The organism is Mycobacterium sp. TY814 (genome assembly GCF_030755175.1).
Lineage (GTDB): Bacteria > Actinomycetota > Actinomycetes > Mycobacteriales > Mycobacteriaceae > Mycobacterium.
Genome location: NZ_JAUFRY010000005.1, coordinates 115,344 through 173,014 on the forward strand (window position 1 = coordinate 115,344; position 57,671 = coordinate 173,014).

Below are 57,671 nucleotides of genomic sequence, written 5' to 3' on the forward strand. Positions count from 1 at the left end.
CGGCGATGGTCGACTCGAAGGATCCTGCCGCGCAATCTATTTCGGTAGCCAGTCCGTCCCAGGCGGTTGCTGCCGCCAGCAAAGGAGCCGGCCCCGCGCCCGCGTGCAGTCGGGCGGAATTGACCTCCGGGGGGAGCGCCGCAAAGTTCGGCAACATCGTCTGGTGTCCTCGTGGTAGCGGAGACGGCGCACGAAAAGGCGCGCTCCCGCCCGAAACGCGCACGTCTCAGGCGGGAGCGCGGACTCGACGGCGTTAGCCGGCGATGTGTGACCAGCCGGCGGCGGGCTGACCGACGGGCACTGACTGCGCCCCCGGGCCCGAGTTGAGTTTGGTGCATCCGGCCAGGGCCGCTGCGGCGAACAGAGCCGCCGCTACCGCAGCCAGCCCGCGGGTGACACCTTTGTTCTGAATTCCCCTCATGGTGGTTCCTTTCTTGGTTGGGTTTTCAGGAAAGTAAAGCGTGACGATGATAACCACATCACACCGTTGATAAAAGGTTTTCCAGCGGTCACTGATAAAGCAATCGCACATTGCCTTCGCGGCACAGTAAGCGTCGATCAGCAGTCGCTGAGAGTTCCTGGTTGTTACAGCCAAACATGCTGTGCTCCTGTCGATATCAAGTCGCAAGCGGCAGTCGTGGGAGCGTCTGCAAATGCTCTTTGATCCGATCAGGGCAGTACATTTAGTTGACGTCCGGACGTGCAGGAAATGGACATCCGCAGGCCGCTACCGGCTTTGATTTACTCGCTGTCAATATGCTTGACAATTGCAATTCCACGCCTTTGTGAATCACATGAATTCACCGAGTGTCGGCGGGTCGAACTTCACCGCCGGCGGGGATGGCATAACCTAGCGCTTGCAATGTTTCGTGGGGCTGCGCCGCCCCGGATGAGCGACAGGTGGTCTCGTGATGATGCCCGGACGTGCCGCCCCCACTCGGCCCGCGCACGGCAACCAGGTCCGGGCCGAGCGCACCCGGGCACTGGTGATCGGCGTGACCGTCCAGATCGTGCTGAGTGAAGGCATCGGTGCCGCCAGCGGCCGGCACATCGCAGATGCCGCGGGCGTTACCTGGGGAGTGATCCAGTATCACTTCGGTGATCGCGACGGTCTGCTGATGGCGGTGGTCGAGCAGGGCTTCGACGAACTCCTGGACGCGCTGAATTCGCTACCCGCGGCAACCGAAGACACCACCACGCACGACCGGGTCGAGGCGGCCGTCACGGCTGCCTGGCAGGCGATGTCCAGCCCCACCGCGCGTGCGGCGACGGAGATCCTCATCGGCACCCGTGCCACTCGTGGTGAGCCCACCACCAATCAGATCCGACGACTCGGCAGAACGTTCAACACGCTGATCGCCACCATCGACCGCGATCTGAGCCCGACCCAGAACGCCGCCATCGGTGAGCTGCTGCTGACCACTCTGCGCGGCATGATCGCCAACCAGCTGGTGATGCAACGGTCCATCGACACGACCAGGGAACGCAAGCTGCTCGTCGAGATCGTCAGCAGCTACCTCGACCGGACGGGGGCGTCGGCTTCGTGAACCAGACGATGCAAGCGCTGCTGCGACAGCGACTGTCAGATTCTGGGATCGCCGTGAAATATGGCGATTCGCAGTGGACTTGGCGTGACTACCTCGGCCGGGCGACGGCGCAGGCAGCGGGCCTGCTGTCCGCCGCGGACCAGGACCGCCCGGTGCACGTCGGCTCGTTGCTGGGCAACACCCCCGACATGCTGACCCAGATGGCGGCGGCCGGCCTGGGTGGATATGTCCTGTGCGGGCTGAACACCACCCGGCGCGGCGACGCCCTGGCCGCCGACATCCGGCGGGCGGACTGTCAGATCGTCGTGACCGACGCCGAGCACCGCGGGTTACTGGACGGATTGGAGCTCAACGGAGTTCGGGTCTTCGACACCTCAACGTTGGCATGGGCCGACCTGGTCGCCGGCGCCGGCCCGCTGGTCCCCCATCGCGAAGCCGAGATGATGGACCCCTTCATGATGATCTTCACCTCGGGGACGAGCGGCAATCCCAAAGCGGTGCAGGTGGCACACCTGATGCCGACCTTCGCCGGGCTCAGCCTCGCCGAACGGTTCGCCCTGACCGAGCGCGACACGTGTTATGTGTCGATGCCGCTGTTTCACTCCAATGCGGTGGTCGCCGGCTGGGCCCCGGCCGTGGTTTCCGGAGCGTCGATCGTGCCGGCGAAGTTCTCGGCCAGCAACTTCCTGGCCGACGTCCGGCGGTACGACGTCACGTACATGAACTACGTCGGCAAACCGCTCGCATACATCCTCGCCACCCCGGAACGCCCTGACGACGCGGACAACCCGCTGCGAGTGGCATTCGGCAACGAGGCCAACGACAAGGACATCGAGGAGTTCGCGCGCCGCTTCGGCGTGCAGGTCGAGGACGGCTTCGGCTCCACCGAGAACGCCGTCATGGTGCTGCGCGAGCCGGGGACTCCACGCGGCTCGATCGGCAAGGGCGCTCCCGGGGTCGCCATCTACAACAGCGAGACCGTCACCGAGTGTCAGCTCGCCCGGTTCGACGACCACGGCTCGGTACTCAATGCCGACGACGCGGTGGGTGAATTGGTCAACACCACTGGTTCGGGTCTGTTCACCGGTTACTACAACGATCCGCAGGCCAACGCCGAGCGCATGCGGCACGGGATGTACTGGTCCGGCGATCTCGCCTATAAGGACGCGGAGGGATGGATCTACCTTGCCGGGCGGACCGCGGATTGGATGCGCGTCGACGGCGAGAACCTCGCGGCGGCCCCGATCGAACGAATTCTGCTGCGCCACAGCGCGATCAATCGGGTAGCCGTCTACGCAGTCGCCGACGAGCGGGTTGGTGACCAGGTCATGGCGGCGGTCGTGCTGCACGAAGGCCAGCCGTTCGACCCGGAATCGCTGGAGTCCTTCCTCGACGCGCAGCCCGACCTGTCTCCCAAGGCGCGGCCCCGCTACATCCGCATCGCGGCGGACCTGCCCAGCACCGCCACCCACAAAGTTCTCAAACGCCAGTTGATCGCGCAGGGAACGGCGGTCGGTGCGGACGAAGCGCTGTGGGAGCGCGACGAACGCGGCACCTCATACCGCGTTGTGACCCACATTGGCCGTTGACGGCCCGATGCCGGACGATGTCCGCATGACCGACTCCAGCGCTTCCAGCGCGACCCGAGTGGCCGTGTACTTCGACTTCGACAACATCGTCATCTCGCGTTACGACCAGGTGCACGGCCGAAACACCTTCCAGCGGGACAAGGCCAAAGGCCTCGACAAGGAAAAGCTGCGTGCGGCTACCGTCGACCTGGGCGCGATCATGGACTTCGCCTCCTCGTTCGGCACGCTGGTACTCACCCGCGCGTACGCCGACTGGTCGGCCGAAGTCAACGCCGCCTACCACGGTCAACTGGTCGGCCGCGCCGTCGATCTGGTGCAGCTGTTTCCCGCGGCCGCCTACGGAAAGAACGGCGCCGACATCCGGCTGGCGGTGGACGCGGTCGAGGACATGTTCCGGCTACCCGACCTGACACACGTCGTGATCGTCGGTGGCGACTCGGACTACATCGCGTTGGCCCAGCGGTGCAAGCGCCTGGGCCGCTACGTCGTGGGCATCGGTGTGGCCGGCGCGAGCAGCCAGTCGCTGGCCGCCGCGTGCGACGAGTTCGTCACCTACGACGCGCTGCCCGGGATCTCGACGACGGCCGCGAGCCCGCCACCGAAGAAACGCGCCCGCCGCGCGGGTTCCGGCGAGCCCGACGAGGAGCCGGCCGCGCCGGACCCTCAGGTCGCGGCCACCAGTCTGCTCGAACGCGCGCTACGCATCGGTCTGGAGAAGGACGACGTGGACTGGCTGCACAATTCGGTGGTCAAGGCGCAGATGAAACGGATGAACCCGTCGTTCAGCGAGAAATCCCTGGGATTCAAGTCCTTCAGCGACTTTTTGCGCTCGCGCAGTGATGTCGTCGAGCTCGACGAAAGCACCACCACCCGCATGGTGCGCTTGAAGAACTAGCGGTCGATCTCACCGAGGATGCCGCGCTCGATACTGGTACGGGTGTTGTCGGGCAGCACGATGAGGCCATCGAGTTCGGCCCGCGCCAGTTGGTATGCATGCTGGCGTTCCTGGGTAGTGGCGGCGGTGTCCGCGGCGATCCGCAGCAGACTCTGCGCCCGCGCCAGCCGCTGCCGCTCCTCCTTCGAGAAGTCGCTGCTGCGCCTGCGCATCGCCTCGGCTTCGGCCGCGTTGAACGCGGTCACGTAATCCTGAACCGCGTCCAGATATTCGCGTGCGGCGTCGCGATCGTCGAACAGGTCCTCGGCCCGCTGCGGTCGGTGCAGGTCTGCTCGCAGCTTGGCCCGGTGAAAGCCGGTGGTCAGCGGGTCGCGCATGTCGGTCATCACCGGGAAGTCCAGCAGCCGGGTGGCATCCAGCTCGTACTCGAGCCAGCGGGCGTCGGTCTTGTCGTGGGCACTGAGCGCGCGCTTGATGGCCTGCCAGTGCGCCGCCTGGTTTCCAGGGGGTACGGATCGTGGTGGACCCTGCTCCGGTGACGCGTCGTCAGGGGCCGGTGCGGGCCGATTCTTCATCGCCGAGATCGCCTTGATGCCGGCCGCGATCACCCCGATCAGCGGCAGGGCCAGCAGCAGCAACTCGACCAAGCGAAACACGACGCCCACGGACGCCAGGATGCCATCTGTCTGGCGGAAACTTCCCTAACGCTTGTCGACCTGGCCGGCAGCGATCTGGTCGGCCGTTTTTGCCGCCACGCCTCCGGCCAGTCGCGAGGCCACCTCGGGGGCGTTCGCCGCAAAGCGTGCCAGTGCCCGCTGCCGCAGCGGCGCCACCGTGACCTCGCCGCGGTTGCGTTCGATCGCGCTCACCACGGCGGCTCCGACCTGCTCGGGTGTGCCGGTGCCCATCAGCGGCGGCGCCACGGCTCCCGAGTCGGCGAACATCCCGGCGCCGCCGATCGCCCCGGGACTGACCACCGAGACGCCGACCCCGGCAGGCCGCAGGTCATCGCGCAGGCACAGGGCGAAACCGCGCAGGCCGAACTTGGTCGCGGCGTAGAGGGACGCACGCGCGGTGGCGGCCTTTCCGGAGATCGACGAGATGTAGACGAAATGGCCCGAGCCGCGCGCGGTGAACACCGGAATCAATTCGCGGGTCATCTGCACCGGCACCTCGAGGTTGACCCGCAACGCGCGGTCGACCTGCTCGGCGGTGAAGCTGTCGAGCTTGCCCGAGGCGGGCAGTGCCGCGTTGGCGACCAGGACGTCGATCGGGCCGGCCTCGGCCAGCAGCGCCGGACCGGCGCCGGGCTCCGCGAGGTCGCTGACGATCTTGCGGTGCCCGGGGCCCGACAGCGACGCCACCAGCTCGTCGAGCTCCCCAGATTTGCGAGAACTGACGATCAGCCGCGCGCCGCGGTCGGCGAGCGCTGTGGCGATCGCTCGTCCCAGCCCTCCGGTTGCTCCGGTGAGCAGAACAGTCTTGCCGGTCAATTTCATGGGGACGACGGTAGTCGCTGCGTTCACGACGCGGCCGCGGCGCCCGGTAGCCCGTAGGCCGACGCCCAGCTCCTGGCCGCCCAAGCCGGGCTACGGTGCAATCCCATGGCACGGTTGATCGCCGTGGTGACCCGGTGCGGGGCGTCCAGCAGGAGCATGTGCCCGGCCGTGGGGTGCGGCAGGTGCGTCGCGCCGGGGATGGACGTAACCAGGTCCCGGGCATGGGCATCCGGAGTGGTGATGTCCGCGCCGCCACTGACGACGACCGTCGTGGCACTGATGTTCGCCAGCGACCCGTACACGTCGTAACCGCCCAGATCGCGCAGGAACGCGGCCGCCGTCAGGGGCGACACCGCACGGGTGGATTCGGTTGCCAGGGCGGCAAAGCCGGTATGGGCGATGTTTCGGCTCGAATACCTGGCCAGTACCGCATGCAGCGGGCGGATCAGCGACCGGATGGTCCGCTCGGCTGTCCGGTGTGGCATGCGGACGGCGAGATCGAACAGGACGCGCGCGGCCGGGCTGGCCAGCACGCGGCCCAGTCCGCGTTCCGATATCCGTCCGGCCGCCGCGGCGATCAGGACCAGGCCGTCCGGATCGACCGGCCGCTCGCCGGCGGGCCGGCTCAGGTAGGCCAGTGCCGTCATGCCACCCAGCGAATGACCGGCCACAGTAACCGGCCCGGCGACCCGCAGGGTGGTCAGGACATCGGCGAGATCGTCGGCCAGCTGTCCGATCCGGTAGCTGTGGGCCGGCGCGCCGCTCGATGCGCCATGCCCACGGTGGTCGTAGGAGATGATGCGCAGCGCACTGCCCCACCGGTGCCTCAGCTGGCGGATCTGGATGGCCCAGCTGTCCTGCGTCAGGCACAGCCCGTGCAGCAGAACCAGGGTGTGCAGCGGCTGACGCCGGCCGTAGTCACGCACCGAAAGGCGAACCCCGTCGCTGGTCAGCACCGTCCGCTCGGTGTACTCAGGTTGTGGCACAGCATGATTCGAAATTGGCACGGTGTTCTCCGGTGTCAGGGCAGGTCGTCGCCTGCTTTCTTGGTGTGCCTGAAGTTACGGGCCGGCGGCCGTCGATTCGCTCTTGTGCGCGATAGCCACGCAACAAGCGATCTGCGGGTTTTGCGCGTTATGTTCAGGGCCATACGAATCAGCTGCTTGTGTATGGTGAGGCGACGACAGCCGTCACGAACGAGTCAGGAGATTCAATGCCGAACCGATTGACCGACAAAGTCGCCCTCATCAGCGGCGGGGCCCGCGGCATGGGCGCGTCCCACGTCCGGGCCCTGGTCGCCGAAGGAGCCAAGGTGGTGTTCGGTGACATCCTCGACGACGAAGGCAAAGCCGTGGCAGCCGACGTCGGCGACGCCGCGCGTTACGTGCACCTCGACGTCACCGACCCCGCCCAGTGGGACGCGGCGGTCGAGACCACTCTGGCCGAATTCGGCCGCCTCGACATCCTGGTGAACAACGCCGGCATCATCAACATCGGAACCTTGGAGGACTACCAGCTTTCCGAATGGCAGCGGATCCTCGACATCAACCTCACCGGTGTCTTTCTGGGTATCCGGTCGGTCGTCAAACCGATGAAGGCTGCCGGCCGCGGATCGATCATCAACATCTCCTCCATCGAGGGACTGGCCGGCACCATCGCCTGTCACGGTTACACCGCAACGAAATTCGCGGTCCGGGGACTGACCAAGTCGGCAGCACTGGAGCTGGGGCCCAGCGGGATCCGAGTCAACTCCATCCATCCCGGCCTCATCAGGACACCCATGACCGAATGGGTGCCCGAGGACATCTTCCAGACCGCGCTCGGCCGTATCGCCGAACCGCAGGAGGTGTCAAACCTGGTGCTCTATCTCGCCAGCGACGAATCCAGCTACTCGACCGGCTCGGAGTTCGTGGTCGACGGCGGTTGCGTCGCCGGTCTCGGCCACAAGGACTTCTCCGTGGTAGACACCGCGGGACAACCCGACTGGGTCACCTAAGCGCTGCGCGCAGGTGCTCACACTGACTGGCGAAGAAGGACAAGGAGATCGGCGCATTCGGCGCCAGCAGGTCGAAGGCGTGGAAAGCGCCGGCGGCGATGTGTTCGTGGACGGGAACGCCCGCCGCGCGCAGCCGCCTCGCGTACGAGACGCACTCCGGATAGAACAGGTCGAGGGTGCCGACGCCGATCCAGGCCGGCGGTAGACCCGACAGGTCGGTGCGGCGCGCCGGCACCGCCTCGTCGGGATCCGAACCGGCCAGGTACCACTGCCAGGCCAGCTGATTGTCCCGTTCACTCCACATGAAGCGTTTGCGGCCATCGGGTTTCGCGCCGGTGCGGTCATCGAGCATCGGGTAGACCAGCATCTGGAACACCGGCGCGACGTCGCCGCGATCCTGTGCGCGCTGGGCCAGCGCGGCCGCGAAATAGCCCCCGGCACTGGCGCCTCCCACCGCGATCCGGGTGGCGTCCACCCACGATTGGCGCTGCAACCACAACAGCGCCGCGTAGCAGTCGTCCAGCGGAACCGGGTAGGGATGCTCCGGTGCCAGGCGATGTTCCACCGCCACCACCGCCACGCCGGCCAGATAGGAGAGTTTGCGGCAGTACCGGTCCTCTTGGGCGGCACTACCCATCACCGTTCCGCCGCCGTGGACCCACAGCAGCGCCGGCGCCGGCTGCGGCAATCCGGCCGGCCGGTGCACGCGCACGGTGACGTCGCCGTTGACCGCGGCCACCGGCACGTCGCGCTCACGTCCGGTGAACCCGGCCAGCCCCATCAGCGCGCGGGGCAACCGCAGGCCGCGATGCAGCCCGTATCCCCGGGGCAGGATTCGGGCGATCGACCGGAGATCGGGATCCACGGCATGCCGCGACGTGAACGCGTCGGCGGGATACTGGTTACTCATCGCCACTGACCATACAGACGGCGGTAATCGTCGGAATTTCTGGCAGCCCGCCGTCAACCAAGGCCACCAGATTTAGGGACTGAAGTCACTAGAGACGGCCGGCCCGCCCTGACGAACATGGTGACGTGACTGCCTTCTCTTCTGTTGGGAACCTTCCGATCTCCACCGTGACCGGCGATCCGGTGGCCCGCGTCGCCGGTGACGCATCCCTCGCCGACGCCGCGCGCGCGATGGTGGCCGAAAACGTCGGTGCCATGGTCATCGGCGACGAGGACAGCCCCGGCGCCCTGGTCAGCGAGCGCGATATCGTCCGGGCGGTGGCCTCTGGTATCGATCCGAACGCCGTCCGCGCCGCCGACGTGGCCAGCACCAAACTCATCTGGTGTGATGCCGATGCCACCATCGACGAAGTCGCCACCCGGATGATGGACCGCTACATCCGCCACATATTGGTGGAACGCGACGGCGCACTGGTGGGCATCGTCTCGGCCCGCGACGTGCTCGGGGTCTACTGCTCCGAAGCCGAGGTCGACGTTTAGAACGCGTTTGGATCCCGCTGTACCTCTTCGGGCACGGGGTGCTGATAGAGCCGAGCTGCGTTCTGCCAGGTGATCTTCCGGATCACCTCGTCCGGTAGTCCACCGATCTCCTGGTGGATCGTCTGCTGGGTGTGTGGCCACGTCGAATCGCAGTGCGGGTAGTCGGCTTCCAGCATGATGTTGTCCACCCCGATGCGCTCGTACTGCACGAATGACGATTTGTCCTCCACCGCGCAAAACCAGAAATTTCGCTGGAAAACCTCTGCGGGCGTGAGAGTTTCGCCGAGTGCGCGCCAGGTGCCGTACATCTCGTGATAGCTCAGCATGTGATCCAGGCGGTCCAGCAGGCCGGCCACCCAGCCGATTCCGCCCTCGGACAAACAGATTCTCAGGTCGGGAAAGCGGCTGGGCAGCCCCGAGTACAGCCAGTCCACGGCGGCCGAGATTGCGTAGGCGAAGAACAGCACACCCTGCACATCCGGTGGCGCGTCGGCGGTCGTCGACGGCGAGGAGCCGGAGGAACCGATGTGCAGATTCACCACGGTGCCGGTCTCGGCGCAGGCCGCCATCATCGGCTCCCAGTAGCCCGAGTGGATGCTCGGCAATCCCAGCATCGCCGGGTTCTCGCTGAACGTCACGGCGTGAAATCCGCGCTCGGCGTTCTCGCGGATCATCGTGGCCCCCAGCTCGGGATCCAGCAGCCAGGGCAGCTGACACGGAATGATGCGGCCGGGATAGGCTCCCGCCCACGCCTCCAGATGCCAGTCGTTCCACGCACGCACCGAGGCCAGCGCCAGGTCGCGGTCCTTGGTCACCTGCTGCAGCCGCTGGCCGGCGAATCCCGGCAGAAACGAGGGAAAGTTCAGCGACGCGTAGATGCCGTTGAGGTCCATGTCCTTGACCCGCTCATGGATATCCCAAGCGCCCCTGCGCATTTCGTCGAATCGCACCGGCTCGAAGCCGTACTCCGACACCGGCCGTCCCACCACCGCGTTGAAGCCGACGTTGGGTAGCACCTGGCCGTCGTATACCCAGGTCTGCCCGCCTTCGGGGGTGTCGACGACGGTGGGCGCCCGGTCGGCGAACTTCCGCGGGAGACGGCCGGTGAACGTGTCCGGCGGTTCGACGATGTGGTCGTCGACCGAGATGACGGTGTAGCGGCGGTCCGCCCTGGGGGGATCCGGCAGCAGCGTCACCGTCCGCTGCTCACCGGTCTTGGCGGTGGTGAAGTTCAGGTCGGTGGCCAACTCGTCAATCGATTTCACGCCGGTCTCCTTCTAGTGGCGAGCAGACACAAAATCCCCTTGGAGCATCCGCTCCAGGGCGATTTTGTGTCTGCTCGCGGGTCAGGTGAGCACATCGGGATCGGCTTTGATCGTCATCCGTGCCGCACCCGCCCAGTAGACATCCGCCGCGCGCTCGATCAGCGAGGCACGCATTCCCATCATGTCCGACCACTTCATCTGCGACGGTTCGATGCCGGTCAGCATGACGTCGTAGGCCATCCGGCACACCCGTTCGATGGACGCCGCGCGGTAGACGGCTTCGGGCAGATTGCGGCCGGTGGCGATGACGCCGTGGTTGGCCAGCACCGTCAGGTTGGCGCTGCCGATGTGAGCGACGAGTTCAGCTGCCCGAGAAGGGGTATCGATCTCCCCCTCATAGGTTTCGACGAGGCACATATCGTCGAGGAACAGCGATCCGGTTTGATGCACCAGCTCCGGCAGCCTGCCGAGTGCGGCCAGCACACAGACGTAGTAGGGGTGGTTGTGAATGACCACCCGGGCGTCGTCGCGCACCCGGTGCAGTTCGGTGTGGATGTGGATGGCCGGTGTCACATCCCAGCGACCGCGTACCAGACGCGCATCCGCGTCCACCTCGCAGATGTCCGACGCGGTGAGTTCCTGCCACCACAGGCCCCACGGGTTGACCAGCATGTCGGTATGGCCGTCACGCTGCCAGGTGATGTGTCCGGCCATGTTCTCGGCGAACCCGATGGAGGCCAGGTGGCGGAACGCCACGGCGAGCGCCTGTTCGTCGGACAGCTCGACTCCGATCGGCGGCACCACCGACGGCGCCCATACCTGAAGACCGCCACGCCGTCCCTGCGGAGCATCCATCACGCCCGCCTCCATCCTGGCTCGAAGATTATGGCGGAGTTCACCTTTGGCCACCTTGCCTCCCGAGGACCGGGGCAGCTCGTCCACCACGATGAGCCGCTCGGGGAGCAGTTCCTTGGAAACACCAAGCGCCAGTAGGTGATCCACGAGTTCCGGCAGCTCGAGGGTGCACGAGTCGACGAGTTCGGCATAGAGGCAGACCTTTTCGCCGAACACCGGATCGGGCATCGCCACCGCTGCTGCCAGGGCCAGCGCCGGATGTGACATGGCGGAGTCCTCGACCTGCGCGGCGCTGATGTTCTTGCCGCCCCGCACGATGAAGTCGGAGGTGCGGCCGGTGACGCTGAGGTAGCCGTCCGCGTCGATCTCGCAGATGTCACCCATCCGCATCCACCCGTCCCGGGTGAACAACTGATCGTGGTCTGCCCCGCCCTGCAAACCGGTGAGGTAACCGAGGCTGGTCGCCGGACCGCGGCAGGCCGGCTGGCCGCGCCCGGTCGCCGTGACGTCGCAGTCTCCGTCGTAGAGACGGACGTTCATTTCCGGGACGATCCGGCCGCCGGTACGCAGCCGATGGTGCAGCGAGTCGTCCAAGGTGGTGCCGCTGAGCAGCCCGGTTTCGTTGGACCCGTAGAACTGCAGGATCTTGGCTCCGGTGAGTTCCTCGAACTCCGCGGCCGGCCGATACGGCAGCGCCTCGCCGCCGGTGAACACCACCCTAAGTGAGCTCAGATCGGTCTCGCGCACCACCGGGTCGGCCATGAGCATCGTCAATTGAGTACTCACACAGCACAATACGGTGACCTTGTGGCGGGCGATCGCCTCGCACGCCGCCCGGGTGGCGAACCGCTGCAGCAGTACCGTGGTGGCGCCCAGCTGGATCGGAGTGGTGTGGCTGGTCCACAGCCCGAATCCGAACGGCATCGGAACCACCGAGAGGAACACGTCGTCGGACCTCAGCCGGCCGTTGGTGACCGCCTTCTGGTGGAAGTAGTGCCAGCGATTCTGGGTGTGCACGACGCACTTGGGCAGCCCGGTGGTGCCGGACGTGGAATTGATCAGAAATACGTCGTCAGGGCCGAGTGGTGACCGCACACCCGGCGCCGCGGCCGGTGCGTCGACGTCGAGACGCAACGCGGCGCCGTCACCGCTGAGCACCCGAACCGGAATCGGTAACTCCGCTTCCGCCGCGACGGCGCTGCGCCGCTGATCGCCGATCAGAACCCTGGGTTCGGTGGCGGCCAGCAAGTGAGCCACCTCCCGGGTGCCGGCCCGGGCGCCGATGCCGACCACGACCGCACCGCAGCGCTCGACGGCGACGAACAGCGCATGGAGGGCGGCGGTATCGCCGTGCCACACCGCGACCCGATCGCCACGAGTGATGCCTAACCCGGCCAGCTGTCCGGCCAGGGCGGTCGCCGCGGCATCGAATTCCCGCCATGTCAGGGCGCCACCGGGGTGGTCGACGTAGGCCATCCGGTCCGGGGATCGCTCGCCGTTGCGGCGAACGGCGTCCGACAGTGTCGAGTCGGTCCACCACCCCGCGGCACGGAACGCCGCCGTGTCGTCGGCTGCGAATGCCGGCGATCCCATCAAGGTGAGCGCACCGGCGGTCATAACCGAATGATAGGAGCGCCGACGGTGACGCAGGTCACCGGGCACCGCGTGAGCGGCGCGCTGACCAGCACTCCAAGAATTTCTCCAGAACCTTCCAAGGGCCGGCGCGGACCCTGGTAGAGCCGGAAATCCGGCGCAGACCGACATCAGGAGTCCAGCAACCGTCATGGCCATTGTCGATTCACCGACCCACTACCACCCGCACCCGCCGACCGGCTTCCGCGACCAGCCGCGGCGCCACCCGTGGGAGATCGGACTACTTGTCCTGGTCATCGCCTCCAGCGTGGTGCTGTACCTGATCGCGCTAGCGGTGGTGCTGTCCGGCAAGGTCAGCCTGCTGTGGTTGTCCCTGCTGGCCACGCCGCTGCTGCTGTTCCTCGGTCGCGGGCTGAACTACGGCCGGCAGCGCACGAACGGCGTGAAGATGTCGCCCACCCAGTTTCCCGAGGGCTACTGGCTGGTCGTCGAGGCGGCCCAGCGATTCGGCCTCCCCGAGGTGCCGGACGCCTACGTCGTGCTGGGCAACGGCCAGATCAACGCCTTCGCCAGCGGGCACGGCTTCCGCCGCTACGTCGTGGTCTACAGCGACCTCTTCGAAATCGGTGGTCAGGCACGCGATCCCGAGGCGCTGGCCTTCGTCATCGGCCACGAGGTCGGTCACATCGCTGCCGGGCATGCGTCGTACTGGCGTCAACTCAGCCAGCTGGCCATGAAGATCCCGTTCCTCGGGCAGGCGCTTTCGCGGTCGATGGAATACACGGCCGACAACTACGGCTACGCGTTTCGGCCGGAGGGCGCCCGCCGTGCGATCGGCGTGCTGAGTGCGGGCAAGTACCTGCTGCGCTGGGTCGACTTCGACGGCATGGCCGACCGGGCCGGCACGGAGACCGGATTCTTCGTGTGGCTGGCCAACATGGTGGCCTCACACCCGGTGAACACATGGCGCGCCTCGGCGCTGCGCAACCGCGCGGTCGCGGGCGCGCTGTTCTTCCGGCCGAAGCACCCGGTGGCCGCCCCGCAGTGGCCCGCACCGGGCAACGCGCCGTGGCCCAGGTAGGCGCCACGGCGATGAAGACGAAAGTCGTGGTGCTGCTGACCGGCTGCGCCGTCGCCGTGGTCCTGCTGCTGCACTACGTCTCGCTGAGCAGGGCCGGCCTTCCGGTCGGCTGGATGCTCTACCTCGGCCTGCCGGTCACGGCGGCCGGTGTGATGTTCGCGTTACTGCTGGCGAATGTGGGCGCCGAGTGGGAAACCAAGACCGTCAGTGCCGGTCAGCCACTCTTGAGGCGAATCTTCCACCGCACGAAGCCCAGGTAGAAGATGCTGAGTACCACCAGCATCGCCATGTCGAAGGTCCACGCCCCGGCCGTGTGTTTCCAGTGCGCGTCCTTGGGAACCTGCGGCACCGGACACAACTTGGTCAGGTCGATGGTGGACGCCGATGTCGCAAAGCCCCAGCGTGCCGGGGTGACCCACGACATCTGGTCCAGCCCGAAGCGGTTGGTCACCGGGATCATGCCGCCGGAGAACACCAGCTGAGACATGACCGCCACCACGAGAAGCGGCATGATCTGCTCGCTGGTCTTGGCCAGCGACGACAACACCAGGCCGAGCATGGCCGAGGCCACGGTCGTCGCCGCGATGTCCACGTACAGCTCGAGGGCAGGACTTCCGAGCACCACGGCGCTGGCCTTCGGACCCGGCTTGCCCAGCAGCGCGATGATGGTCACGATCGCCGACTGGATGAGCGCCAGGATGGTGTAGACGCAGACCTTCGCCAGCAGGTAAGCCGTGGTGGACAGGCCGACCGCCTGTTCTCGCAGGAAGATCGCCCGCTCACCGATAAGGTCGCGGATCGTCAGCGCGGTGCCCATGAAGACCGCGCCGACGTTCAGCAGCACCAGAATCTGGGCCGGCTCGGTGGGCGCGTCACTGGTCAGTGGCGGTGCGTTGAAGCCGACGTCACCGGGCACCGACATGGACAGCGAACCCATGATGAACGGCAGGATGGCCAGGAAGATGAAATATCCGCGGTCGGAGATGATCAGCCGCAGCTGCCGTCGCGCGATCGTGGAGAACTGCCGGACCAGACTGGTATGGGCCGCCTCCCCCAACTCCGCGGGTTTCTCCGTCGGCGGCACCGGTGGCGGTGGTCCCGTCTGCGCCAGGTAGCGGGCCTTGGCGCCGTCCGGGTCCTCGGCCACCGAGCTGAAGATGTCGGCCCAGTTCGTGGTTCCCATCGACGGGCCGATCTGGCTCGGGGGTCCGCAGAACGCCGTCTTGCCGCCGGGGGCCAGCAGCAGCACCTGGTCGCACACGTCGAGGTAGGTCAGCGAGTGGGTGACCACCAGCACCACACGACCTGCGTCGGCCAGCTGCCGCAGCATCGTCATGACCTGGCGGTCCAGCGCCGGGTCCAGCCCGGACGTGGGCTCGTCCAGGATCAGCAGCGACGGCCCGGTGAGCAGCTCCAGCGCGACCGAAGCCCGCTTGCGCTGACCGCCGGACAGCTTGTCCACCCTCGTCTCGAGGTGCTTGGTCATCTCGAGTTCCTCGAGGACGCGCGCCACCACCTGCTCGCGGTCCTCTTTGGTGGTGTCGGGCGGCAACCGCAACTCGGCGGCGTACATCAGGGCCTGCTTCACCGTCAGCTGCCCGTGCACGACGTCGTCCTGCGGCACCATGCCGATCCTGCTTCGCAACGAGGCGTATTCGGAGTGCACGTTGTGCCCCTCGAATGACACCGTCCCGCTGGTCGGGTGGGTGTAGCCGGCGACCAGTTTGGCGAAGGTCGACTTGCCCGCGCCCGACGGGCCGATGACCGCGGTGAGCATGCCTGGGCGCGCGGTCAGCGAGATGTTGTCCAGCAGGGTCTTGTTGCCCTCGATGGTCCAGGTCACGCCGCGTACGTCGAGTCCGCCGGTGCGGGTCTCCAGCAGACTCTCTTCGCGACGGGACAGCGCCCCGTTGGCGAAGACGAGGTCGATGTTGCCGATCGTGACCACGTCGCCGTCACGCAGGATGGCGGATTCGACGCGGGTGCCGTTGACGAAGGTGCCGTTGATGCTGCGGTTGTCCCGGATCTCCGTGCCGCCGGGCGACGGGATCAGGGTCGCGTGGTGGCGGGAGGCCAGGACCTCGGGGATGACGATGTCGTTGTCGTCGGCGCGACCGATCTTGACGGCGCCCGCTGGCAGATCCCCGGCCTTGCCCGGTCGCAGGATCTTCATCATCGAGGTGCGGCTGCCCGCTTCGGCGGTGCGACCGATCACCGGAGGCGGCTGCTGCTGCGCCGACGAGCGGTAGATCTGCGGTGACGGTTGCTGCATCGGCTGCGGCCCGGACGGGTACCGGGGCTGCGGGCCGGAGGGCTGGCCCGGCGGCGCGGCGGGCATCCGTGCGGTCGACGGGTGTTGCGGCGGCGCACCCCAGTTGGCGCCGGACGGCGGCTGCCCGCCCTGGGCGGGGATGGGACCGCTGGGCCGCGACGGGATCGCCATGGCGGTAGTCGCCGGCGGGCGCCCGACCGAGCCCTGGTTGCGCCGGCCCACCTCGAAGTCGAGCGCCGGCCCGTCGGGATTGCCGATGTTGACGCGCTGTCCGTCCTGGATGTCGACGACCGGCACCCGGCGGTTGTTGACGTACAGCCCGTTGAGGCTGCCGTTGTCGATGGCGACCCATCGACCCTGGTCGAAGCGCAGCAACAGATGCACGCGGGAGATCAAGGGGTGTGCCACGCGGACATCGGCGCGTAGGTCACGGCCGATCACTACGTCATGGCCGGCTGCAAAGGTGCGCTCGGCTCCGTCATACCGCACGGTCAGCACAGGTGGGGCGGCTGTCTGGGTCATCGCAACCAACTTTATCGGCAGGGACGCCAACTAAAGAAGCAGGACGTCATATGTAACCGGGTGTGTAACCGGGCGGGGCCTGCCAGCCGCACGCGGTGGCCCCCGAAGCCGCTGCGAACGCTGACATTTCGATCCGTTGAGCTCTATCCTTCAAGCCTCTGGCGAATCGGGCCCCAAGGAGAGAACTTGACCACCTTATCCGACGATCTGCGCACGTTGAGCTACGAAGCGTTCGTGTATTTCTACCCGCTGGTGACCATGGACGTCACCCGGCTGCAGGCGTTCAATTCGGCTCCCGGCTCGCGCCCAGGTTTCGGTCCGCCGAACCAGTTCTCTCACCTGCGCGAGTTCCCGGCCGCGGAGTTCCGCGCGGTGGTGCGGCCGAATTTCGACACGCTCTACTCGATCGCGTGGCTGGACCTGAGCAACGGTCCGGTTCGGCTGCACGCCGACGACACCGACGATCGCTTCTACATGTTGCCGATGCTGGACATGTGGTCCGACGTGTTCGCCAACCCCGGTAAGCGGACCACCGGCACCGGCCCGCTGGACCTGGTGATCACCGGTCCGGGATACACCGGTGAACTGCCTTCGCCGGCGCGGGTCATCCAAGCGCCCACCGCGTACGTCTGGCTGATCGGGCGGACCCAGACGAACGGTCCGGACGATTACGCGGCGGTGCACAAGGTGCAGGACGGGTTCCACATCACTGAACTCGGGCCGAAGGCTGCGGTCGAACGGGACGTGAACTACGACGTGACCACCGAACCGCTCAAGATCGTCAACGGCATGAGCGCCATCGACTATCTGACCTATGCCGCCGACCTGCTGCGGGTTCACCCACCGCATGCGACCGACTTCTCCATCCTGGCCAGGCTGACACTGCTCGGCATCGAGCGCGGCAAGCCCTTCGACGCACACCGGTTCACCCAGGACCAGGTCGCACAGATCGAGCAGGGCAAGAAGGATGCCCTCGCCGACATGCTGGCGGCCGGACCGAGGCTCGCGACCAGTGTCAACGGCTGGGTCAACCTCAGCGAGGGCATGGGCGTCTACGGCAACAACTACTTCCGGCGCGCAGTGGTGGCCCTGATCGGGCTGGGTGCCAACCCTCCCGAGGACGCGGTCTACCCGCTGCTGGCCTCCGATGCCGACGGCCAACCCGTCAGCGGCGACAACGACTACGTCGTCCACTTCGACGCTGACAAATTGCCACCGGTGGACGCGTTCTGGTCGATCACCATGTACGACGCCGAGGGGTTCCAGGTCGGCAACGAGCTGAACCGGTTCGCGATCGGTGACCGCGATCCCCTGCACTACAACGACGACGGCTCGCTCGATATCTATATCCAGCACGCGGACCCTGGGCCGGACCGCAGGAACAACTGGCTACCCGCTCCGCGCGGACCGGTCGGGGTGACCATGCGGCTGTACGCGCCGCGGCCTCAGGTCATCACCGGCGGCTGGTCGGCGCCGCCCGTTCGCCGGGTGTGACGCCACCAGCGTGAATATGATGAACGCCCACCGGAAGGAGATCTGGATGGATTCCTGGAAGCGTCCCGCAGCAGCTTTCGCCCTCGCGGCACTGGCCTTCACCGCGGTGCCCGAGGTGTTCGACATCGTCGAGCCGTCGGGGTCGGCCATGGCCGACGTGTGCGTCAATGCCGGCCGGCGCATCTCGGTCAGCGGGTGCACCAATATCGCCGACGCCGTGGCGCCCTACGTTCCGCCCCCGGCCGACTATGCGCCGCTGCCGGAGGACTACCCGCCGCCTCCGCCGCCTCCGCCGAACATCAACGTCTGCGCGAACGTCGGCCGGCGCGTCACGGTCAGCGGGTGCGTCTAGCCGTCAGGGCCGGCCGTTGCCGCGGCGGATTTCCTGCAGGCACTGCAGCCGGGTCTGACCGGTCTGCTCCATGCAGACCCGAACCGGTGTCTCCTGCTCGCTGGGCGGCGGGGTCTCGTTCGGTTCCAAGGTGGGGCTGACGGTCGGACTGGCCGCGGTGCCCTCGGTCAGTGACCAGATGCTGGTGCTGGTGCCCTGAATCATCGAGCAGTAGGCCGTCGCGCCGGTCTTGGTGGTGCCGAGGCTGCCGAGCGGGAAGCAATCGGCACCGATGGCCACGACCGGAATCTCCGGGGCGGGCGTCGCCGTCGTAGCGGTACCTGCTCCTGTCGTGGACGCGGGTACTGACGTGCTCGCCGGCGGCTGCGGAGCCGGTGTTGCGCGCTCCTCCTTGTCCGCGCGCAGATATTCCTGGAGGGCGAAGACGACCGCGATCACCAGCAGGATGCCCAGCAGCGCCGGGACGAGCACGGCGGGTCGCAGCAGCGAGCGTTTCGGCGTCGAGGTGGCGACGGCGGGCATGGACAGGCTGGTCTCATCGGGATCGCCGCCGGCGCCCAGGTTGTGGCTCAGGGCGCGCGCGAAGTCGATGCACCTCAGGTAACGATCTTTGGGGTCCTTGGCCAGCGCCTTGGCGAAGACCGGGTCCAGGTTGGACAGTTCCGGACTGCGCTGACTGATGGCCGGAGGCGAGGCGCTCAGGTGCTGGCTGATCACCACCGCGGGATTGGAGTGCTGAAACGGCGGCGCTCCTGTCAGCAGCTGGTAGGCCGAGGCGGCGAGCGCGTACTGGTCGGCCCGGCCGTCGAGGTCGTTGCCCATCAGCTGTTCGGGTGCCGCATACGCCACGGTGCCCACCGTCATATTGGTCGCGGTCAGTCCCGTCGATTCCCCTACCAGACCGGCAATCCCGAAGTCTGCCAGCAGAATTCGCCGATCCGGCGATTCCGGTTGCGCGATCAGGATGTTCGCGGGCTTGACGTCGCGATGAAGCAGCTTGTTCAGGTGGGCGTAGTCGAGCGCCTCGGCGACCGCGGTGACGATCTCGACGACTTCCGGGCCGGGCATGCCGTTGGGGTACCGCTCCTCCAGCAACTCCCCCGCGTCGGTGCCGTCGACGTAATCCATGTCGATCCACAGCTGACCATCGGACTCGCCGCGGTCGTGCACCGCCACGATGTGTGGATGCCACAGCGTGGCCGCGGTGTCAGCCTCGCGGAGGAAGCGCTCCCGGTACTCGCTGTCCGCCGTCACCTCCGTCTTGAGGACCTTGAGTGCGTCCTGGCGGGGCAGCCGCGGGTGCCTGGCGAGGTAGACCTCGCCCATCCCCCCGGATCCCAGCCGCTTGATGACGGTGTACCCGGCAAACGTCGATCCTTCGTCGAGCGCCATGGCGGCATAGTAGCCCGCAGGACGATCTCGGAAACCGACGACAGGGTCCTGCACCGGGATAGCGGGCGTTCCCCTCGGCGCGCACCGGGTAGTTTGACGTCCATGTCCGAGCGCGACAACACCTTCCCCGACGACGTGCCCATCGCTGACGCCGCTGAACAGCTGCGGTCCGCGGTGGAGCCACCAGAGGATGAAGACTACGAGCCCGAGCCCGTCGAAGTACCGCTGGAAGCCAGTGCCGCGGACTGGCAGGAACAGCAGGAGATCGTGGTGCTCGACGACGAGGTGGAGGAATCCGACTGAGTTGCGGCGGCCGGGCGCGGTGCGGACCGTCAGCTAACCAGCGTCCGCGTCGCCCGGGTGTCGTTGGCCTGCGGCCGAAGGGTACGGACTGTAAATAGGCCGTCAATCTCTCGTAAACACCGCTCCGCGCGTCTCGCGGATGCGGCAGCAGGCGGCATAGATTCGAGGGGGCCGGCCGATCAGAGGGGCGCCCGGGCCAGTCCCCACCGTTAGGAGCGTCATGCCGACAATCGAGACGCGACTCCGCCAGCAGTTGCGCAACTACGCCGTCGAATTGCGCCAAGTGGCCTACACGCTGCCCAACGGGGTCGGCGAGCACGATCTGCTCCGGTTGTCCGACCAGATGCGTGCGACGGCCGATCAAGTCGTTGTCAGCCGAGGAGCTTAGGCAAACCGTCAGGTAACGGTGACGGGAATTCCGTTCAGCACCCCGTTGCCTGACGGCTCGTCGAGCAGTGTCGGCGGTGACAGCACGTTGGTGTTAACTCCCGGCGAGCCGTTCGCCACCGCCAGGCGGGTGCCGGGCTTGTCGTGACCCCAGCCGTGCGGCATCGACACCACGCCCGGCTTGATCGCATCGGTGATCTCGACCGGCACCTTGATTTCGCCGGACTCCGACTTGACCGTGACGATGTCCTGGTCGGTGATGCGGCAACGGTTCGCGTCCGCGGGATGCATCAACAGTGTGCAGCGGTCCCGGCCCTTCATCAGCGCCGGCACGTTGTGCAGCCACGAATTGTTCGACCGCAGATGCCGTCGGTTGACCAGGACCAGCGGGTCGGCCGGGCGTTCCAGCCGGGCGGCCAGCCGGGCGAGGTCGTCCAGCAGGTACTGCGGGGCGAGCCGGATCTTCTTGTCCGAGGTGCCCAGAATTCCGGGCAGCTGTGGCACCATCGGCCCGAAATCGATGCCGTTGGGATTGGCCTTCAGCAGGTCAAGCGAGAGGCCGCCCGGGTTCTCGCCGTACCGATCGCCGAAGGGACCGGTGCGCAGGGTCAGATCCAGCATCCGCTCCGGGCCGCCGTGCTCGTAGTGCCGGCGGATGGTGGCACCGTCGAGTCCCTGGGTGAACGCCAGGTAGTCGAAGAAGCCGTCGTCGATCGCGGCGACGTCGACATCCTCAGCCGGAGTGCCGGTGCACAACCCGGTCAGGCGGATCAGGATCTCCCACTCGTGTGGCCGCTCACCCGGGTCGAACACCGGCGCCGAGTAGTTGGCGAAGCTGCGAATCGCGAACTGCAGCACCAGGTCGTCGTGGTGCGGCTGCTCGAGCGGTGACAGTCCGGGCAGGATGACATCGGCGTGGCGCGTGGTCTCGTTCAGCCAATTGTCAACGGAGATCATCGCATTGAGCATCGGAAGGGCTTCGTCGAGCTTGTCCCCGCCGGGTGAGGAGAGGACCGGATTGCCGGCGATCGTGATCAGCGCCTTGAGCTGCCCCTCTCCCGGGGTGGCGATCTCTTCGACCAGGCAGGACACCGGAACCTGGCCGAGTACTTCTTTGGCGCCACGCACCCGCGTCTTCCACCGGCCGAACTCCGGCGCACCGTCCTCCAGGCCGGGCAGTGGCTGTGTGGTGATGGACCAGGCCGCCGGTCGCGGGAACATCGCGCCACCCGGTGTGTCGAAATGCCCGGTGAGGATGTTGACGACGTCGACCAGCCAGCTGGCCAGGCTGCCGAACTCCTGGTTGCACAACCCGATGCGGCCGTACACGACAGACTTGTCGGTGCCGGCCAGTTCACGCGCCAGCGTCCGGATGCGTTCTTCGTCGATACCGGTGACGGCACTGACCCGGCTCGGTGGCCAGTCCGCCGCGACGCGACGCATGGTGTCCACACCCGCGACGTGCGGTCCGGGCGCTACCAGGCCCTCCGCGAAGAGGGTGTGCGCGACCGCCAGCAGCAGCGCCGCGTCGGTGCCGGGCACGATCGGCAGCCACTCGTCGGCGTGGTCAGCCGTGCGGGTGCGCACCGGATCGATCACGATCACCTTGCCGCGCTGACGAATCGCGCCGATCAGTCCCATCACGTCGGGAGCCGCGAGCAGCGATCCCTGCGACGCCGCGGGGTTGGCGCCCATGATGACGAGCAGGTCGGTGCGCGCGATGTCGGGTACCGGAAAGTTCCACCAACCGCCGTACATCAGGTGTGACGAGAGGTTCTTCGGCCACTGATCGACCGTGCCGGGCGAATAGGTAACCGGCATGCCCGACATGCCCAGCAGCACCCCCGCGTACCGGGCCAGGGAGAACGAATGTGCCAGCGGATTGCCGGTGTACGCCGTCACAGCGCCGATGCCGTATTCGGTGATCACCGGCGTCAGCAGTTCGGTGCAACGGCGAAACGCGGCGTCCCAACTGACCTCCTGCCACTGACCGTCGAGCTTGATCATCGGTTTACGGAGCCGGTCCGGGTCGTCGTGCAATGCTCCCAGCGCGGCACCCTTCGGACAGATGTGCCCGCGACTCCACACATCGTCACGATTGCCCCGGATTCCGGCGACTTTGCCGTCCTGGACGCGAATTTCCAAGCCGCACATGGCTTCACACAGTGGACAGGTATGCAGGTACCTGCCGTCCGCGGGGCTGGTCATGTCACCACCTTATTCCGCTACCACCGGTATCGGAAGGGTCCGGCCGGGCCCTTTCTGCTAGAGCGTTTCTGCCGCGCCCCGCACCCGCGCTTCGTATCCGGAACGTGCCTGGGTGTCCAGATTTCGCAACACGCGTGCCCGGGTGAGGCGGCCACGCACAGCGGCGACCAGCCGGTCCGGTACTGCCGCGGCGGTGGCCTCGTAGACGCGCATCCAGCCGGGCAGCGCGACGACGGCGCGCCGGTGCGCACACGATCGCAGCACCGCGCCCGCAATGTCTTCGGGGTCGACCGTGGGCAGTACGCCACCCAGCTTGACTCCCGCGGTCAGCTCGGTGCGCACGGCACAGGGCAGCACCACCGACACCGTGACTCCGGAGCCGGCGATCTCGTCGCGCAGGGCTTCGCTGAACCCGACCACGGCGTGCTTGCTCGCACAGTAGGTCGCCAGACCGGCTGCGGGCACTTTGCCCAGATACGAACTCACGTTGACGATGTGGCCGCTCGACCGGGACAGCATGCCGGGCAACGCGAGTTTGGTGCCGATCAGCACGCCCCGGGTGTTGATGTCGAGAATCGCGTCGGTGATTGCGTCGTCTTCGTCGGCGAATCGGCCGGCAGGCATGATGCCTGCGTTGTTCACCAGCACCGCCAGTGGCGTGCCGAACGCGTCCACGGCATCGAGGAACGTGGCGAAGGATTGCCGCGACCGGACGTCCAGGGCCATACCGTGCCCACCGATCTCGGCGGCGGCCGCGGCGGCCAGGTCGGCGTCGAGGTCACCGATGAAGACGCGGGACCCGTTGGCGGCGAATGCTTTTGCAGTGGCGAGCCCGATGCCCCGGGCCCCGCCGGTGATCGCCACCGCAGCACCGTCGAGCCGGATCGGGTTCCTGGTCAACATCCGCTACTTGTATCCGCCGACGGTCAATCTCGCGATGCGACACGCGGGCGATGCGTCGCGGATTTCACCGACGAACAGGGCGGCACACGTGGAGGTTTAAACCCGCAACGCGGGGTAATCCCCATCACAGCGCCTGCCCGGCCTCTACTAGACTTTCGCTTAGTGAACAGTCGTTCGCGTAGTGTACGACATTCAACGCCGCTAATTCAGTTTAAAAGCAGCTTTGTTCAACTCTCATGTTTATTTGAGTGTACAAGTGTGTACTGTAGATTCATGGCCGAACGCGGTGCGCAGCCTCAGGTCCCTCGCGGTCGCAGGTGGTTCCTGCGAGCGGTGCGGCAGTTGTTCAAGCCCCTGCAGCCTGACGACTACATCGAGATGATCAACCCGCTCTGGACCACCAAGGAGCTCCGCGGCAAGGTCGAGCGGGTCGAGCCTCAGGGCTCGGAGGCGGCCAGCGTCCTGATCAAGCCCGGGTACGAATGGCCAGGTCACAAGCCTGGTCAATACGTCCGCCTCGGACTGGTCATCGACGGCGTGTACCACTGGCGCGCCTACTCGTTGACTTCGGACCCGGAGCCCGCCGACGGTCTGATCAGCGTGACACCCAAAAAGGTCGACAGCGGCGTCGTCTCGCCGTATCTGGTCGAGCGGATCCAGCCCGGCGAGTTGGTGCGACTCGGCGAGATCGAAGGAGTGTTCACGCTACCCGAGCCGTTGCCCGCGAAAATGCTCTTCATCAGCGCCGGCAGCGGTATCACGCCGATCATGAGCATGTTGCGCAGCCTGGACCGACGCGACGCAGTCCGTGACGTGCTCGTCATCCATTCCGCACGCACGCGCGAGCAGGTCATGTTTCTGGACGCTCTGGAGGATCTCGACAACCGCCACGACGGACTGCGACTCGACCTGCGCCTCACCTCCGATCGCGGCCGGCTCAAGCCGGGTGATTTGGACGAAGTGTGCCCCGACTGGCGGGATCGCGAAGCGTTCTGCTCCGGCCCGGAGGAGATGCTTGACGCGCTGATCGAGCACTGGGAGAACAACGGCGATCGCGACCGCCTGCACTACGAACGGTTTCAGCCGAAGATCGGTGGCGACGCCGATGCGGGCGAGGGCGGCGAGGTCAGCTTTCTCAAGAGCGACAAGACCGCTGAATGTGACGGCGGCACATCCATTTTGGAAGCCGGCGAGAACGCCGGACTGGAGCTCGCCTTCGGATGCCGGATCGGCATCTGCCACACCTGCGTCGGGACGCTGAAATCGGGCAAGCTGCGCGACCTGCGCTCGGGTGACGTCACCGAGCCGACGGGACAGGACGTCAGGATCTGCATCAACAGCGCCGAAGGCGACGTCGAACTCGAACTTTGACCGGGAGGAACACCTATGACTTCTACCCTCAATCGTCCGGAAAACCCGTTCGCCCACCTGGGGGAACAAGAACGGGAAAAGCTCGGAAAAGAGCTGGACGCCATTCACGACGAGGTTTTCGCCGACCTCGGCGAGCGCGACCGACGCTACATCAAGACGGTGATAGCGACCCAGCGGCAGATCGTCGTGGTCGGGCGCGTGCTGCTGCTCGCCTCCAGGTCGCGGACCGCTTGGGTGCTCGGGACGGCATGCCTGGGCATGGCGAAGATCCTCGAGAACATGGAGATCGGCCACAATGTGATGCACGGCCAATGGGATTGGATGAACGATCCCGATATCCATTCCTCGGTGTGGGACTGGGACACCGCCTCCACCGCCGAGTCATGGAAGCACTCGCACAACTACATTCATCACACGTACACGAACATCCGCGGCAAGGACAAGGATCTCGGCTACGAGATCATGCGGATCGACCCGAATCAGAAATGGCACCCGCGGTATCTGGGGCAGTTCTTTTACAACGCGTTGCTGACGGTCCTGTTCGAGTGGGGTGTGGCGGTGCACGACATGGATATCGACGCCATCCGTGCCCGCGAGAAGCCGTGGTCGGAAGTCCGCAAAGACCTCAAAGGCATTGGTGTCAAAGCACGCTCGCAGATTAACAAGGACTACCTGGGCTGGCCGCTGATCAGTGCGGGGGCGTTTGCGCTGACCCAACTGGCCCTGCGCGGGCGGCTCAGTCAACCCGCGGAATCCCGCCTCGGAAGGCGTCTTCGCAGGATCTCCGGCACAGGGCGAGTCGGTGCCACGGCAGACTTCCTGGACACGGTGCTGCCCGGCGTGGAGAGCACGTATCTGCGGACCCTGACCGCTGACGCGCTGGCCAATGTCATCCGCAACGTGTGGGCGCACGCGATCATCTTCTGCGGCCATTTCCCGGACCAGACCTACACTTTCAGCCAGGAAGAGGTCGAGGACGAGACTCGCGGCGAATGGTATCTGCGGCAGCTGGTCGGTGCCGCCAACATCGAGGGCAGCCCCCTGTTCCACGTGATCAGCGGCAACCTCGGCTATCAGGTGGAGCATCACCTGTACCCGGATATGCCGAGCTCCCGGTATTCGGAAATCGCCCCGAAGATCAAGGACATCTGCGAGCGCTACGAACTGCCCTACAACTCCGGGCGGTTCTCCAAGCAGTGGTACACCGTGCACCGCACCATCTTTCGGCTGGCATTCCCCGGCGGGAAGCCGCGGCCGAAGCCGGGCCCCTACCGCGGGGAGCAGCGGTCAACGGAAAGCCACCGGTCCAGCGAAGCGGAAAAGTACCGCCAGCGCGTTCCAGCCGAGCACCCTGACGCCGGCCCCGAACACCGTTCCGGAGGCGTAGAAGTGCAGCCGCCGCCACGCGAAAAGGACTGATTCTCAGCCGAATAGCGATGGATCGGCGTCGAACACCGAGATCGGCTCGACGATAACTCCGTTGTCCTCGACGTAGCGCTCCCACAGCTCGACGAGCTCGGCGAGCTTGTCGGGATGGGCGGCTGCTAGATCGTGGATCTCACCGGAATCGGTGGACAGGTCGTAAAGCTGCCAGGCGCCCGTTCCGTGCGGCGCCGGCAGATGCAGCGCCTTCCAGTCGCCCTGCCGGATCGCCCGGCGGCCGAACAACTCCCACCCGGTGCCGGTTTCGGCGGGATGCACGTCGTCTGCGGCGCCGGAAAGGTACTCCACGAGCGAGCGGCCGCGCATCGGCTCCACGTCACGCCCGCGCCAGCTGGTGCCGGGATGTTCGACACCGGCCAGTTCCAGCACGGTGGGTGCGATGTCCATGGCGGTTGTGAATGCCGTGCCGATCTCGGCCTGCCGATCAAAGCCGGGCCAGGTGATGAAGCCGACCACCCGGATCCCACCCTCGGTGGTGAACGCTTTGTGCAGCCGCGACGGCGCCGTGGCGGCCTGCGCCCACCGCGGGCCGTACCAGATGTACGAGCTGGGGCGCCCGAGGTTGTCCAGACTGTTGTCGCAGTACTTCTCGATCTGCGCGGCGATCTGCGGGCCGCGCAGCGGCATCGCCTCGACGATCGCGCCCTCGGCGCCGTTGTCGGACAGGAAGATCACCACGGTGTCGTCCAGTTCGCCGGTCTCGGTCAGATAGTCGATCACCCGGCCGATGTTCCAGTCCATCCGGTCCACCATTCCGGCGTAGACCTCCATGCTGCGCGCCGAGCGCGCCCGCTCGTCGTCCGTCATCTCGGCCCACTCCTGGGCGCCGTCAGCCACCACCGGATGCGCCTCGACATCGGGCGGGCACAGACCCAGCCGCTTCAGCGCCTCCAGCCGCGCCTCGCGCAGCGCGTCCGGCCCGGCGTCGTAGCGGCCGCGATAGGCCGCGACGGAGTCATCGGGTGCCTGCAGCGGCCAGTGCGGCGCCTGGAACGGCAGATAGGCGAAGAACGGCCGATCGTCATCGGGGGAACGGTCGCGCAGATAGCGCAGCAGCGTGTCGGCGTAGTAATCGGAAGAGTAGAAATCCTCGCCGACCGAGACGAATTGGTCGTCCTCGGTGTAAAGCGTTGGCACAGCGAGGAATCCGGCGCCTCCACCACCGTAGTGGCTGGCACCGGCGGGCAGCAGTGCGAACGAGCGCTCGAATCCGCGGGCCCACGGCGACCGTTCGATGGTGGCGCCCAGATGCCATTTGCCCGACATCAACGTGAGATAGCCCGCCTCGCGCAGCAACTCGGGCAACGCGACCACCCGGTCGTTCAGATAGCCTTCGTAGCCCGGCGCGCCCTGGAAGCCGGGGACGGCCACCTCGAGCATGGTGCCGATGCCCGCGACGTGGTGGTCGGTACCGGTCAGCAGCATGGCCCGGGTGGGCGAGCAGGCCGGCGCCGAGTGGAAGTCGGTGAACCGGACCCCCTGATAGGCCAACCGGTCCAGGTTGGGGGTCTTGATTTCACCGCCGAAGGCGCCGATGTCGGAGAAGCCGAGATCGTCGGCCACAATCACCAGAAAGTTGGGTCGCTTCACCTGGAGCATCCTGTCAGCTTCGGCAGAGGATACGAGCATGGCGCACGCAAACGGGTTACTGGCCGATCGCGTCGCGGTGGTCACCGGCGGAGGCGGCGGGATCGGCGCCGCGACCGCGCGGCTGTTCGCCGAGCACGGCGCCCGGGTGGTGGTCGCCGACATCGACGGCGAGCGTGCGCAGCGGACCGCGGACGAGATCGGCGGCCTGGCGGTCGTGACCGACGTCCGGGAGGCAGCACAGGTCGCCGCGCTCGCAGACCGCGTGCGGGACGGTTACGGGTGCATCGACGTGCTGGTCAACAATGTCGGGCACTGGGTGCGCCACCCGGGCGCGTTCGCCGCCACGGACCCGGCGCTGTGGGACGAGCTGTACCGAGTGAACCTGCACCACGTCTTCCTGGTCACCCGGGCCTTCCTGCCGATGATGATCGAACGGCGGGCCGGCGCGATCGTCAACGTCTCCTCCGTGGAGGGGCTGCGCGGCTATCCCGAGGATCCGGTCTACGCCGCCTTCAAGGCCGCCGTCATCCATTTCACCCGCAGCCTCGCGGTCCAGGTGGGGCGCGACGGAATCCGGGTCAACGCGATCGGGCCGGACGTCACCGAATCTCTGCAGGTGCCCTACTCCCAATGGCTCTCGCCCGACGAGCAATCGCAGTGGCCGCAATGGGTCCCGATCGGACGCATGGGTCAACCGGAGGACCAGGCGCGGGTGATCCTGTTCCTGGCGTCGGACCTCGCGGCGTTCGTCACCGGCCACACGATCCCGACCGACGGCGGGACGGGCGCGGCGGGCGGATGGTCCGTTCCTCGCGCCGCGCCGGGCGGGAATGGACGAATCGCCCTATCGACCCCTAGCCAAGCGTGGTGTGCATCAGCATCACGTCGTATGCCGACCACAGCGAAAGGTTGAAGTACACGTCCTTGCCTGTCGTCCAAGGGTGCATCATCGGCGCATAGACGCCGCCGGGCATCTGGAAATTGGACACCAGCAAGTGCTCCGGGCTGTAAGGGCCTTGCGGAGTGGGTGCGGTCCGGGCCACCACATCGTTGGCGCCGTTGGTATACATCACCAGGTACTGCTTGAGATAGGTGTTGTACTGGGCCGACATCTCGGCTACCGGGCCCGGGATGACCGGAGTCGCTGCCGATGGCTTGTTCGGCACCCACGAGTTCGAATCACCGTTCCAATACTCGTATTTGGTGAGGTCCGGAATGAATCGCGGCTGCACTCGCGACAGGTGCGCCGCGCCGCCGCGTCCGTTCGGCGTGCCGAAGGAGTACAGGTAGCCGTCGCCGCCCTTGACGTAGGCACCCATCTGGAAATTCTCGTTGCCCTCCACATAGGGAACGCGCGCTGCGTCGGGGCCGTTGGCGCGGATGGTGCCGGGGTACACCGACCAGGTCTGGCCGTTGTCGGTGGACATTGCGATGCCGGAGTAATTCGTCCACCATTCGCCGTCGCGACCCCAGTCCTTGATGGACATGAAGTTGATGTACTGGGTCTTACCGATGGAGATCGCGGCGGTCGGGATGATTCCGGTCTCTTCCCTGGCGTACTTGATGCTGTTGATGACCTGGCGGGAGAAGCCGGGTTGCTGGGTCGGCGAGCCGGCGTATCTGTTGGAGGGATCGCCGGCGTCGACGTGCAGGCCGTGCGACAGGTCGTGGTCGTTGCTGCGGAACAGCACGTTGTACCGCCACTGGTCGCCCTTGACGGCGCAGTAGCCGAACGTGTCGCCGAAGGCCATCAGCACCTGGTGGTTAGTGGGATCGCCATTGTCCCAGAGGATTCCGAGGTCGGTCCCGGAGATGCCGAAGCGTTCCAGGGTCTTGTTCGGGCCGTCGGGTCCGGTCACCCACTCGACCAGGGAGGTGTTGGAGCCGCCGAGTGCGCCTTCGGCTTCCGGCGAGCCGGGCGGCAGCTCCGGTGCCGGAGCCGGGTTCGGCGGGACCGCCGCATCCGGGGCCGGGGCGAGCTGCGCGGCCTGGGGTTGCTGGCCCGCCGGTGGAGCGGGAACAGGAGGAGCCGGGTTGGCGCCCGGGACCAGCGCCTGCTGTTGCATCGGCGCGGAGTAGCGCTGACCCGGCTGCAACACGCGCTGCAACGGGCCGGGCCTGGGCATCGGTGCGCGGTCATTCGCGCCGCGGGGCCGCTTGTTCATCGGGCCGAGCACCTTGCCGCCGGGGTTGGTCACTACCGCGTTCGCCGGCGGCGGGACGTTGGCTTCAGGTGCGCTGCACGGCAGCGCGTGTACCTGGGGGGCCAGGCCGATCGGAAGGATGAGCCCGACAGCAGCCGCCGCTGCCAGCGATACCGAAACGAAGCGAGGAATCGCCGACATTTCACACCTTTCCAGAGGCCGGACGCCGAATTGACGTCCGCAATGGGTTGATGTGACGATAGTGAGCAATGAGGTCCCTGTGACCCGTGGGCAGTCAATAGGTATGCGTCCGTGACCGTGTCGCAACCCTCCCCAGGCGTCGAAAGCAATTTTCACCGAGCATCTTTCGCTCGTCCGTCGCAGACTGTGGGCGACTCCATGCTTAGCCCGGCCCGGCAGCGGATATACAGAGCCCGACCGCCGGTGTTCCCAGTTCGGTCAATCCGTCAATGTCAGGAGGCACGGTGGTTAATGTCAGCGCAGAGCAGACCGCGACGCCGGGGGTCACGTCCGGATCGGGGCACCCCGACGACCGGCCGGAGGTGTGGCCGGGCAAGGCCTACCCGCTGGGATCGAGCTACGACGGGTCCGGCACGAACTTCGCCGTCTTCAGCGAGGTGGCTGAGCGGGTCGAGCTGTGCCTGTTCGACGAGGACGGCTCCGAAACCAGGATTGCGCTGCCGGAAGTGGACGGCTTCGTCTGGCACGCGTTCCTGCCCAGTGTTCAGCCGGGTCAGCGCTACGGATTCCGGGTGCACGGCCCCTACGATCCCGCCAACGGCCACCGGTGCAACCCGAACAAGTTGCTGGTGGACCCGTACTCGAAGGCAATCGACGGGTCGTTTCAGTGGGACCAGTCCTTGTTCAGCTACAACTTCGGCGATCCGGACAGCCGCAATGACGACGACTCCGCGGCCAACATGCCCAAGTCGGTGGTGATCAATCCGTACTTCGACTGGGGCGTGGACCGCCCGCCCGGCCACGAGTACGCCGACAGCGTCATCTACGAGGCACACGTCAAAGGCCTCACCCAGACTCACCCGGCGATCCCCGAACGGATTCGCGGCACCTATTCGGCGATCGCGCACCCGGCGATCATCGAGCACCTGACCAATCTGGGCGTGACGGCGATCGAGCTGATGCCGGTGCACCACTTCGCCAACGACTCGACGCTCATCGAGAAGGGTCTGTCAAACTACTGGGGCTACAACACAATCGGGTTCTTCGCCCCCGACTTCAAATACACCGCCAGCAACACGCCGGGTGGCCAGGTTCAGGAGTTCAAGGCCATGGTGCGCGCGCTGCACGAGGCCAACATCGAGGTGATCCTCGACGTCGTCTACAACCACACCGCCGAGGGGAACCACATGGGCCCCACGTTGTCGATGCGCGGCATCGACAACGCCGCCTACTACCGGTTGGTCGACGACGACAAGCAGTACTACATGGACTACACCGGCACCGGCAACAGCCTCAACGTGGGCCATCCGCACACCTTGCAGCTGATCATGGATTCGCTGCGGTACTGGGTCACCGAGATGCATGTCGACGGATTCCGCTTCGACCTGGCCTCCACCCTGGCGCGCGAATTCTACGATGTCGACCGGCTGTCGGCGTTTTTCGAACTGGTGCAACAGGATCCCATCGTCAGCCAGGTCAAGCTGATTGCCGAACCGTGGGATGTCGGCCCCGGCGGCTACCAGGTGGGCAACTTCCCGCCGCAGTGGACCGAATGGAACGGCAAGTTCCGCGACAGCATCCGCGACTTCTGGCGCGGCGAGGACGCCATTCTGAGCGAATTCGCCTCCCGGATAAGCGGATCGGCCGACCTCTACGAGCACACCGCACGCCGGCCGGTAGCCTCCATCAATTTCGTCACGGCCCACGACGGGTTCACCCTGCGCGACCTGGTGTCCTACAACGAGAAGCACAACGAGGCCAACGGCGAGGACAACAACGACGGCGAGTCACACAACCGGTCCTGGAACTGCGGCGCCGAGGGCCCGACGGACGACCCTGAGATCAACACGCTGCGGGCCCGGCAGCAGCGCAACTTCCTGGCGACAACCATTCTGTCGCAAGGGGTTCCGATGATCTGCCACGGCGACGAGCTCGGCCGCACCCAGCACGGCAACAACAACGGATTCTGCCAGGACAGCGAGCTGACCTGGATCAACTGGGACAACGCCGACAACGATCTCATTGAGTTCACCCGGGCGGTGACGGCCATCCGGGCCGGGCATCCGGTCTTCCGCAGGCGCCGGTTCTTCACCGGAGCCCCGGTCCGGGTGCGGGGATCGGAAGGTCTGCCGGACATCTCGTGGTTCCGGCCCGATGGCTCGGAGATGAGCGACGAGGACTGGGATTCCGGTTTTGGTAAATCGGTGGCGGTCTTCCTCAACGGCCTGGGCATACCCGGCACGGATTCCCGTGGACAGCGCATCACCGACGACTCCTTCGTGCTGTGCTTCAACGCCCACCACGAACCGATCGAATTCGTCCTGCCCCCTGATGAATTCGGGCCGGGCTGGCTCCCGGTGCTGGACACGGCGGCCGGTACCGGGCAGGTGGAGAACGGCGACGCGCAGCCGCCGCAGGGCAAGATCACGGTCCAGGGCCGGGCGGTGGTGCTGTTGGAGCAGACCCAGCGCGAGGAGTAGCCGCGCCCGGACTGTTCCCCCCGGCGCGAAGCGGCAGTATGCTCATGCCGCCCACTGCAGCAGACGCGCCGGGGAGTCGCGGATTGCTTGCCGATCACCGACAAGCAAGAAGGACAGGTCATGCGCTCCCTTACTGCGGCGTTCACTGTCGCCGCCGCCGGACTTTTGGTCGCCGCGTGCGGCGGCGACAACGACAGCGGCACGCCGTCATCCTCGAGTTCGGCAACCAGCTCGGCGTCGTCCAAGCCTCCGGTGGCGCCGGCGGCCTTGGCGAATCTGCTGCTCACCCCTGGCGAACTCGACGCCACCATGGGCACCATGGGTATGGCGATCAGAGACAAGTCCGACAAACTGGCCGACGACGGCAACAAGCAGTACCCGCAGGGCTGGAAGTGGCCCGCCGAGTGCCTGTTCGCCTATGGCCCTGGCGAGAACCCGGTTTACGCGGGCAGTGGGTTCACCGGCGCTGCCGGACGCGACGACAGCGCGTCCCCGCCCACGCCGGGATCCAAGGACATGGACCCCGAAGCCGTGCAGTACCTGGTGGCGTTCCCCTCCGCGACCGAGGCGAAGGCGTTCTTCGACGCCTCGGTCAAGGCGTGGCCGGCCTGTGCGGATCGGCCGCTCGTCGTCCCGGCCGACCCCGGTGGTGCTGAGATCACCTGGAAAGTGGGACAGGTGAATTCGTCCAATGGCGTGCTGACCACCACCATTTCGGTCAGCACAACCGACAACGGCACCGCCGTCGGCGGGACCTGTCAGCGGGCCCTCACCGTGCGCAACAACGTGGTGATCGACGTCAGCGGATGCGGACCCAAGGACCCCGGCGACGCCGGCGTCAAGCTCGCCGCCCAGCTCGCCGGCAAGGTCGACAAGCAGTAGCGGCCGCTACCCGGTCAGCGGCCGGATCGATACGTGGAAGCTGCCGGGGCCGGCGATCGCCGACAGGCGGTCCCCGGCAGCGACGGCGAGGTTGAGAAAGCCGTTGAATGCCTTGGCTCCGGCGCCATTCGCGGTGACGATGGCGAAGTTACCGCCCGCCAGTCCCCCGGACTGATCGCCCGCCAGTGCGAAATTGCTGCCGCCGGCGGCCACCGCGATGTTCAGCACGCCCGCACCGCCGGCCCAGACGTCGTGATTTCCGTCGCCGACGACGGTGGCGATGTTGGCGAAGTTGACCGGGCTGTGACCGCTGGCCTGCACCAGGTTGTTGCCGGACCCGACGACGGTGGACACGATCGCGAAGTTGGCCGGCTGATGTCCGCGGACCGTGACACCGGTGTTGCCGTCGCCGACAGCGGTGGCGACACCCCCCACACTCAGCCCGGCAACGCTGGCGGCGACCGTGTTGTTGTTGCCGACCGCGGTGGCGGCGACGGCGATGTTGGCGCCGACGCCGCCCGCCGTGGCCGCAACCTCGGTGTTGCCGTCCCCGATCGCCGTGCCCAGGGTCGCGATGTTCGCACCGGCGCCTGAGGCGGTGGCCGACACACCGTTGCCCGCGCCGGCCGCGGTGGCCAGGGTCGCGTAGTTCTGTACCCCGGTCGCCGACGCGGTGGCCGTATTGCCTCCGCCGACGAACGCCGTGGCAGCCGTTGCGATATTGCCGGCGCCGTTGGCGGTCGCCGAGACGGCGTTCCCGTCGGTGATCGCGGTACTCAGGGTGGCGATATTGCCGCCGATCCCGACCGCCCGCGCTACCGCCGCGGTGTTGCTGTCACCGAAGACGGTGGCCAGGGTGGCGATGTTGCCGCCCGCACCACCGGCTTCCACCACCCCGCCGGTATTGCCGTCGCCGTACACCGTGCCCAGCGTGGCGATGTTCTCCAGGCCGAAGGCACTGACTTTCATCGAGTTGCCGTCCCCGATCACCGTCGAGGCCACCGGCACGTTACCCACTCCCGTCACGTCGACCGTGGCCGTGTTCTGGTCGCCGATTGCGGTGGCGATGGAGACGAGGTTGCCCGAGCCGGTCGCGCTCGCCGACACCGCCGCGTTGTTGTCACCGATCACGGTGCCCAGCGTGACGATGTTGCCGCCGACCCCGATGGCATGCGCTCCGGTGACCGCGTTGCCACTGCCGAACACGGTGGCCAGGGTGGCGATGTTGCCGCCGGCCCCGCCGGCCTCGGCGGCGACCGAGGTGTTGCCGTCGCCGTAGGAGGTGGCCACGGTCGCGATATTGTCCACACCGAAAGCGGTGGCGGTCAGGCCACTGTTGTCACCGATGCCGGTGGCGATCGTGGCGATGTTGCCCAGGCCGGTCGCACTGACTTTGGCGGTGCTGTTGTTGCCGAACACGCTGGCCAGCGTCGCGATGTTGCTACCCCCGCCACCGGCCTCGGCGGAGACCGTGGTGTTGCCGTCACCGATCGCGGTGGCGAAGGTCGCGATGTTGGCACCCACGCCGGGCGCGCCGGCCACGACGCCGTTGTTGTCACCGATCGCGGTCGCGACGGTGGCGATGTTCTCGACGCCGAACGCGTCGACCTTGGCGGTGTTGTTGTTGCCGATCAGGGTGGCGATGTTCGCGGTGTTGCCCAGGCCGGTCGAGACGACCGACGCTGAGTTGCCATCCCCGATCACGGTGGCCAGCGTCGCGGTGTTGCCGCCACCGCCACCGGCCGACGCCAAGACCTGGGTGTTGCCCTCGCCGATCGCCGTGGCGAAGGTGGCGACGTTAAGACCGACACCCGGCGCACTGGCCGCGACGTTGTTGCCGTTGCCGTACGAAGTGGCCACGGTCGCAATGTTTTCCACGCCCAGGGCGCTGGCCGACGAGGTGTTGTTGTTGCTGAACAGCACGGTGGACAGGGTGGCCGTGTTGCCCGCGCCCAGCGCGCTGGCCTGGGCGGTGTTGTTGTCACCGAAGACAGTGGCCAGGGTCGCGATATTGCCGCCCGCGATGCCGGCGTCCGCATCGACCTTGGAGTTGCCCTGGCCGATCGCAGTGGCGATGGTGGCGGTGTTGCCGCCGACACCCTTGGCCTCGGCGGACACGTTGTTGTCGTTGCCGTAGGAGGTGGCCAGGGTGGCGATGTTCCCGACGCCGATCGTTTCGGCCGCGGAGGTGTTGTTGTTGCTGAACAACACCGTCGAGACGCTGGCGATGTTTCCGGCGCCGAACGCGCTGGCTTTCGCAGTGTTGTTGTCGCCCAACGACGTTGCGACGGTGGCAACGTTGCCACCGGCACCGCCGGCATCGGCGCTGACCTGGGTGTTGCCGTTGCCGAACGCGGTGGCGATCTGGGCGGTGTTGGCGCCCACACCCACGGCGCTGGCTCCCACCCCGTTGTTGTTGCCGCCCGAGGTCGCCACGGTGGCGATGTTGCCCGCCCCGATGACCTTCGAGGTCACCGTGCTGCCGTTGCCCAAAGAGGTGGCGACGTTGCCGACGTTGCCGGCACCGAGGGCACTGGCCGCGACGTTGGGGTTGTTGGCGCCGAAGGCGGTGGCCACCGTGCCGATATTGTCCGAGCCGCTCGCGTCGGCCGAGACCGCGGTATTGCCGCTGCCGCCGACGGTCGCGACGGTGGCGATGTTGTTTAGGCCGAACGAGCTGGCCGTGACGCCGTTGCTGTCACCGAACAGGGCGCTGGCCACGGTGCCGATGTGACCTCCGCCGGTCGCGTTGGCGCTGATCACGTTGTTGTTGCCGATAATGGAAGCAGCGACGGTGCCGAGATTGCCGCCGACGCCCGTCGCCGTTGCCGCGACCGCGTTGCCGTTGCCCAGCGCGGCCGCGACCACTCCTTCGTTGCCGCCGGCGCCGCCCGCGGCGGCGAGCACGTTGACGTTGCCGCTGCCCGCGACCGCCGCCACCACCGCGTTGTTCTCGACGCCGAATGCGTCGGCCGACACCGTGGTGTTGTTGCTGCCGAAGACCGCTGAGACGATGCCGGTGTTCTCCACGCCGGTCACCTTGGCCGCCACGCCGGAGTTGTTGTTGCCGAAGGCGGCGGCCACAGTGGCGTTGTTCTGCACTCCTTCGGCAGTGGCGGAGACGGTGTTGTCGTTCCCGAAAGCGGCCGCGACCGTGCCGATGTTGCCCACGCCGACGGCGTTGGCGACGACGGTGTTGTTGTTGCCGAACGCGAGGGCTCCGGTGCCGATGTTCACCGCGCCGGTGGCGTTCGCGGTCGAGTTGCTGCCGATGACCCCGGCGATATTCAGCACGCCTCCGGTGGCCGCTGCCCTACTGCCGTCACCGAAAGCAAAAGCGATATCGGCCAGGTCGGCGTTCGCCGAACTATTTGCGCCGGTGGCCACCGCCAAACCGCCGAAGGTGCTGTTGGCCTGCGCGGTGCCGGTCTGCAGCAGTTGCAGGCCGAAGACCGAGATACTGAAGTCCACGCCCGCGCCGGGCAGGGCCAGCGCCTGCTGCCACGGCGCGAGCGCCTGGGCGACGGCAGATGCCCCGGCGTGATAGCCCGCCATCACCGACACATCCTGGGCCCACAGTTGCTCGTAAAAAGCTTCGGCGGCCGCGATCGCGGGCGCATTCTGACCGAACAGATTCGAGATCACCAGGGCCACAATCTCGTTGCGATTGGCGGCAATGAGCGCCGGGTGCGCGACGGCGGCCTGCGCGGCCTCGAAGACCGCCGCGGCAGCGGCTGCCTGGGTCGCGGTTCCTGCCGCCTGCGCCGCCGCCGTGTTCAGGTAACTGCCGTACGGACCGGCCACCGCAGCCATGGCCGCTGCAGCCGGGCCCTGCCACGCTCCGCCCACCAGCCCGGTGGTGACGGAGCTGAATGACGAAGCCGCGGCCTGCAACTCGCCGGCCAGACCTTCCCACGCGGAGGCCGCATCCAACATCGGCCCCGGCCCGGCACCGGAATACATCAGCAGCGAATTGATCTCGGGGGGCAGCACCGCAAAACTCATAGAAGCAGTCCATTCTCAACATCTGGGCTCAACCGGCCGGCCGCCGCTCCCAATTTCGAAGCCGCCGCACGCAACACCCCCCACCCGCTGCTCACGCATAACGATCGGTTGCCCGGCGGGCTGTCCACCATGCACGCGCCTCTCTTTGACGAGATCGAGCAACCACCGGAAATAACTGAGCAGATCGGCAGCAAAAACATATCCGGCAGCTGGCGATCATTTTCGCATTTCGCCAAATATTCATCGACTCCGGCGAAAGAGCGTTGGAGATCGGGCGGATTCGGGAACACCGGTATCAACGACCACACAAACGAAGGACCGTCATGAGCGCAAAATCCAAAGCCCTCTATCTGCCGCTGTCGATGGCCACCAGTGTCACCGGCGGCCTGCTTGCCGGCGCCCTCTTCAGCCAGGTCTGGAAACGCCTCAGCGACGATGACCAGGCGCCGCCCGACCCGAAGGATCTCAGCAACTCCACCCGCACCGCCCTGATCGGCGCCGGCCTGCAGGGGCTGATATTCGGTGTGGTCAAGGCTGCGGTCGACCGGGCGGGTGCCCGGGGATATCAAGCCGTCACTCACGAGTCGCCCACGCCCTGACGCGGGCCGTCGGCCACGCTGGTAGAACGTGTTACAGTTTTGCCGACCGTGGCCGGGAGCCCGGGCCGACCGGGCCATGCGCTGAAGGAGACCCGGATGACGCGCGCTCGCCGAAAAGCGCAGTGGCAGAGATGAATTCCACGCGGGCAGGGATGAGCAAGGCGCGGTCGCTGACCTTGGTGACCCTTGCGTACGTGATCGCGATCGGGGTGGCAGCCGGCTGGCTGGCCTGGGGACCGCGGACCGGACATCTGTGGCTCGATTCGCTGATCGCCGACGTGCTGGCCACCCTGGTGGTGTTCGCCTTCAGCCGCCGCTATCGCAATTCCAGTTTCTACGACGCGTATTGGAGCGTCATACCGCCGCTGTTGGCGTTGTACTGGTGGAGCCAGGCCGGTGCCGGGGTCGATCAGGTGCGTTGCTGGCTGGTGATGGCGGTGATCGCGGTCTGGGCGGTGCGATTGACCGCGAACTGGGTTTACGGGTTTCCTGGCCTCCACCACGAGGACTGGCGCTACCCGATGTTCAAGGAACGCGCCGGCCGTTGGGAATTCGTCGTCGACCTGGTGGCCATCCACCTCATCCCCACGCTGCAGGTGTTCGCGGGCATGCTGCCGGTCTACGTCTGCGTGACCCGGCCCGGCGCAGACATCCGCTGGCTCACGCTCGTCGCGTTCGCGCTCGGACTGGCGGCGGTCGCCCTCGAACTCGCGGCCGATGTGCAGATGCACCGGTTTGTCCGGGAGTCCCGCGCCGGTGCGGCGATGGACCGCGGGTTGTGGAGCTGGTCGCGACACCCGAACTATTTCGGCGAGTTCGGGTTCTGGTTCTCCCTGGCCCTGTTCGGAGTCGCGGCCGCGCCGTCGGACTGGTGGTGGTTGTTCGCCGGAGCGGCGGCGATGCTGGCCATGTTCCTCGGTGCCAGCATCCCGATGATGGAGACGCGTAGTCTGCAGCGCCGCCCGGAATACCAGCGGGTCATCGACCGGGTATCGCGCTTCGTGCCGCGACCGCCGCGGAAATCGGTGGCATGAGCCGCAAGCGGGTCGTGATCGCGGGGCTCGGCGATGTCGGCATACTGACCGCCATCCATCTGGCACCCCATTTCGAGGTGGTGGGAATCTCGGCCAAACCCGGGCTGGTCAGCGGCCAGGAACTCGGCGTGCGGCTGGCCCGCCCCGACGACTGGGCGCGGGACTACTGGATTCCGTTCGACAGGTTCCGCAAGCTGGACCGGGTGCGGACGGTGCAGGCCGAGTTGACCGGAGTCGACCTCGCCGGGCGAACGGTTCATGGTCGCGCTGAGGACGGCACGACGGTCGCCGAACCATACGACGCGCTGGTCATCGCCACCGGTGTGAGCAATGGCTTCTGGCGTCAACCCTCCCTGCAGTCCCCAGCGGAGATCGGTGCCGGTCTCTACGCAGCGCACGAGCAGCTCGCGACCGCCAGATCGGTGATCATCATCGGTGGCGGCGCCGCAGCGGTCAGCAGTGCCGTCAACATGGCGACCACCTGGCCCGACAAGCAGGTCGACCTGTACTTCCCCGGGGACCGCCCGCTGCGGGAGTACCACCCGCGGACCTGGAAACGGATTGCCGACCGGTTGGCCGAGCTCGGTGTGGGCCTGCACCCCGGGCACCGGGCCGTGATTACCGACGACTTCACCGGCAGCGAGATCACCAGCGAGCCGGTGCGCTGGAGCACCGGACAGACGCCGGCAGTCGGCGATGCCGTGCTGTGGGCGATCGGGCGGGTGCGCCCCAACACCGGCTGGCTGCCACCCGAACTGCTGGACGAGTTCGGATTCGTCCGGGTGACGCACCAGCTTCAGCTACCCGGCCATCCCGAGGTGTTCGCCGTCGGGGACGTGGCGGCGACTGATCCGCTGCGCAGCTCGGCGCGCAATCGCGGTGACGCGTTGGTAGCCCGCAATATCCGCGCCGCGTTCGCCGACCGCCCGCTGCGATCCTTCAAGGCGCCGGGACGCCGCTGGGGTTCGCTGGTCGGCGTTCAGCGCAACGGTCTGGAGGTGTTCTTCCCTACCGGTCACGCCTTCCGATTCCCGCTGTGGGCGGTCGAGCACGTGGTGATGCCGGTGATCGTGCGCTGGGGAATGTACCGCGGCGTTCGCGAGAACCGCCCGTTCGGGTGACCCACCATGACCATGGACGTCTGGGAACTCGTTGCGCGCGAACAGATTCGCGACACCTTGGCCCGGTACAACTGGTCAGGTGACGCCGGCCGGCTCGACGATCTCGCCGCCGCGTTCTGCGAAGACGGGCTGCTGGAGATACGGGGCCTGCCGGCGTTACGCGGCAGAGCCAAGATCGCCGGTTTCCTGCGCGGTGTCACCGGCAACGTCGCCGCTGCCGCCGGAGCGGACCGCAGGCCCCTAGTCCGGCACATCCTGACCAATGTGCTCTTCACCGACGTCACGGCGGACCGCGCACACGTGTCCTCGTACTTCACCGTCGTCACCCACGTCGGTCTGGACCACGTCGGACGCTACCGCGATGTGCTGGTTCCGGCTGAGGGCACGTGGCTGATCACACAGCGGACGGTGTCGACCGACTGGGCAGCTCCGACGTCGCAGCTGGCGCACCGCTGATCATCCGCGCGGATCCCGCCGCGGCGACGAAGCCGCCCAGCGCCGCCCAGCCGTCGACACCGGCCAGACCGTTCTTGGCCATCAGCACCAGAGCGACACCCGCAACGCAGATCAGTGCGCCGGCGGTCGCGGATCGGACGGCAGACGAACCCACCGGCGCGTCCCACCAGGGCAGGCGCCGGTGCTCGAGCGGCGACAGCAGCCGGAACATCACGGCCATCACGGCGGCGAACACCACCGCCCGCAGCGCGAGCAGGCCCCAGAAGCCGGGGGCGTGTACGTCATAGGCGTCCAGGCCGGCGGCATTCAGACCGACGGCGGCGACGGCGATCGCCGGAATGTGCCATAGGTACAGGGTCATCGCTCCCCCGTTGCCCACCGCGACCGCCCGCCAGACCCGCGGGCGCTGCGCCCATCGCCGGACCGGTCCCGCGGCGGCCACGAACGCGCACGACATCCAGGTGCAGTGCAACGCCAGCAGCAATGTCGGCGGCGAGACGTTGGACACCCGCTCCGCACCGGTCACCACCAGCGAGACCTCGTACGTTCCGGCGGCGGCAAGCGCCACCTGCGCGGACAACGCGGACACAGCCGCAGCCACCGCCGCGCGCACACCGATCAGCCGGCGGGCGTAGGCGACCCCGATCACCACCGGAATCAGCCACACGATCAGGAAGTTGGCCACACCGGACTCGGGCGTTCCCACCACGAAACGGATGTTGTCGATCGCGGCCGCCGCAGCGAGCAGACCCAGGACCGTCACCAGGACCGCCCGCCCCGTTCGCAACCGGCTCAACGCCGGGACGAACGCCAGCACCACCAGGTAGACGCCGAGGAACCACAGCAGCGCCACGCACTCGCGCCCGAGCCCGTCGGCGGATTCGTCGCCGAGCGTTGCACCAACCACCAGCAGCGCCACCGTCCACGCCGCCAGATACCAGAACACCGGCCGGCACAGGCGCTGGGCCCGGGCGAACAGCCAGGAACCCCAGGCGTTGCCGGAGTGCCAGCCGTAGGCGCCCGCGGCGCCACCGGCCAGGAAGAACAGCGGCATCACCTGAACCAGCCAGGTCACCGGGGCGATCGCGGGGATCTCGCCGAGCAGGTTGCCGATCCGCACACCACCGGAGTCGATGGTGGCGAGCAGCAGCGCGCAGTGCCCGAACATCACCACGACCAGCGCGGCCAGTCGGGCGACGTCGACGGCGCGGTCGCGCGTGCGGCCGGATTCGAGCACAGCAGGATTGGGCACGGAGGTAGCAAGGGGCATTCGTCCAGCATGCCCAGCCGGCCGGACCGCGGGATGAGTAGTACTACGCGTCCGGGGTCACCGCCCGAAACCGGCGTCGCGCAGGGCCTGAGCCATCGCGTTGCCGGCCGGCTCGGGTGACCGCCGCCGCGAATTCGCCGAGTGCTGCGAATTTCGTTGCTGCGGTGCGCCTTTGCCTCCGGCCCGGGACCCGGGTTGCCGGTCCGGACGCTTGTCGCGCTGCGGTTGGTCGCCCAGCCGCAGGCTGAGACCGATGCGCTGACGTTCGACGTCGACCTCCATGACCTTGACCCGCACCACCTGACCGGAGCGGACCACCTCGTGCGGATCGGAGACGTAGCGTTCGGCCATCGCCGAGATGTGCACCAGGCCGTCCTGATGCACACCGACATCGACGAAGGCGCCGAACGCGGCGACGTTGGTGACCACGCCCTCGAGGACCATGCCGGGCTTGAGGTCGGCGACCTTTTCGACGCCCGCCGCGAACGTCGCGGAGGTGAAGGCCGGTCGCGGGTCGCGGCCCGGCTTCTCCAGCTCGGCGAGGATGTCCGTCACCGTGGGAACGCCGAACCTGTCGTCGGCGAAGTCGGCCGGGCGCAGCTTGCGCAGCGCACGCTCGTTGCCGATGATCTCGGCGAGGGTGACGCCGGAGCGGTCCAAAATCCGCCGGACCACCGGATATGCCTCCGGGTGCACACCCGACGCATCGAGTGGATCGTCGCCGCCGCGGATCCGCAGGAAGCCCGCACACTGTTCGAATGCTTTGGGCCCCAACCGGGGAACGTTCAGCAGCGCGCGCCGGTTGGCGAACGGACCGGTGTTGTCCCGGTGGGCGACGATGGCCTCCGCCAGCGATTCGGAGATTCCGGACACCCGCGCCAGCAGAGGCACCGACGCGGTGTTCAGATCCACGCCGACGGCGTTCACGGCGTCCTCGACCACCGCATCCAGGCTGCGGGCGAGGATCCCCGGGGTCACGTCGTGCTGGTACTGCCCGACGCCGATGGATTTCGGTTCGATCTTCACCAACTCGGCGAGGGGATCCTGCAGGCGCCGGGCGATCGACACCGCGCCGCGCAGGGTCACGTCGAGGTCGGGTAGTTCGTGCGCGGCGTAGGCCGACGCGGAATACACCGATGCGCCGGCCTCGCTCACCATTGCTTTGGCCGGGACCTGCACCGACCCGCCGCCGGCGGCCCGGATGTCGGCGATCAGTTCGCTTGCCAGCGCGTCGGTTTCGCGCGAGGCCGTGCCGTTACCGACCGCGATCAACTCGACCCCGTGGCGGGCTACCAGCGCGGCGAGAGCGGCCTTGGCGGCATCCCATTGCCGTTGCGGCTGGTGCGGATAAATCGCGCAGGTGTCGAGCACCTTGCCGGTGCCGTCGACCACCGCCACTTTGACGCCGGTGCGGAAACCGGGATCCAGGCCCAGCGTGGTGCGGGCCCCCGCAGGGGCGGCGAGCAGCAGATCCTTGAGGTTCCTGGCGAACACGGCAACCGCCTCCTCTTCGGCTCGCTGGCGCAACCGCATGCGCGCATCGACCGTGGCGGAGAACATCAATCTGGCCCGCCAGGCCAGGCTGACGGTCGTGGCCAGCCACCGATGGGCCGGCTGAGCCGCACCCGACAGGTCGATGTCGAGGGTGCGCGCGATCATCGCCTCGTACAGGTCGTCGGGCCCGCCGTCGAAGGCGAACGCCAACGCCTTCTCCTTCTCACCGCGCAATACCGCCAACACCCGGTGCGACGGCATGTTCTCCAGCGGCTCGGAGAAGTCGAAGTAGTCCCGGAACTTTTGCGCCTCAGCACTTTTCGCTGCCTCTTCGGACCACGGTGTGGTACGCAGCGCCGCCCGTGCCCAGAATGTCTCCCGAATCGCGCCGACGAGTTCGGCATCCTCGGCCGCCCGTTCGATGAGGATGTGCCGGGCGCCCTCCAGCGCGGCCGCGGCGTCTGTGACATCCGGAAAGTCATCTCCGGTGAAGTCCGCCGCGGCGGCTTCGGGGACCAGCGCCGGGTCGCCGATCAGCCGGTCGGCCAGCGGCTCCAGACCCGCCTCGCGGGCAGCCTGCGCCTTGGTCCGGCGCTTGGGCTTGTACGGCAGGTAGATGTCTTCGACCCGGGCCTTGGTGTCGGCGGACAGCAGCGCCGCCTTCAGCTCGTCGGTCAGCTTGCCCTGTTCGGCGATCGACGCGAGTACGGCGGCGCGGCGTTCGTCGAGTTCCCGCAGATAACGAAGGCGTTCCTCGAGGGTCCGCAGCTGCCCGTCGTCCAGGCTGCCGGTGACCTCTTTGCGGTAACGCGCGATGAAGGGCACGGTGGCGCCCTCGTCGAGCAGCCTGACCGCGGCCGTCACCTGCGCCAGTTCTACCGCCAGTTCCTCAGCGAGACGGGCGTTTACGGATTTGATGGGGGCTGTCGCAGTCACGCGGAGGACCCTACCGAACGCCGCCGACAGCGCGCGTCAACCGGGTCCGGCGCGCCCCCGTACGGTCCGGTCCAGAATGCCGAGCGTTGCCCGCAGCGCGCCTTCGGAGATGACGGGAAAGATGCCGGCATCGCGCCAATGCTGGTCGATCTGCGACCAGTCGTAGAACGACGTGACCACCGTCGCCGCACCGTCCTCGGCGGGCTCGAGCCGATAGCCGTAGACGTGGCCGATCTGAGGCCGGATCTGCCCCAGGATGGTCCAGGCGATCAGCCGGTCCGGCTCGTATTCGGTGATCTCGACGGTGACGTCGTATTTGCCGAGTTGCGGGAAATCGTTCAGCGACTCGCGGTCCATGTGCACCACGAACGTGTCGCCGACGGCCGCCACCGGGTCCCCTTCGGCGTCCTGCAGCATGCCCGACGAGTCGATGGCGACGTGCCCGCGCGGATCGCAGAGCAGCCCGAAGACCTCGGCCGCGGGAGCCGCGACGGTGCGTTGGACCTCGATGCGGTCGGTCATCAGCTCATCCGATCAGTTTCGTCAGCCAGTTCGGGTTCTGCAGGTCCACTCCGCTGCTGCCGTCCCAGACGAACGGGGTGCCGTTGGCGTTGAAGCCGGCCAACGATGCGCTGGCATTGTTGGCCTTGGTTTGGGCGGTGCCGAGGTCGGCGCCCGACTTGATGCAGTTGGTCGCCGTGCTGTTGGCACCGACCGTCTGCGCCAGATGTGCCAGTTCGGCGTCGGTGCGGTCAGACGCGGCGTTCTCCTGCGGCTGGAAATCGCTGCCGAACAGGGCGGCGTAGAAGCCGGTGTAGACCTTCGGGTCATTCTGCGCCGCAACGCAATACGAGGCCGCGACGGCGCGGGTCGAGTAGTTCTTGGTGTGTGACTGTTCGTCGAGGAAGTTCAGCAGGTGGTAGCGCACCGCGAGCTTCTTGTTGTTCACCGCGGTGTCGATGTCGCTGGCGTAGGACCTGATGAACGCACCGCACGGCGGACAGATGGGTTCGTTGAAGACATCGATGGTCGCGACGGCCGCGGAACTGCCGATGAAAACACCGTCATTGAGCACATTGATCTGCACCGCGTCCTCCGCCGGCGGCGGCGTTGACGATTTACTCGGCGGGCCTGGGTTGCTCGGCTTCGCGAAACCGATGATCAGCCCACCGGCGATCGCCACGATCACGGCGATCGCGAGCCCCGCCCATACGTAGGGCTTGCGCAGCAGTCCGGTCTGACGCGGCGGCGGTTGGCCCCACGGGGGCGCGCCGGTGGGGCCGGCGGGCGTACCTCCCCAGCCGTGCGTAGCGGCCCACGGGTTTGGCGCCGGGCCGCCCTGGGCGGCCGGCTGTGTTCCGGGTGCGGGCCAGGAGGGGCCCTGCGCCATCGCGGGGGGCGGCGTGGCCGGAAATGTGCCGGGCGTCTGGCCGGCGAGCGGGGTCGGCAGCTGCCCGACCTGACTGCGTTCCAGAATGTCGGCGGCGCGGTCCTGGTCGGGCGAGGCCAGCGCCGCGTACGCCGCCGCCGACAGGTCGCCGCAGGTGGGATAGCGATCGGCTGGATCCTTGGCCATCCCCCGGGCGATCACCTGGTCTAAAGCCGCCGGGATACCCGGACGCGCCACGCTGGGCCGCGGAACCGGCTTGTTCAGATGCGAGCCCATCACGCTGAGCTGGTCGCCCCGGTACGGGGGCGATCCGGCCAGGCACTCGTAGAGCACGCAGGCCAAGGCATAAATGTCGGCGCGGTAGGTCACCTCGCCCTCGCCGAAGCGCTCCGGCGCCATGTAGTACAGGGTTCCCACCGTGCTGCCCATCTGGGTGAGCTTCTCGTCGGAACCCGCGCTGGCAATGCCGAAATCGACGAGATAGGCGAAGTCGTCGGCGCTGACCAGAATGTTCTCCGGCTTGACGTCGCGATGCGTCACCCCGGCAGCATGGGCGGCGTCCAGGGCAGCGCCGATCTGGCGGATGATCGCCACGGCGCGGGGTGGGGTGAGAGGTCCGTAGCGCTTCAGGATCGCCGCGAGGTCTTTGCCGTCGATCAGGCGCATGTCCACATACAGCTGGCCGTCGATCTCGCCGTAGTCGTGGATCGGCACGACGTGCGGTTCCTGCAAGCGTCCGGCGGTGCGGGCCTCACGTTGCATCCGGGTGCGGAACACGGGGTCCTGGGACAGCGACTGCGACATCAGCTTCAGGGCTACGACACGCTCGCGCACGGTGTCCTCGGCCTCGTAGACGTCGCCCATGCCGCCGCGCCCCACCAGGCGCCGCAACCGGTACGGCCCGAACTGCGTCCCCACCCGCGAACCCTCGGACGTGTCACCCATCGCCGACTTCTCACCCGCCTTTCGCGCGCAGCTATCCGTACCGGGGCGCCTTCGCGCCTAAGGCTAATGGTTCACGCAACCGCGAGGCGCGCTTTGCGGACGAGCCCGCCGCCAGTTACCTAAGCGGTTGATGTGAAACCTGGAAAGGGCACCCTAAGTTTGATTAGGTTAGGCAGTGCTAACTTCTGACAGACGGTTCGGGTGACGAGGAGGAACAGTACTGATGACCGTATGGATGGCGGCGCCACCGGAAGTGCACGCGAGCCTGCTGAGCGAGGGCCCGGGAGCCGGCACCCTCATGGCCGCCGCTTCCGGGTGGCGCGCCCTCAGCGAGGAGTTCGCTACGGTGGCAGCGGAGTTGACGTCCATACTCGCGGCGGTGCAGGGCGCAGCATGGGACGGCCCGACGGCCGGCCGCTACGCAGCGGCACACGTGCCGTACCTGGACTGGTTGACGCAGACCAGTATCAAGACCGCCGGCGCCGCCGCGCAGCACGAGGTGGCTGCCGCCGCTTACCTCGCGGCGCTGGCGGCCATGCCGACCCTGGCTGAACTGGCCGCCAACCATGCCGTGCACGGCGTACTGGTCGCGACCAACTTCTTCGGGCTCAACACCATTCCGATCGCACTGAACGAAGCGGACTACGTCCGCATGTGGATTCAAGCAGCCACGACAATGACTGTCTACCAAGCGCTTTCCTCGTCCGCCGTCACCTCGGTAGCCGGAACGGACACCGCGCCGCAGATCGGTACCGCCGAACCGGCCAAGTTCGCGCCCACCGATCCCATCGAAGAAGCACTCGCCTGGTCCGAGCATTTCTCGAGCATGTACCGGGTGCTCAAGTCACTCGTCACCAATCCGTTCGGCACCGCCGTGCAGCTCATCACCGACTTCGCCACCAATCCGGCGGCCGCCGTGACCACCTGGCTGCCCCTGATCTACGTATTCGCCTATGCCGCAACGTTCGCGCTGCTGGGTTCCCCCATCTACACGGTCATCTCGGCACCCGGATTTGCCGCGATCCCACTGGCCCTCGGCCTGTCCGCGCTGTGCGCCCTGCCCGAGATCGGGGCCGGCGCCGGCGCCGACATACCGGCGGCTGCCGCCGAACGCGTCCTGCCAGTCGCCGGCATCACGGTGAGCGCGACCGCGGGTGCGGCCCCGGCGCCCAGCCCGGCCCCCGGCCCGTCGGCGCCCGCCGCGCAGGCGGTGGCCGGTGCGCCCTCGGTCGCGCCCGCCCAGGGATTCGCCTACCTCATCGGCCCGGGTCCCGGCCCCGGCCCGGCACTCGGCCCTGCCCTGCGCACCAAAGTGGCCGCGAGCGCACCCGCGTCCCAGGTCACCGCGAATTCCGCGACCGCCGCCGCCGCAACCGCCCGGTCCCGCCGGCGCCGCTGCGACGACCTGCAGAGCCGCGGTTACCGCGATGAGTATCTGACTCTGGACGGCGACTTAGTACCGCCAGCGGTCAGTCAATCCGGCGCAGGCGCCGGAACACTCGGATTCACCGGTACCGCAACGATATCCGGAATCGACAGTGCCGCCGGCGCGGCCACACTGCCGGGAAGCTCTTTCACCGAGGCACCGACACTTCCGATGATGCCCGCCACCTGGGATCAGAGTCGCCGGGCGTGAGGGCCGGGAATCACCAGGCCCGCTGTTGCGGCCGGCCCTCACGCCCGACGACGGTCTATCAGAGGATGTAAAGCATCTCCTGGTAAGTGGGCAACGGCCAAAGATCATCCGCGACAACGCCTTCCAGAGCGTCGACCGCAGCGCGTACCGCCTCCATCGCCGGCAGCAGCTCCTTCTGGGCGTGCGTCGCCTCGTCCAGCGCGGAGCTCGCCGAGTGGTCGGACAGCGCGGCCTTCAAGGTCGTCAGTGCTGCCGTCAGGTCGGCGAGCGGAGCCGAAACCGCTTCCAGTGCAGCGATGCTCGGTTCGACACCGGCGGCTTTCAGGGTGGCGACGTTCTGGGCGAGCTCGGTCTGATAGCGCACGGCTGCCGGCAGAATGACCGTGGTGCCCATTTCCAGCGCCAGCTTCGCCTCCACCGCGATGGTCAGCGCGTACTGCTCGAGACGCACCTCGTAGCGGCTGTGTAGCTCCCGCTCGTTGAAGACGCCGTACTTCTCGAAGACCGCCACCGCTTCCGGCTTGATCAGCTCCGGGATGGCATCCAATGTCGTCTTGAGGTTCGGCAGTCCGCGCTCGGCCGCCTCGATCTGCCAGTTCTCGGAATACCCGTCGCCGTTGAACACCACGGCGCCGTGCTCGGTGATGACGTCGGTGAGCAGCTTCTGCACCGCGCCGTCGAAATCCTCACCGGCTTCGACAGCCTGCTCGAGAATCGTCGCCATGTAGTCGAACGAGTCGGCCATGATCGTGTTCAGGATGATCATCGGCACCGCGACCGTCTGGCCGGAGCCCGGTGCCCGGAACTCGAATCGGTTGCCGGTGAACGCGAATGGGCTGGTGCGGTTGCGGTCGCCGGCATCAGTCGGCAACGGGGGCAGCGTGTCGACACCGATGATCATGGTGCCCTTGCCCTTTGACGACGTGGCCGCGCCCTTGGCGATCTGCTCGAACACGTCGGCGAGTTGCTCACCGAGGAAGATGGAGATGATCGCGGGCGGAGCTTCGTTGGCACCCAGCCGGTGGTCGTTGGTGGCGGAGGCGACCGACACCCGCAGCAGCCCGGCGAACTTGTGCACGGCCCGGATGACCGCCGCGCAGAACACCAGGAACTGGGCGTTCTCGTGCGGGGTGTCGCCCGGCACCAACAGGGACCCGAGCTCGGAGTTGCCCACCGAGAAGTTGACGTGCTTGCCCGAGCCGTTCACGCCTGCGAACGGCTTCTCGTGGAAGAGGCACTCCATGCCGTGCTTCTTGGCGATCGTCTTGAAGATCGTCATCAGCAGCTGCTGGTGGTCGGAGGCGATGTTGGCCCGCTCGAACATCGGCGCCACCTCGAACTGGCCGGGGGCCACCTCGTTGTGCCGGGTCTTGGCCGGGATACCGAGTTTGAACAGCTCCCGCTCGGTGTCCATCATGAAGCCCAGCACGCGCTCGGGCACCGCGCCGAAGTAGTGGTCGTCGAACTCCTGGCCCTTGGGCGGCTTGGCGCCGAACACCGTGCGCCCGGCGTTGATCAGGTCCGGTCGCGCCAGGAAGAAGTGCCGGTCGACCAGGAAGTACTCCTGTTCGGGGCCGCAGAACGAGACGACCTTGTTGAGGTCCTGGTGCCCGAACAGTTTGAGGATGCGTTCGGCGTGAATCCCCATCGCCTGCTGGCTGCGCAGCAGCGGGGTCTTGTAGTCCAGGGCCTCACCGGTCATCGAGACGAAAACCGTGGGGATGCACAGCGTGTTGCCGTTCGGGTTTTCCAGGATGTAGGCCGGGCTGGTGACGTCCCACCCGGTGTACCCGCGCGCCTCGAACGTGCTGCGCAGTCCGCCGGAGGGGAAGCTGGAGGCGTCCGGCTCGCCCTGGATCAGCGTTTTGCCGGCGAATTCGGCCAGGGTCGCTCCGTCGGAGACAGGCTCGAGGAAGCTGTCGTGCTTCTCGGCGGTCAGCCCGGTCATCGGGTAGAAGACGTGCGCGTAGTGGGTGGCGCCCTTCTCCAGTGCCCAGTCCTTCATCGCCACCGCTACCGTGTCGGCCACAGCGGGGTCGAGCGGGGCGCCCTTCTCGATGGTGGCGACGATCGACTTGAAGACCGTCTTCGGCAGTCGCGCCTGCATCTCGGCCTTGGTGAAGACGTTGGAGCCGAAAATCTCGCCCGGCGCCTCGCCTGGTACAAAACTGATCGCCGGGGGTACATATGCCTCGACATTGTTGATCGCCTGCAGGCGGACCGCATTTCCGCTCAATTGAGTTCCTATCCGGCTATAAGGGGGGTCCGTGGCTCATCGCTTGACGGACGCTAGACCGCCTCACCGTAGGTAGGTTCGATGCCAATCTTGTTACGCCGGCGTCAACGGTGGCGCAGCATTGGTTGCAAACGTGAGACGTGACGTAGCGAGGGGGCTTGACGTGCAGCAGCTGAGTTGGAGCGACGACATGATGCTGCGAGCCGAAGGCCCGGCAACGCCGTTGCAGATCCAGATGCTGCTGATCTATGACCCGTCCACCGCCCCGAGTGGCAAGGTCACGTTCAAGGGCATCTTGGAGGAGCTGGACGCGAGGCTGCACCTGGCCGATGTGTTCCGCCGGCGGCTGACCGAGCTGCCGGGCGGACTGCACATGCCGTACTGGGTGGAGGACCCCAACTTCGACCTGGAATACCACGTGCGCCACATCGGGCTGCCACAACCCGGCGACTGGCGGCAGCTGTGCATCCAGGTCGCGCGGCTGCACGCCCGGCAGATCGACCTGCGTCGCCCGCCGTGGGAGATCACCGTCATCGAGGGGCTCAACGCCGTGCCCGGCGTCCCCAGAGGCTCGTTCGCGATGGCGTTGAAGCTGCACCACTGCGCGGTCGACGGGATGGCGAGCGTCCAGATGATCGCGGCGCTGCACGACCTCGCCGCCGACAGCCCGCGCCCGCCCGGCCCGGACCGGCCCTGGCGGCCGGCCCCGCTGCCCTCGACGTCGGAGCTGTTGTCCCGCACTGCGGTCAATGCCGCGATGTACCCGCTGAAGGCCGGCAGAGTCGTGCTGTCGAGTGCTCCGCAACTGGCCCGCGGACTGGCCGCGTTGCCCGGCAAGCTGGTCGGTGGCCTGGTGAGCAGCGTCGCCGACGGGAACCGGCCCACCTTTCCCCCGAGGACGCGATTCAACCAGACCGTGTCGCCGCACCGTGTATTCGAAGCGCGGTTCCATGACCTCGCCGACTTCAAGAAAATCAAGGCGCGGGTGCCGGGCGCCACGGTCAACGACGTGGCGCTCGCCTATGTCGGTGGTGCGCTGCGCGAATACCTGGACGGCCACGGCGAGCTTCCTGAGGAGTCGCTCGTCGCGGCGTGCCCGATATCGCTGCGCGAGGCCGGCGACACGAGCGACAAAGGGAACATGCTCGCCGGCCGCCTGCAACCGCTGGCGACCGATATCGCCGACCCGCTGGAACGTCTGACCGCCATCGCGCAGTCGACCGCGCAAAGCCGCTCCGAAGCCGAGCAGACGACCAGGACGCAGATGCTGGAGCTGGTGGCGACCCTGCCGACGGCGCTGCTCGGGGTCACCGCCAAGGCCGCCAGTGTGCTGCCCTTCTCCGGGCCGGCCGTCGCCAACACGACCGTGACCAACGTGCCGGGCCCCACCGCTCCGATCTACTTCCGTGGCGCCCTGCTGCTGCGCGCCGCCGGTCTCGGGCCGCTGATCGGCGGTCTGAACCTCTGCCATGTCGTGGCGAGCTACAACGGAACGCTGTCCATCAGCGCCACCGCCGACCGCGACGCGCTGCCCGACCCGGCCCGTTACGCACAGTGCATGGACAACGCGTTCGGGGACCTGCTTGCCGCAGCGGGTTGAGTCCTGGATCTGAGTCGACCGACAGATAGCGTGACCGGGTGACCACCGGCAACCGGCCTGCCGAGCATCTGCGACGCAGTTTGGGTGTCGGCGACGCGGTGGTCATCGGCCTGAGCTCCATGATCGGCGCCGGCATCTTTGCGGCGCTGGCGCCCGCGGCGCGGGCGGCCGGGGCCGGGCTGTTGATCGGCCTGGCGGCCGCGGGTGTGCTGGCGTACTGCAATGCCTCGTCGTCCGCACGGCTGGCCGCGCTGTATCCCGCGTCCGGAGGCACTTACGTCTACGGCCGCGAGCGGTTGGGCGAATTCTGGGGATACCTCGCCGGCTGGGGATTCGTCGTCGGAAAGACCGCCTCCTGCGCGGCGATGGCCCTGACCGTCGGAACCTACGCGTGGCCGGCCCACGCGCATGCCGTCGCAGTGATCTCAGTGCTGGTCCTCACCGTCGTCAACTATCTCGGCGTCCAGAAGTCGACGTGGCTCGCGCGCGGCATCGTCGCGACGGTGTTGCTGGTGCTGGCAGCCGTGGTGGTAGCGGTATTCGGCTCCGGTGCGCCGGAGCTCGTCGCGAATCTCAGTACGCTGCATGGTGTTTCGCCAGGCGGTGTGTTGCAGTCGGCGGGTCTGCTGTTCTTCGCGTTCGCCGGCTACGCCCGCATCGCCACGCTGGGCGAGGAGGTCCGTGAGCCGGCCCGCACGATTCCGCGGGCGATTCTGATCGCGCTGGCCGCCACGCTGGCCGTGTACGCCGCTGTCGCGGTTGCCGTGCTGGGGGTGCTCGGACCCCGGCGGGTCGCCTCGACCGCCACTCCCCTGGTGGACGCGGTGCGCGTCGCGGGCGCCGGTTGGCTGGTGCCGGTCGTCGCTGTCGGTGCGGTACTCGCGGCGCTGGGTTCCCTGCTGTCGCTGTTGCTGGGCGTGTCACGGACCGCTTTGGCAATGGCGCGCGACCGTCACCTGCCGCATCAGCTCGACGCGGTGCATCCGCGTTTCGCCGTGCCGCATCGCGCCGAGATCGCGGTCGGGGTGGTGGCCGCCGCGCTGGCGGCTGCGGCCGACCTGCGGGGCGCAATCGGATTCTCGTCGTTCGCGGTGCTGGTGTACTACGCGATCGCCAACGCATCCGCCCTGACGCTGCGGCGTGCGGAAGGTTCGCTGCCCAAGGTCATTCCGGTGGTCGGCGTGCTGGGCTGTGTGGTGGTGGCGTTCGCGCTGCCCGTGTCCTCGGTGATCGCGGGTGCGGTGTTCCTCGGTGTCGGGGCGACGGTGTTCTGGGTGCGGCGCCTGCTGCGATGAGGTTGGTGAGCCTGCACTTGGTGGCGGGACTCGCGCTGGTGCGGTTGGCTTTACCCCGTGGTTGACGATCAGCAGAGCCGACAATGGCATCATCCGTCCGAGCCCCACCGCGAGGGCGCGTCCGGCAGGTTGAACTGGCTGCGAGCCGCCGTCCTGGGTGCCAACGACGGGGTGGTCTCCGTCGCCGGCATTGTGGTGGGCGTCGCCGGGGCGACCGCCGCCCGTGGCCCCATCTTCACCGCCGGGTTGGCCGGCCTGGTGGCCGGCGCGGTGTCGATGGCGTTGGGCGAGTACGTCTCGGTATCCAGTCAGCGCGACAGCGAACGGGCGTTGCTCCACAAGGAACGTCACGAACTGCGCGACACTCCCGAAGCGGAACTGGCCGAACTTACCGCCATCTACCAGGCCAAGGGCCTGTCGCCCGCGACCGCTGCGACGGTGGCGAAGGAACTGACGGCCCATGACGCGTTCGCCGCGCACGCCGAGGCCGAATTGCAGATCAATCCCGAGGAACTGACCAATCCGTGGCATGCCGCGGCGGCGTCGGCCGGCTCGTTCATCGCCGGAGCTCTGCTCCCGCTGGTGGCGATACTGCTGCCCCCCGCGGCCTGGCGGGTGCCCGTGACGTTCGTCTCGGTGCTGATAGCCCTGGCTTTGGCCGGCGCGATGAGCGCACGGATCGGCGGTAGCAGCGTGCGCCGCGCCGTGTTGCGCGTCACCATCGGCGGCGCCGCCGGACTGGCTTTCACCTACGGGATCGGTCACCTCTTCGGCACTGCGGTGACCTGACGCTTACTGCTTTGGTCACCGCCAGGAGAGGACCTTTGGCAGGCGCGACGGCCGGTCCTGGTTCCCTAGGCTGTGGACATGACGCATGACAGCCAGGACCACGTTGGCGCCACCATCCTGTCCGCACACGAATGCTGGCATCTGCTGGCGAGTACGACGTTGGGCCGTCTGGTGACGGCCGTCGACGGGCGCCCCGAGATCTTCCCGGTGAACTACGTCGTGCAACGCAAGACCATCCTGTTCCGGACCGCCGGAGGCACCAAGCTGGTCAGCACCGCGATCAACAACAACGTGGTCTTCGAGGTGGACGACCACAACGTGGCCGAAGGCTGGAGCGTGATCGTCAAGGGCACCGCCCGCTCGGTGCGCAGCGACGAAGACATCGCCGAGGCCGAGCGGGCCCACCTGCTGCCGTGGACGGACTCGGAGAAATCGCACTATGTCCGGGTGCTCCCGGAGTCGGTGACCGGCAGGCGATTCCACTTCAGCCCGCGCGCCCACGGACACATTGCGGCGACCTCCGAAACCCGCTGACTCGCTCGCCTGTCAGTCGCCGGTCCGGGTGAACGTCACCTGCACGTCGGTGCTCGGGCAGTTGCCCGTCAGTTCCTCGTGTCCATTTCCGCTCAGCGTCGTGATCGGGTCTTGCAGCGGCTGCGGAAGGGCATAGGGCACAACGATTCTCACGTGCGTCGGGCCGCCCCTGCCGCAGGTGGCGTCGAACTCCCGGTCATAGTTCCAGGTTCCGTCCGCGTACTGCAGCACCATCGCGGTGGCCGGTGCGGTGTGGAACAGGCTCACGCACCGCGCTCCGGTGCGGAGGCAATCGGTTCGGACCATGTAGTCGCCCTGGTCCTTGAAACCGTTCGGCTGCACGGACAGTTGGTGGTAGTGGCCGTGCAGCGCCGCCGCCGGCGACGTCACGCGCGGCGGGAGTGCAGCCGGATCGGGCAGGCTGTTGATGTTGGCGTCGCCGGTGCGGGTGAAGGTCACGCTCCGTTTGTTGGCGCACCCCTTGGCCATCGTCTGGGTGGCTTCCCCGGCGAGGCTGCCATCCGGCCGCGGCTGCAGCGTAAACGTCTCCCATTCCTCCCCTTCGACGTTGCCGCAGGTGGTCGACCCGATGGTGACCGCTATCCAGGTCCCGTTGACCTGGTCCAAGACGATCTCCGGTGCATACATGGTCTCACCGCCCTGCCGCGACGCAGTTGCCACGCATCCGGCGGACCCGCACACCGAACGCACCGCCCACGTTTCGGTGGTCGGTGTCATCGGCTTCGGAGCCGCCTGCCCGTCAACGCCGGTCACCACGCCGTATTCCACCTGATAGGAGCCGGTGAACGGGCCGGTGTTGGGCGCGGGAGTGGTGGTGGTCGGCGACTCGGCGGCCGGAGTCTTGGCGGCCGTGCTCGAGCGGTAGTGGGAGATCAGCTTCTCTCCCGCGACGATGCCTCCGGCGATCAGCAGTGCGATGCAGGCCAGCGCGGCGGCGACAACCCTGGTGCGCTTGCCGCGGCTGGGCGTGACGCGCGGCAGCGCGGGCAGGGTGGCGCTCATCGAGGGATACGTCGGGTACTGCAGGACCGGGCCGCCCGGAATCTCTTCGGCGTAGGCGAAACCCGGGGCCGCGTACCTGGCCAGTTGTTCGGCGAACTCCTGGCAACGGCCGAAGCGGCGGGTCGGGTCCTTGGCCATCGCGGTGGCGAAAACCCAGTCCAGCCCGGCCAGTTCGGGTCGCACAGCGCCGATCGAGGGAGGCGGAGCGCCCACATGGCGGCTGATCACCACGGCCGACTTGGAGTCCTCGAACGGCGGCGCACCGGTCAGCAGATGAAATGCCGTGCACGCCAACGCATACTGATCGGCACGCCCGTCGATCGGATCACCGCGAAGCTGCTCGGGTGCGGAGTAGTTCACGGTGCCTACCGTCATGTTGGTCGCTGTCAGCCCGACCCCGTCGTCGATGCGCCGCGCGATACCGAAGTCGGCCAGGAAGATACCCCGTGGTTGCTCGCCGTCCAGCAGAATATTGGCCGGTTTGACATCGCGGTGCAGCAACCCACGGTGATGCGCGTAGTCCAGTGCCGAGGCCACCGCGTTGATGATCGGCACCACCTCATCCAACGGCATTCCGCCGGAGAACTTTTCGCGTAGCAATCGGGATGCGTCCGTACCCGCCACGTAGTCCATGGAGAGCCAGAACTGGCCACCCTGCTCACCGCGGTCGTGCACCTGGACGATATTCGGGTGCGAAAGGTCGGCAGCCAACTCGGCTTCCCGCTCGAACCGGGCTCGGTACACCGGATCGGCACTCCACTGCGCCGGCAAGACTTTCAGCGCATTCTCGCGGGGCAGCCGCGGGTGCTCCGCCAGGTACACCGTGCCCATGCCGCCGGCGCCGAGCACGCGAATGATCCGGAATCCGGCGAATAGTTCGCCGGATTTCAACGTCAGCGGGTGAGTGGTGTCCACGATGTCGTTCCTTCTGCGTTGCGGTTCATCCCTGCCGGGGCCGCCCGATGGGCCGGCACACATAATCTGCCGCGCAACGCTTGCCGCATCTTGTCGCAATTCTTGCGAAATTCTTGCGGCGCGGCCGCCACTAAAAGACCCTGCGGCGCAGCCGCCTTAAAGACCCGGCGCCTCGCTCAGCCCGAACCGCTCGTGCAGGCGGGTCAGCGCTTTGGGCGCCCACCAGTTGAATCGGCCGAGCACGTGCATGAACGCCGGCACCAGCACCATGCGAACCAGTGTGGCGTCGCACAGCACCGCCACCGTCAAGCCGAATCCGAACAGTCGCATGAACGACACTTGGGCGGCCATCAGCGCCGAGAACGAGATCGCCATGATCAGCGCCGCTGCGGTGATCACCCGGGCCGTGTGCGCCAGCCCCAAGGCGACGCTCTCGTCGTTTGCACCCGGGCCCTTTTCGGACGCCACCCAGTACTCGCGGATGCGGGAGATCAGAAACACCTCGTAGTCCATCGACAAGCCGAATGCGATGCAGAACAACAGGACCGGCAGCTCGACTCCCAGGGTGCCGGTGGCTGCCGTGCCGAGGCCACCGAGATGCCCCTCCTGGAAGACCCACACCAGCGCGCCGAATGCGGCGGTCAGCGACAGGGTGTTCATCAGCAGGGCTTTGACGGGCA

General features: G+C 67.2%; 46 protein-coding genes and 2 pseudogenes (2 of these 48 cut by a window edge). 25 read left to right on the forward strand and 23 right to left on the reverse strand.

The window, feature by feature from the left end:
• Positions 1-157 carry the start of a PPE family protein gene (locus QXH22_RS28580; RefSeq protein WP_306277676.1) on the reverse strand. The gene continues 1,763 nt to the left of window position 1, outside the view, so 157 of the gene's 1,920 nt are visible here — the first part of the coding sequence; it begins with the start codon at positions 155-157; its stop codon lies off the left edge, out of view.
• A 96-nt stretch (positions 158-253) separates the two neighbouring features.
• Positions 254-421 (reverse strand): hypothetical protein, encoded by a 168-nt coding sequence (locus QXH22_RS28585; protein WP_306240578.1) that lies wholly within the window; start codon positions 419-421, stop codon positions 254-256.
• A gap of 490 nt (positions 422-911) precedes the next feature.
• On the opposite strand from QXH22_RS28585, the gene QXH22_RS28590 reads away from it, so the two are divergent.
• Genes QXH22_RS28590 through QXH22_RS28600 form a run of 3 tightly spaced genes read left to right on the forward strand, consistent with a single transcriptional unit; the run spans position 912 to position 4,031 of the window.
• A complete protein-coding gene (locus QXH22_RS28590; RefSeq protein WP_306244201.1) occupies positions 912-1,547 on the forward strand; it encodes a TetR/AcrR family transcriptional regulator in 636 nt (211 codons plus the stop codon).
• An 8-nt stretch (positions 1,548-1,555) separates the two neighbouring features.
• Complete coding sequence (gene fadD1, locus QXH22_RS28595; protein WP_371934348.1) at positions 1,556-3,136, forward strand: fatty-acid--CoA ligase FadD1; 1,581 nt, start codon at positions 1,556-1,558, stop codon at positions 3,134-3,136.
• A gap of 25 nt (positions 3,137-3,161) precedes the next feature.
• Complete coding sequence (locus QXH22_RS28600; protein ID WP_306240580.1) at positions 3,162-4,031, forward strand: NYN domain-containing protein; 870 nt, start codon at positions 3,162-3,164, stop codon at positions 4,029-4,031.
• On the opposite strand, the gene QXH22_RS28605 is transcribed toward QXH22_RS28600, so the two are convergent.
• From QXH22_RS28605 to QXH22_RS28615, 3 genes are read right to left on the reverse strand one after another with little or no spacing between them, the layout of a single operon-like run.
• Positions 4,028-4,696: a hypothetical protein gene (locus tag QXH22_RS28605; protein ID WP_306240581.1), complete on the reverse strand. Its 669-nt coding sequence runs from the start codon at positions 4,694-4,696 to the stop codon at positions 4,028-4,030. The genes QXH22_RS28600 and QXH22_RS28605 overlap by 4 nt on opposite strands.
• A gap of 36 nt (positions 4,697-4,732) precedes the next feature.
• Complete coding sequence (locus QXH22_RS28610; protein ID WP_306277678.1) at positions 4,733-5,530, reverse strand: SDR family oxidoreductase; 798 nt, start codon at positions 5,528-5,530, stop codon at positions 4,733-4,735.
• Between the two features lie 23 nt (positions 5,531-5,553).
• Positions 5,554-6,516 carry an alpha/beta fold hydrolase gene (locus QXH22_RS28615; protein ID WP_306277679.1) on the reverse strand — a complete coding sequence of 321 codons (963 nt, stop codon included), beginning with the start codon at positions 6,514-6,516 and terminating at the stop codon, positions 5,554-5,556.
• A gap of 227 nt (positions 6,517-6,743) precedes the next feature.
• On the opposite strand from QXH22_RS28615, the gene QXH22_RS28620 reads away from it, so the two are divergent.
• On the forward strand, positions 6,744-7,526 hold the full coding sequence (locus QXH22_RS28620) for an SDR family oxidoreductase (RefSeq protein ID WP_306240584.1): 783 nt from the start codon (positions 6,744-6,746) through the stop codon (positions 7,524-7,526).
• Here the strand turns inward: QXH22_RS28620 and QXH22_RS28625 are convergent.
• The gene (locus QXH22_RS28625) at positions 7,519-8,436 is read right to left on the reverse strand and encodes an alpha/beta hydrolase (RefSeq protein WP_306277680.1); all 918 of its coding nucleotides are present in this window, start codon (positions 8,434-8,436) and stop codon (positions 7,519-7,521) included. The genes QXH22_RS28620 and QXH22_RS28625 overlap by 8 nt on opposite strands.
• 125 nt (positions 8,437-8,561) lie before the next feature.
• Between QXH22_RS28625 and QXH22_RS28630 the strand changes: the two genes are divergently transcribed.
• On the forward strand, positions 8,562-8,975 hold the full coding sequence (locus QXH22_RS28630; protein WP_306277681.1) for a cyclic nucleotide-binding/CBS domain-containing protein: 414 nt from the start codon (positions 8,562-8,564) through the stop codon (positions 8,973-8,975).
• Here the strand turns inward: QXH22_RS28630 and QXH22_RS28635 are convergent.
• From QXH22_RS28635 to QXH22_RS28645, 3 genes and pseudogenes are all read right to left on the reverse strand, one after another.
• On the reverse strand, positions 8,972-10,240 hold the full coding sequence (locus tag QXH22_RS28635; RefSeq protein WP_306240588.1) for an amidohydrolase family protein: 1,269 nt from the start codon (positions 10,238-10,240) through the stop codon (positions 8,972-8,974). The genes QXH22_RS28630 and QXH22_RS28635 overlap by 4 nt on opposite strands.
• Positions 10,241-10,321: 81 nt before the next feature.
• The gene (locus QXH22_RS28640) at positions 10,322-11,095 is read right to left on the reverse strand and encodes a class II aldolase/adducin family protein (protein ID WP_306277745.1); all 774 of its coding nucleotides are present in this window, start codon (positions 11,093-11,095) and stop codon (positions 10,322-10,324) included.
• A gap of 3 nt (positions 11,096-11,098) precedes the next feature.
• Positions 11,099-12,712: pseudogene (locus QXH22_RS28645) on the reverse strand (class I adenylate-forming enzyme family protein); the annotation flags it as partial.
• 166 nt (positions 12,713-12,878) lie between these two features.
• On the opposite strand from QXH22_RS28645, the gene QXH22_RS28650 reads away from it, so the two are divergent.
• Positions 12,879-13,769: a M48 family metallopeptidase gene (locus QXH22_RS28650; RefSeq protein WP_306240589.1), complete on the forward strand. Its 891-nt coding sequence runs from the start codon at positions 12,879-12,881 to the stop codon at positions 13,767-13,769.
• An 11-nt stretch (positions 13,770-13,780) separates the two neighbouring features.
• Positions 13,781-14,029 (forward strand): hypothetical protein, encoded by a 249-nt coding sequence (locus tag QXH22_RS28655; protein ID WP_306240590.1) that lies wholly within the window; start codon positions 13,781-13,783, stop codon positions 14,027-14,029.
• Here QXH22_RS28655 and QXH22_RS28660 read toward each other — a convergent pair.
• Complete coding sequence (locus QXH22_RS28660) at positions 13,984-16,563, reverse strand: FHA domain-containing protein (RefSeq protein ID WP_306240591.1); 2,580 nt, start codon at positions 16,561-16,563, stop codon at positions 13,984-13,986. The two genes, QXH22_RS28655 and QXH22_RS28660, sit on opposite strands and share 46 nt — an antisense overlap.
• A gap of 186 nt (positions 16,564-16,749) precedes the next feature.
• Here QXH22_RS28660 and QXH22_RS28665 point away from each other — a divergent pair, with 186 nt between their 5' ends.
• Positions 16,750-18,057: a DUF1254 domain-containing protein gene (locus tag QXH22_RS28665; protein WP_306277682.1), complete on the forward strand. Its 1,308-nt coding sequence runs from the start codon at positions 16,750-16,752 to the stop codon at positions 18,055-18,057.
• 46 nt (positions 18,058-18,103) lie between these two features.
• A complete protein-coding gene (locus tag QXH22_RS28670) occupies positions 18,104-18,409 on the forward strand; it encodes a hypothetical protein (RefSeq protein ID WP_306240593.1) in 306 nt (101 codons plus the stop codon).
• A 3-nt stretch (positions 18,410-18,412) separates the two neighbouring features.
• Here the strand turns inward: QXH22_RS28670 and QXH22_RS28675 are convergent, their stop codons facing one another.
• Positions 18,413-19,801 carry a serine/threonine-protein kinase gene (locus QXH22_RS28675; protein ID WP_306240594.1) on the reverse strand — a complete coding sequence of 463 codons (1,389 nt, stop codon included), beginning with the start codon at positions 19,799-19,801 and terminating at the stop codon, positions 18,413-18,415.
• 102 nt (positions 19,802-19,903) lie between these two features.
• On the opposite strand from QXH22_RS28675, the gene QXH22_RS28680 reads away from it, so the two are divergent.
• Together QXH22_RS28680 and QXH22_RS28685 are read left to right on the forward strand one after the other, a co-directional pair.
• Positions 19,904-20,104 carry a hypothetical protein gene (locus QXH22_RS28680; protein ID WP_306240595.1) on the forward strand — a complete coding sequence of 67 codons (201 nt, stop codon included), beginning with the start codon at positions 19,904-19,906 and terminating at the stop codon, positions 20,102-20,104.
• Positions 20,105-20,324: 220 nt separating this feature from the next.
• Positions 20,325-20,492, forward strand: coding sequence for a hypothetical protein (locus QXH22_RS28685; protein WP_306240596.1), 168 nt, complete (start codon positions 20,325-20,327; stop codon positions 20,490-20,492).
• An 8-nt stretch (positions 20,493-20,500) separates the two neighbouring features.
• Here QXH22_RS28685 and QXH22_RS28690 read toward each other — a convergent pair whose 3' ends face one another.
• Both QXH22_RS28690 and QXH22_RS28695 read right to left on the reverse strand, forming a co-directional pair.
• Complete coding sequence (locus QXH22_RS28690; RefSeq protein ID WP_306240597.1) at positions 20,501-22,699, reverse strand: molybdopterin-dependent oxidoreductase; 2,199 nt, start codon at positions 22,697-22,699, stop codon at positions 20,501-20,503.
• A 57-nt stretch (positions 22,700-22,756) separates the two neighbouring features.
• Positions 22,757-23,602, reverse strand: a complete 846-nt coding sequence (locus tag QXH22_RS28695; protein ID WP_306240598.1) for an SDR family oxidoreductase — start codon at positions 23,600-23,602, stop codon at positions 22,757-22,759.
• 273 nt (positions 23,603-23,875) lie between these two features.
• Between QXH22_RS28695 and QXH22_RS28700 the strand changes: the two genes are divergently transcribed.
• Positions 23,876-24,973 carry a ferredoxin reductase gene (locus tag QXH22_RS28700; RefSeq protein WP_306277683.1) on the forward strand — a complete coding sequence of 366 codons (1,098 nt, stop codon included), beginning with the start codon at positions 23,876-23,878 and terminating at the stop codon, positions 24,971-24,973.
• Positions 24,974-24,988: 15 nt separating this feature from the next.
• On the forward strand, positions 24,989-26,392 hold the full coding sequence (locus QXH22_RS28705; RefSeq protein ID WP_306277684.1) for an acyl-CoA desaturase: 1,404 nt from the start codon (positions 24,989-24,991) through the stop codon (positions 26,390-26,392).
• Between the two features lie 3 nt (positions 26,393-26,395).
• Here the strand turns inward: QXH22_RS28705 and QXH22_RS28710 are convergent, their stop codons facing one another.
• The gene (locus QXH22_RS28710) at positions 26,396-28,006 is read right to left on the reverse strand and encodes an arylsulfatase (RefSeq protein ID WP_306240601.1); all 1,611 of its coding nucleotides are present in this window, start codon (positions 28,004-28,006) and stop codon (positions 26,396-26,398) included.
• A gap of 37 nt (positions 28,007-28,043) precedes the next feature.
• On the opposite strand from QXH22_RS28710, the pseudogene QXH22_RS28715 reads away from it, so the two are divergent.
• Positions 28,044-28,864: pseudogene (locus tag QXH22_RS28715) on the forward strand (SDR family NAD(P)-dependent oxidoreductase).
• Here QXH22_RS28715 and QXH22_RS28720 read toward each other — a convergent pair.
• The gene (locus tag QXH22_RS28720) at positions 28,861-30,351 is read right to left on the reverse strand and encodes a DUF4185 domain-containing protein (RefSeq protein ID WP_306240603.1); all 1,491 of its coding nucleotides are present in this window, start codon (positions 30,349-30,351) and stop codon (positions 28,861-28,863) included. The pseudogene QXH22_RS28715 and the gene QXH22_RS28720 sit on opposite strands and share 4 nt — an antisense overlap.
• A gap of 269 nt (positions 30,352-30,620) precedes the next feature.
• Here QXH22_RS28720 and glgX point away from each other — a divergent pair, with 269 nt between their 5' ends.
• Positions 30,621-32,831 (forward strand): glycogen debranching protein GlgX, encoded by a 2,211-nt coding sequence (glgX, locus tag QXH22_RS28725; protein WP_371934343.1) that lies wholly within the window; start codon positions 30,621-30,623, stop codon positions 32,829-32,831.
• A gap of 120 nt (positions 32,832-32,951) precedes the next feature.
• On the forward strand, positions 32,952-33,713 hold the full coding sequence (locus tag QXH22_RS28730; RefSeq protein ID WP_306277685.1) for a sensor domain-containing protein: 762 nt from the start codon (positions 32,952-32,954) through the stop codon (positions 33,711-33,713).
• 6 nt (positions 33,714-33,719) lie between these two features.
• Here the strand turns inward: QXH22_RS28730 and QXH22_RS28735 are convergent, their stop codons facing one another.
• Entirely contained in the window at positions 33,720-37,718 is a 3,999-nt protein-coding gene (locus QXH22_RS28735; RefSeq protein WP_306277686.1) for a PPE family protein, read from the reverse strand.
• Between the two features lie 323 nt (positions 37,719-38,041).
• Between QXH22_RS28735 and QXH22_RS28740 the strand changes: the two genes are divergently transcribed.
• The 4 genes from QXH22_RS28740 to QXH22_RS28755 all read left to right on the forward strand — a co-directional run bounded on the left by QXH22_RS28740 (position 38,042) and on the right by QXH22_RS28755 (position 40,928).
• Entirely contained in the window at positions 38,042-38,317 is a 276-nt protein-coding gene (locus QXH22_RS28740; protein WP_306240606.1) for a DUF4235 domain-containing protein, read from the forward strand.
• Positions 38,318-38,448: 131 nt separating this feature from the next.
• A complete protein-coding gene (locus QXH22_RS28745) occupies positions 38,449-39,351 on the forward strand; it encodes a DUF1295 domain-containing protein (RefSeq protein WP_306277687.1) in 903 nt (300 codons plus the stop codon).
• Entirely contained in the window at positions 39,348-40,472 is a 1,125-nt protein-coding gene (locus tag QXH22_RS28750) for an FAD-dependent oxidoreductase (protein WP_306277688.1), read from the forward strand. The genes QXH22_RS28745 and QXH22_RS28750 overlap by 4 nt, the downstream gene beginning before the upstream one ends.
• A gap of 12 nt (positions 40,473-40,484) precedes the next feature.
• Positions 40,485-40,928: a nuclear transport factor 2 family protein gene (locus QXH22_RS28755; RefSeq protein ID WP_306277746.1), complete on the forward strand. Its 444-nt coding sequence runs from the start codon at positions 40,485-40,487 to the stop codon at positions 40,926-40,928.
• On the opposite strand, the gene QXH22_RS28760 is transcribed toward QXH22_RS28755, so the two are convergent.
• The 4 genes from QXH22_RS28760 to QXH22_RS28775 are packed head-to-tail and all read right to left on the reverse strand — an operon-like array spanning position 40,867 to position 46,963.
• Positions 40,867-42,198, reverse strand: a complete 1,332-nt coding sequence (locus QXH22_RS28760; protein ID WP_306240610.1) for an acyltransferase — start codon at positions 42,196-42,198, stop codon at positions 40,867-40,869. The two genes, QXH22_RS28755 and QXH22_RS28760, sit on opposite strands and share 62 nt — an antisense overlap.
• A 57-nt stretch (positions 42,199-42,255) precedes the next feature.
• Positions 42,256-44,610 carry a Tex family protein gene (locus tag QXH22_RS28765; protein WP_371934349.1) on the reverse strand — a complete coding sequence of 785 codons (2,355 nt, stop codon included), beginning with the start codon at positions 44,608-44,610 and terminating at the stop codon, positions 42,256-42,258.
• Positions 44,611-44,664: 54 nt separating this feature from the next.
• Positions 44,665-45,150: an SRPBCC family protein gene (locus tag QXH22_RS28770; RefSeq protein ID WP_306277690.1), complete on the reverse strand. Its 486-nt coding sequence runs from the start codon at positions 45,148-45,150 to the stop codon at positions 44,665-44,667.
• 4 nt (positions 45,151-45,154) lie between these two features.
• The gene (locus tag QXH22_RS28775) at positions 45,155-46,963 is read right to left on the reverse strand and encodes a serine/threonine protein kinase PknE (protein ID WP_306240613.1); all 1,809 of its coding nucleotides are present in this window, start codon (positions 46,961-46,963) and stop codon (positions 45,155-45,157) included.
• 223 nt (positions 46,964-47,186) lie between these two features.
• Between QXH22_RS28775 and QXH22_RS28780 the strand changes: the two genes are divergently transcribed.
• Complete coding sequence (locus tag QXH22_RS28780; protein WP_306277691.1) at positions 47,187-48,599, forward strand: PPE family protein; 1,413 nt, start codon at positions 47,187-47,189, stop codon at positions 48,597-48,599.
• A 58-nt stretch (positions 48,600-48,657) separates the two neighbouring features.
• On the opposite strand, the gene QXH22_RS28785 is transcribed toward QXH22_RS28780, so the two are convergent.
• Positions 48,658-50,835, reverse strand: a complete 2,178-nt coding sequence (locus QXH22_RS28785) for a glutamine synthetase III (RefSeq protein WP_306277692.1) — start codon at positions 50,833-50,835, stop codon at positions 48,658-48,660.
• 163 nt (positions 50,836-50,998) lie between these two features.
• Here QXH22_RS28785 and QXH22_RS28790 point away from each other — a divergent pair, with 163 nt between their 5' ends.
• The 4 genes from QXH22_RS28790 (at position 50,999) to QXH22_RS28805 (ending at position 55,053) form a co-directional block, all read left to right on the forward strand.
• Positions 50,999-52,435, forward strand: coding sequence for a wax ester/triacylglycerol synthase family O-acyltransferase (locus QXH22_RS28790; RefSeq protein WP_306277693.1), 1,437 nt, complete (start codon positions 50,999-51,001; stop codon positions 52,433-52,435).
• A gap of 38 nt (positions 52,436-52,473) precedes the next feature.
• Positions 52,474-53,730: an APC family permease gene (locus QXH22_RS28795; RefSeq protein ID WP_306240617.1), complete on the forward strand. Its 1,257-nt coding sequence runs from the start codon at positions 52,474-52,476 to the stop codon at positions 53,728-53,730.
• A gap of 57 nt (positions 53,731-53,787) precedes the next feature.
• Entirely contained in the window at positions 53,788-54,519 is a 732-nt protein-coding gene (locus QXH22_RS28800) for a VIT family protein (RefSeq protein WP_306277694.1), read from the forward strand.
• Between the two features lie 78 nt (positions 54,520-54,597).
• Entirely contained in the window at positions 54,598-55,053 is a 456-nt protein-coding gene (locus tag QXH22_RS28805) for a pyridoxamine 5'-phosphate oxidase family protein (RefSeq protein ID WP_306240619.1), read from the forward strand.
• A gap of 12 nt (positions 55,054-55,065) precedes the next feature.
• Here QXH22_RS28805 and QXH22_RS28810 read toward each other — a convergent pair whose 3' ends face one another.
• Together QXH22_RS28810 and QXH22_RS28815 are read right to left on the reverse strand one after the other, a co-directional pair.
• Positions 55,066-56,991 (reverse strand): serine/threonine-protein kinase, encoded by a 1,926-nt coding sequence (locus QXH22_RS28810; protein ID WP_306277695.1) that lies wholly within the window; start codon positions 56,989-56,991, stop codon positions 55,066-55,068.
• A 156-nt stretch (positions 56,992-57,147) separates the two neighbouring features.
• Positions 57,148-57,671: the 3' end of an MMPL family transporter gene (locus QXH22_RS28815; protein ID WP_306240621.1), read on the reverse strand. The gene runs 1,699 nt beyond the window's last position; the window shows 524 of its 2,223 coding nt (coding positions 1,700-2,223); its start codon lies off the right edge, out of view; it ends in the stop codon at positions 57,148-57,150.

What these genes read in the sequence shown, in the direction of transcription:
- QXH22_RS28585 (WP_306240578.1), bottom strand. Translation starts at nt 421, where the DNA reads ATGAGGGGAATTCAGAACAAAGGTGTCACCCGCGGGCTGGCTGCGGTA.
- QXH22_RS28590 (WP_306244201.1), top strand. Translation starts at nt 912, where the DNA reads ATGATGCCCGGACGTGCCGCCCCCACTCGGCCCGCGCACGGCAACCAG.
- fadD1 (WP_371934348.1), top strand. Translation starts at nt 1,556, where the DNA reads ATGCAAGCGCTGCTGCGACAGCGACTGTCAGATTCTGGGATCGCCGTG.
- QXH22_RS28600 (WP_306240580.1), top strand. Translation starts at nt 3,162, where the DNA reads ATGACCGACTCCAGCGCTTCCAGCGCGACCCGAGTGGCCGTGTACTTC.
- QXH22_RS28610 (WP_306277678.1), bottom strand. Translation starts at nt 5,530, where the DNA reads ATGAAATTGACCGGCAAGACTGTTCTGCTCACCGGAGCAACCGGAGGG.
- QXH22_RS28620 (WP_306240584.1), top strand. Translation starts at nt 6,744, where the DNA reads ATGCCGAACCGATTGACCGACAAAGTCGCCCTCATCAGCGGCGGGGCC.
- QXH22_RS28625 (WP_306277680.1), bottom strand. Translation starts at nt 8,436, where the DNA reads ATGAGTAACCAGTATCCCGCCGACGCGTTCACGTCGCGGCATGCCGTG.
- QXH22_RS28640 (WP_306277745.1), bottom strand. Translation starts at nt 11,095, where the DNA reads ATGGATGCTCCGCAGGGACGGCGTGGCGGTCTTCAGGTATGGGCGCCG.
- QXH22_RS28650 (WP_306240589.1), top strand. Translation starts at nt 12,879, where the DNA reads ATGGCCATTGTCGATTCACCGACCCACTACCACCCGCACCCGCCGACC.
- QXH22_RS28655 (WP_306240590.1), top strand. Translation starts at nt 13,781, where the DNA reads ATGAAGACGAAAGTCGTGGTGCTGCTGACCGGCTGCGCCGTCGCCGTG.
- QXH22_RS28660 (WP_306240591.1), bottom strand. Translation starts at nt 16,563, where the DNA reads ATGACCCAGACAGCCGCCCCACCTGTGCTGACCGTGCGGTATGACGGA.
- QXH22_RS28670 (WP_306240593.1), top strand. Translation starts at nt 18,104, where the DNA reads ATGGATTCCTGGAAGCGTCCCGCAGCAGCTTTCGCCCTCGCGGCACTG.
- QXH22_RS28675 (WP_306240594.1), bottom strand. Translation starts at nt 19,801, where the DNA reads ATGGCGCTCGACGAAGGATCGACGTTTGCCGGGTACACCGTCATCAAG.
- QXH22_RS28680 (WP_306240595.1), top strand. Translation starts at nt 19,904, where the DNA reads ATGTCCGAGCGCGACAACACCTTCCCCGACGACGTGCCCATCGCTGAC.
- QXH22_RS28685 (WP_306240596.1), top strand. Translation starts at nt 20,325, where the DNA reads ATGCCGACAATCGAGACGCGACTCCGCCAGCAGTTGCGCAACTACGCC.
- QXH22_RS28690 (WP_306240597.1), bottom strand. Translation starts at nt 22,699, where the DNA reads ATGACCAGCCCCGCGGACGGCAGGTACCTGCATACCTGTCCACTGTGT.
- QXH22_RS28695 (WP_306240598.1), bottom strand. Translation starts at nt 23,602, where the DNA reads ATGTTGACCAGGAACCCGATCCGGCTCGACGGTGCTGCGGTGGCGATC.
- QXH22_RS28700 (WP_306277683.1), top strand. Translation starts at nt 23,876, where the DNA reads ATGGCCGAACGCGGTGCGCAGCCTCAGGTCCCTCGCGGTCGCAGGTGG.
- QXH22_RS28705 (WP_306277684.1), top strand. Translation starts at nt 24,989, where the DNA reads ATGACTTCTACCCTCAATCGTCCGGAAAACCCGTTCGCCCACCTGGGG.
- QXH22_RS28720 (WP_306240603.1), bottom strand. Translation starts at nt 30,351, where the DNA reads ATGTCGGCGATTCCTCGCTTCGTTTCGGTATCGCTGGCAGCGGCGGCT.
- glgX (WP_371934343.1), top strand. Translation starts at nt 30,621, where the DNA reads ATGTCAGGAGGCACGGTGGTTAATGTCAGCGCAGAGCAGACCGCGACG.
- QXH22_RS28730 (WP_306277685.1), top strand. Translation starts at nt 32,952, where the DNA reads ATGCGCTCCCTTACTGCGGCGTTCACTGTCGCCGCCGCCGGACTTTTG.
- QXH22_RS28735 (WP_306277686.1), bottom strand. Translation starts at nt 37,718, where the DNA reads ATGAGTTTTGCGGTGCTGCCCCCCGAGATCAATTCGCTGCTGATGTAT.
- QXH22_RS28740 (WP_306240606.1), top strand. Translation starts at nt 38,042, where the DNA reads ATGAGCGCAAAATCCAAAGCCCTCTATCTGCCGCTGTCGATGGCCACC.
- QXH22_RS28745 (WP_306277687.1), top strand. Translation starts at nt 38,449, where the DNA reads ATGAATTCCACGCGGGCAGGGATGAGCAAGGCGCGGTCGCTGACCTTG.
- QXH22_RS28750 (WP_306277688.1), top strand. Translation starts at nt 39,348, where the DNA reads ATGAGCCGCAAGCGGGTCGTGATCGCGGGGCTCGGCGATGTCGGCATA.
- QXH22_RS28755 (WP_306277746.1), top strand. Translation starts at nt 40,485, where the DNA reads ATGGACGTCTGGGAACTCGTTGCGCGCGAACAGATTCGCGACACCTTG.
- QXH22_RS28760 (WP_306240610.1), bottom strand. Translation starts at nt 42,198, where the DNA reads ATGCCCCTTGCTACCTCCGTGCCCAATCCTGCTGTGCTCGAATCCGGC.
- QXH22_RS28770 (WP_306277690.1), bottom strand. Translation starts at nt 45,150, where the DNA reads ATGACCGACCGCATCGAGGTCCAACGCACCGTCGCGGCTCCCGCGGCC.
- QXH22_RS28775 (WP_306240613.1), bottom strand. Translation starts at nt 46,963, where the DNA reads ATGGGTGACACGTCCGAGGGTTCGCGGGTGGGGACGCAGTTCGGGCCG.
- QXH22_RS28780 (WP_306277691.1), top strand. Translation starts at nt 47,187, where the DNA reads ATGACCGTATGGATGGCGGCGCCACCGGAAGTGCACGCGAGCCTGCTG.
- QXH22_RS28805 (WP_306240619.1), top strand. Translation starts at nt 54,598, where the DNA reads ATGACGCATGACAGCCAGGACCACGTTGGCGCCACCATCCTGTCCGCA.